This window comes from Longimicrobiales bacterium (genome assembly GCA_029245345.1).
Taxonomy (GTDB): domain Bacteria; phylum Gemmatimonadota; class Gemmatimonadetes; order Longimicrobiales; family Gaopeijiaceae; genus CALFPJ01.
Genome location: JAQWPM010000011.1, coordinates 1 through 52,256, shown reverse-complemented (window position 1 = coordinate 52,256; position 52,256 = coordinate 1). Strand labels below are relative to the sequence as shown.

Annotated in this window: 49 protein-coding genes, 1 tRNA gene and 1 pseudogene; 35 read left to right on the top strand and 16 right to left on the bottom strand. The window is 62.0% G+C overall.

Going from position 1 to position 52,256, the window contains the following annotated elements; all coding sequences use genetic code 11:
* Nucleotides 1-179 precede the first annotated feature (179 nt).
* The 11 genes and pseudogenes from P8L30_03025 (at nt 180) to P8L30_02975 (ending at nt 9,319) form a co-directional block, all read left to right on the top strand.
* Nucleotides 180-650 carry a hypothetical protein gene (locus tag P8L30_03025; protein MDG2239148.1) on the top strand — a complete coding sequence of 157 codons (471 nt, stop codon included), beginning with the start codon at nt 180-182 and terminating at the stop codon, nt 648-650.
* A 63-nt stretch (nt 651-713) separates the two neighbouring features.
* A pseudogene (locus tag P8L30_03020) lies at nt 714-1,013 on the top strand (ArsC family (seleno)protein).
* Between the two features lie 16 nt (nt 1,014-1,029).
* Entirely contained in the window at nt 1,030-1,644 is a 615-nt protein-coding gene (locus tag P8L30_03015; GenBank protein ID MDG2239147.1) for a VOC family protein, read from the top strand.
* 76 nt (nt 1,645-1,720) lie between these two features.
* On the top strand, nt 1,721-2,335 hold the full coding sequence (locus tag P8L30_03010; protein ID MDG2239146.1) for a hypothetical protein: 615 nt from the start codon (nt 1,721-1,723) through the stop codon (nt 2,333-2,335).
* 133 nt (nt 2,336-2,468) lie between these two features.
* Nucleotides 2,469-2,675, top strand: coding sequence for a cold-shock protein (locus P8L30_03005; GenBank protein MDG2239145.1), 207 nt, complete (start codon nt 2,469-2,471; stop codon nt 2,673-2,675).
* Between the two features lie 318 nt (nt 2,676-2,993).
* Nucleotides 2,994-3,590 (top strand): DinB family protein, encoded by a 597-nt coding sequence (locus tag P8L30_03000; GenBank protein ID MDG2239144.1) that lies wholly within the window; start codon nt 2,994-2,996, stop codon nt 3,588-3,590.
* Between the two features lie 17 nt (nt 3,591-3,607).
* Nucleotides 3,608-4,576: a homocysteine S-methyltransferase gene (gene mmuM / locus P8L30_02995; protein ID MDG2239143.1), complete on the top strand. Its 969-nt coding sequence runs from the start codon at nt 3,608-3,610 to the stop codon at nt 4,574-4,576.
* A 62-nt stretch (nt 4,577-4,638) separates the two neighbouring features.
* Nucleotides 4,639-5,607, top strand: a complete 969-nt coding sequence (locus P8L30_02990) for a VOC family protein (GenBank protein ID MDG2239142.1) — start codon at nt 4,639-4,641, stop codon at nt 5,605-5,607.
* A 12-nt stretch (nt 5,608-5,619) separates the two neighbouring features.
* Nucleotides 5,620-5,961: a hypothetical protein gene (locus P8L30_02985; GenBank protein MDG2239141.1), complete on the top strand. Its 342-nt coding sequence runs from the start codon at nt 5,620-5,622 to the stop codon at nt 5,959-5,961.
* 159 nt (nt 5,962-6,120) lie between these two features.
* Nucleotides 6,121-8,748, top strand: coding sequence for a M14 family zinc carboxypeptidase (locus tag P8L30_02980; GenBank protein ID MDG2239140.1), 2,628 nt, complete (start codon nt 6,121-6,123; stop codon nt 8,746-8,748).
* A gap of 34 nt (nt 8,749-8,782) precedes the next feature.
* Nucleotides 8,783-9,319 (top strand): hypothetical protein, encoded by a 537-nt coding sequence (locus tag P8L30_02975; protein ID MDG2239139.1) that lies wholly within the window; start codon nt 8,783-8,785, stop codon nt 9,317-9,319.
* A gap of 10 nt (nt 9,320-9,329) precedes the next feature.
* Here P8L30_02975 and P8L30_02970 read toward each other — a convergent pair whose 3' ends face one another.
* On the bottom strand, nt 9,330-10,016 hold the full coding sequence (locus P8L30_02970; GenBank protein ID MDG2239138.1) for a peptidylprolyl isomerase: 687 nt from the start codon (nt 10,014-10,016) through the stop codon (nt 9,330-9,332).
* 136 nt (nt 10,017-10,152) lie between these two features.
* Here P8L30_02970 and P8L30_02965 point away from each other — a divergent pair, with 136 nt between their 5' ends.
* Genes P8L30_02965 through P8L30_02955 form a run of 3 tightly spaced genes read left to right on the top strand, consistent with a single transcriptional unit; the run spans nt 10,153 to nt 11,802 of the window.
* The gene (locus P8L30_02965; protein ID MDG2239137.1) at nt 10,153-11,214 is read left to right on the top strand and encodes a GntG family PLP-dependent aldolase; all 1,062 of its coding nucleotides are present in this window, start codon (nt 10,153-10,155) and stop codon (nt 11,212-11,214) included.
* A 26-nt stretch (nt 11,215-11,240) separates the two neighbouring features.
* A complete protein-coding gene (locus tag P8L30_02960) occupies nt 11,241-11,426 on the top strand; it encodes a hypothetical protein (protein ID MDG2239136.1) in 186 nt (61 codons plus the stop codon).
* A 22-nt stretch (nt 11,427-11,448) separates the two neighbouring features.
* Complete coding sequence (locus P8L30_02955; protein ID MDG2239135.1) at nt 11,449-11,802, top strand: hypothetical protein; 354 nt, start codon at nt 11,449-11,451, stop codon at nt 11,800-11,802.
* On the opposite strand, the gene P8L30_02950 is transcribed toward P8L30_02955, so the two are convergent.
* On the bottom strand, nt 11,722-12,312 hold the full coding sequence (locus tag P8L30_02950; protein ID MDG2239134.1) for a methyltransferase: 591 nt from the start codon (nt 12,310-12,312) through the stop codon (nt 11,722-11,724). The genes P8L30_02955 and P8L30_02950 overlap by 81 nt on opposite strands.
* A gap of 90 nt (nt 12,313-12,402) precedes the next feature.
* Here P8L30_02950 and P8L30_02945 point away from each other — a divergent pair, with 90 nt between their 5' ends.
* From P8L30_02945 to P8L30_02925, 5 genes are all read left to right on the top strand, one after another.
* Nucleotides 12,403-14,412 (top strand): S9 family peptidase, encoded by a 2,010-nt coding sequence (locus P8L30_02945; protein MDG2239133.1) that lies wholly within the window; start codon nt 12,403-12,405, stop codon nt 14,410-14,412.
* Nucleotides 14,413-14,558: 146 nt separating this feature from the next.
* Nucleotides 14,559-14,798: a hypothetical protein gene (locus P8L30_02940; GenBank protein MDG2239132.1), complete on the top strand. Its 240-nt coding sequence runs from the start codon at nt 14,559-14,561 to the stop codon at nt 14,796-14,798.
* Nucleotides 14,799-14,811: 13 nt separating this feature from the next.
* Nucleotides 14,812-15,348, top strand: a complete 537-nt coding sequence (msrA, locus tag P8L30_02935; GenBank protein ID MDG2239131.1) for a peptide-methionine (S)-S-oxide reductase MsrA — start codon at nt 14,812-14,814, stop codon at nt 15,346-15,348.
* Between the two features lie 113 nt (nt 15,349-15,461).
* Nucleotides 15,462-15,893 carry a hypothetical protein gene (locus P8L30_02930; protein ID MDG2239130.1) on the top strand — a complete coding sequence of 144 codons (432 nt, stop codon included), beginning with the start codon at nt 15,462-15,464 and terminating at the stop codon, nt 15,891-15,893.
* Between the two features lie 95 nt (nt 15,894-15,988).
* A complete protein-coding gene (locus P8L30_02925) occupies nt 15,989-17,590 on the top strand; it encodes an amidohydrolase family protein (protein MDG2239129.1) in 1,602 nt (533 codons plus the stop codon).
* A gap of 18 nt (nt 17,591-17,608) precedes the next feature.
* Here the strand turns inward: P8L30_02925 and P8L30_02920 are convergent, their stop codons facing one another.
* The 3 genes from P8L30_02920 to P8L30_02910 form a co-directional block, all read right to left on the bottom strand.
* Nucleotides 17,609-17,989, bottom strand: coding sequence for a hypothetical protein (locus P8L30_02920; protein ID MDG2239128.1), 381 nt, complete (start codon nt 17,987-17,989; stop codon nt 17,609-17,611).
* 104 nt (nt 17,990-18,093) lie between these two features.
* Entirely contained in the window at nt 18,094-19,644 is a 1,551-nt protein-coding gene (locus P8L30_02915) for a hypothetical protein (GenBank protein MDG2239127.1), read from the bottom strand.
* Nucleotides 19,645-19,924: 280 nt separating this feature from the next.
* Nucleotides 19,925-20,167 carry a hypothetical protein gene (locus tag P8L30_02910; GenBank protein MDG2239126.1) on the bottom strand — a complete coding sequence of 81 codons (243 nt, stop codon included), beginning with the start codon at nt 20,165-20,167 and terminating at the stop codon, nt 19,925-19,927.
* A gap of 83 nt (nt 20,168-20,250) precedes the next feature.
* Between P8L30_02910 and P8L30_02905 the strand changes: the two genes are divergently transcribed.
* From P8L30_02905 to P8L30_02890, 4 genes are read left to right on the top strand one after another with little or no spacing between them, the layout of a single operon-like run.
* Nucleotides 20,251-21,282, top strand: a complete 1,032-nt coding sequence (locus tag P8L30_02905) for an alpha/beta hydrolase-fold protein (protein MDG2239125.1) — start codon at nt 20,251-20,253, stop codon at nt 21,280-21,282.
* A 12-nt stretch (nt 21,283-21,294) separates the two neighbouring features.
* Complete coding sequence (gene glpK, locus P8L30_02900; GenBank protein MDG2239124.1) at nt 21,295-22,782, top strand: glycerol kinase GlpK; 1,488 nt, start codon at nt 21,295-21,297, stop codon at nt 22,780-22,782.
* Between the two features lie 10 nt (nt 22,783-22,792).
* Nucleotides 22,793-24,379, top strand: coding sequence for a glycerol-3-phosphate dehydrogenase/oxidase (locus P8L30_02895; protein MDG2239123.1), 1,587 nt, complete (start codon nt 22,793-22,795; stop codon nt 24,377-24,379).
* Nucleotides 24,376-25,119: an aquaporin family protein gene (locus P8L30_02890; GenBank protein ID MDG2239122.1), complete on the top strand. Its 744-nt coding sequence runs from the start codon at nt 24,376-24,378 to the stop codon at nt 25,117-25,119. Before P8L30_02895 ends, P8L30_02890 begins: the two co-directional genes overlap by 4 nt.
* Before the next feature lie 257 nt (nt 25,120-25,376).
* On the opposite strand, the gene P8L30_02885 is transcribed toward P8L30_02890, so the two are convergent.
* The 7 genes from P8L30_02885 to P8L30_02855 form a co-directional block, all read right to left on the bottom strand.
* Nucleotides 25,377-26,381 (bottom strand): glycerophosphodiester phosphodiesterase family protein, encoded by a 1,005-nt coding sequence (locus tag P8L30_02885; protein ID MDG2239121.1) that lies wholly within the window; start codon nt 26,379-26,381, stop codon nt 25,377-25,379.
* A 376-nt stretch (nt 26,382-26,757) separates the two neighbouring features.
* Complete coding sequence (locus P8L30_02880; protein ID MDG2239120.1) at nt 26,758-27,912, bottom strand: methyltransferase; 1,155 nt, start codon at nt 27,910-27,912, stop codon at nt 26,758-26,760.
* A 33-nt stretch (nt 27,913-27,945) separates the two neighbouring features.
* Nucleotides 27,946-29,511 (bottom strand): aldehyde dehydrogenase family protein, encoded by a 1,566-nt coding sequence (locus P8L30_02875; protein MDG2239119.1) that lies wholly within the window; start codon nt 29,509-29,511, stop codon nt 27,946-27,948.
* 95 nt (nt 29,512-29,606) lie between these two features.
* A complete protein-coding gene (gene dnaE / locus P8L30_02870; protein ID MDG2239118.1) occupies nt 29,607-33,191 on the bottom strand; it encodes a DNA polymerase III subunit alpha in 3,585 nt (1,194 codons plus the stop codon).
* Nucleotides 33,192-33,639: 448 nt separating this feature from the next.
* Entirely contained in the window at nt 33,640-33,939 is a 300-nt protein-coding gene (locus tag P8L30_02865) for a DUF2911 domain-containing protein (GenBank protein ID MDG2239117.1), read from the bottom strand.
* Nucleotides 33,940-34,006: 67 nt separating this feature from the next.
* Entirely contained in the window at nt 34,007-35,014 is a 1,008-nt protein-coding gene (locus P8L30_02860; protein MDG2239116.1) for a DUF4837 family protein, read from the bottom strand.
* Nucleotides 35,015-35,063: 49 nt separating this feature from the next.
* Nucleotides 35,064-37,145 (bottom strand): M3 family metallopeptidase, encoded by a 2,082-nt coding sequence (locus P8L30_02855; protein MDG2239115.1) that lies wholly within the window; start codon nt 37,143-37,145, stop codon nt 35,064-35,066.
* 149 nt (nt 37,146-37,294) lie between these two features.
* Between P8L30_02855 and P8L30_02850 the strand changes: the two genes are divergently transcribed.
* The 8 genes from P8L30_02850 (at nt 37,295) to P8L30_02815 (ending at nt 45,686) form a co-directional block, all read left to right on the top strand.
* Nucleotides 37,295-38,641 (top strand): cation:proton antiporter, encoded by a 1,347-nt coding sequence (locus P8L30_02850; protein ID MDG2239114.1) that lies wholly within the window; start codon nt 37,295-37,297, stop codon nt 38,639-38,641.
* On the top strand, nt 38,638-38,775 hold the full coding sequence (locus P8L30_02845; protein MDG2239113.1) for a hypothetical protein: 138 nt from the start codon (nt 38,638-38,640) through the stop codon (nt 38,773-38,775). The genes P8L30_02850 and P8L30_02845 overlap by 4 nt, the downstream gene beginning before the upstream one ends.
* A gap of 17 nt (nt 38,776-38,792) precedes the next feature.
* The gene (locus P8L30_02840; protein MDG2239112.1) at nt 38,793-39,200 is read left to right on the top strand and encodes a rhodanese-like domain-containing protein; all 408 of its coding nucleotides are present in this window, start codon (nt 38,793-38,795) and stop codon (nt 39,198-39,200) included.
* A 4-nt stretch (nt 39,201-39,204) separates the two neighbouring features.
* A complete protein-coding gene (locus tag P8L30_02835; GenBank protein ID MDG2239111.1) occupies nt 39,205-39,552 on the top strand; it encodes a 4a-hydroxytetrahydrobiopterin dehydratase in 348 nt (115 codons plus the stop codon).
* Nucleotides 39,553-39,668: 116 nt separating this feature from the next.
* The gene (locus P8L30_02830; protein ID MDG2239110.1) at nt 39,669-42,401 is read left to right on the top strand and encodes a M14 family zinc carboxypeptidase; all 2,733 of its coding nucleotides are present in this window, start codon (nt 39,669-39,671) and stop codon (nt 42,399-42,401) included.
* Nucleotides 42,402-42,637: 236 nt separating this feature from the next.
* Entirely contained in the window at nt 42,638-43,426 is a 789-nt protein-coding gene (locus P8L30_02825) for a rhomboid family intramembrane serine protease (protein ID MDG2239109.1), read from the top strand.
* 123 nt (nt 43,427-43,549) lie between these two features.
* Nucleotides 43,550-45,076: a pyridoxal-dependent decarboxylase gene (locus P8L30_02820; GenBank protein ID MDG2239108.1), complete on the top strand. Its 1,527-nt coding sequence runs from the start codon at nt 43,550-43,552 to the stop codon at nt 45,074-45,076.
* On the top strand, nt 45,069-45,686 hold the full coding sequence (locus P8L30_02815; protein MDG2239107.1) for a YigZ family protein: 618 nt from the start codon (nt 45,069-45,071) through the stop codon (nt 45,684-45,686). Before P8L30_02820 ends, P8L30_02815 begins: the two co-directional genes overlap by 8 nt.
* 15 nt (nt 45,687-45,701) lie before the next feature.
* Here the strand turns inward: P8L30_02815 and P8L30_02810 are convergent, their stop codons facing one another.
* The 3 genes from P8L30_02810 to P8L30_02800 form a co-directional block, all read right to left on the bottom strand.
* Nucleotides 45,702-45,986 carry a hypothetical protein gene (locus tag P8L30_02810; GenBank protein ID MDG2239106.1) on the bottom strand — a complete coding sequence of 95 codons (285 nt, stop codon included), beginning with the start codon at nt 45,984-45,986 and terminating at the stop codon, nt 45,702-45,704.
* Between the two features lie 100 nt (nt 45,987-46,086).
* A complete protein-coding gene (locus P8L30_02805) occupies nt 46,087-46,716 on the bottom strand; it encodes a hypothetical protein (GenBank protein MDG2239105.1) in 630 nt (209 codons plus the stop codon).
* A 46-nt stretch (nt 46,717-46,762) separates the two neighbouring features.
* On the bottom strand, nt 46,763-48,058 hold the full coding sequence (locus tag P8L30_02800) for a M24 family metallopeptidase (GenBank protein MDG2239104.1): 1,296 nt from the start codon (nt 48,056-48,058) through the stop codon (nt 46,763-46,765).
* A gap of 171 nt (nt 48,059-48,229) precedes the next feature.
* Here P8L30_02800 and P8L30_02795 point away from each other — a divergent pair, with 171 nt between their 5' ends.
* From P8L30_02795 to P8L30_02780, 4 genes are all read left to right on the top strand, one after another.
* Nucleotides 48,230-49,738 carry a serine hydrolase gene (locus P8L30_02795; protein ID MDG2239103.1) on the top strand — a complete coding sequence of 503 codons (1,509 nt, stop codon included), beginning with the start codon at nt 48,230-48,232 and terminating at the stop codon, nt 49,736-49,738.
* A 42-nt stretch (nt 49,739-49,780) separates the two neighbouring features.
* Entirely contained in the window at nt 49,781-50,491 is a 711-nt protein-coding gene (locus P8L30_02790) for a hypothetical protein (GenBank protein ID MDG2239102.1), read from the top strand.
* A gap of 87 nt (nt 50,492-50,578) precedes the next feature.
* Nucleotides 50,579-51,151 (top strand): sulfur transferase domain-containing protein, encoded by a 573-nt coding sequence (locus P8L30_02785; GenBank protein ID MDG2239101.1) that lies wholly within the window; start codon nt 50,579-50,581, stop codon nt 51,149-51,151.
* Between the two features lie 160 nt (nt 51,152-51,311).
* A tRNA-Ile gene (locus tag P8L30_02780) sits at nt 51,312-51,385 on the top strand.
* A 447-nt stretch (nt 51,386-51,832) separates the two neighbouring features.
* On the opposite strand, the gene P8L30_02775 is transcribed toward P8L30_02780, so the two are convergent.
* Nucleotides 51,833-52,256, bottom strand: a 424-nt coding sequence (locus P8L30_02775) for a hypothetical protein (GenBank protein ID MDG2239100.1), incomplete at its 5' end; no start/stop codon positions are given.

Below are 52,256 nucleotides of genomic sequence, written 5' to 3'. Positions count from 1 at the left end.
GGGGCCGGTCCTGGAGAACCGCGATATCCGGACGTTGGTGGCGCGCTGACGATTCAGAACGCCTGACCCGCTTGCCGACCGGGGCTCGGCACCGCATGGTGGTCTACCTGTGAATCACAGGACCGTTGGCGAACCCGAGCGCGGGTCGGGCCCCGCGGTCCCAAAGTTGGAGCATCACTATGCGGACACGGATTTTAGGTGCGGGTTGCACAGCACTTCTGACACTGGCCCTCACTGTGTCGAGCGCTTCTGCGCAGACGGCGGAGACGCGTTACGGCCAGTGGAAAATGCAGTCCAGTGCTCCGCCGCCGTCGAGCAACATCATGACGTACGAGCCTTACATGGACGGCGGCATGAAAATCACGGTCGCTTCCGTCAACGGAGATGGCCGCGCGAACGAATGGGGGTACGCCACCACGTTTGACGGTGAATTCCGTCCGGTGGTCGGCCAGGAGGGGAGAGACACCGCAGTCGAGTTTATCGACGAACGTGCGACCCGAATCACCAATCGGGCCAACGGCCGGGTGACTCAGGTCATCATCAACACACTCTCAGAAGACGGCAATACGATCAGCAACGAATACGTCCGCCTGGATGAAGACGGGAAGATCGTTTCGGTGGGTCACGCCATCTACGAACGGATTCGGTAAAAACCCGTGACGATCTCTCTCGAGTGGCGGTACCACCGCCCTGGCTGAACAAGCTGTAAACGCACTCAAGAGTTTCTTGAGACGAATGCAGTGGCTGACGGCGAAGTCCAAAGCGCGGGTAAGGCTCCGGTAGAAGGAAAGGCCGCGCTCGGCGTTTTGGGCGGTGTTACCGATCTCTACGTCGCCAAAGGCAAGAACGTGCTCCACGTGGACCTCGCAGCGGAGCGTCCGCCGGATGACGATCTGTTGGCACTGCTACTCGGCCGCTCTGGCAAGCTGCGCGCACCCACGCTCAGGTCTGGAGCCAGACTTCTGGTCGGATACAACCAGGACATGCTCGCCTCGGTCTTGATGGGCGGATGATTTGACCTCGAATCCGATGGATCATCTGGTCTTCGTCGCCCGCGACCTCGACGAAGGAATCGCCCATATCGAGGGGCTTTTGGGCGTGAAGATGCAGCCCGGTGGTTCTCACCAGGGCAGAGGGACGCGCAACGTGCTGCTGGCGCTATCTGAAGACACCTTTTTGGAGGTGCTCGGGGTCGACCCGGCTCAGCCGGAGCCCTTTGAGCCGCGGTGGCTGGGGGTCGATGCGGTGACCGAGCCGACGCTGGTCACCTGGGCAGCCAAGAGCAGTGATCTGCCGGCCGTGGTGGCTGCGGGACGTGCGGCGGGTGTCGATCTCGGCGAGCCGAGCACGGCGAGTCGCCAGAAGCCGGACGGCACCACGATCGCTTGGGGCTTCTCAGACCCCCGTGCTGAGCGAAACGGCGGCCTGATTCCGTTCTTCCTGGACTGGGGAGACACACCGCACCCAGGGGCGAGCTTGCCGCAGGAGTGTTCGTTTGTGGACATCACGGCCGAGTGTCCGAATCCGGAAGAGCTCCGCGCGCGGGTCGAAGCACTCGGCCTAGATATGGTCGTTCGCTTCGGAAAGGTACCTCGGCTCGCGGCTCGAATCCGGACACCGCACGGAGTGGTTGAGCTGCGTTAGAGATGTACCAGAGCCGGGCAACTGCCTTCCTAATGATGTAGGTCCAACACTAGAAAGCACTCTAGTCGGGAGTCCCATGCACACCGTTCGAACGATCGCCGCCGTGGTCCTGCTTGCCGGCGGGTGCGCTGTCGGCCTGTCGGCTCAACAAGTCGGTCAGTACCAAGGTTTCTCGATTGGGGGGACGCGTTCTCATCAGGTGTGGAAGCCCAAGGTCGACACGTCCAGCCGGTCCGGATTCCTTGCCAACTACTTTACGGACGTGCCGTCCCCACTCGGTCCATTCCGGATTCGTGTCGGCGCCGGGTATGCGCAGCGAGGCGGGTGGGTCGAAGGTGACTTTGATGGTGAGCCTCTCACGGGCCAAACCCGCAGCGAGTGGTTGGCGATGCATCTCGAACTGAAACTCGTTGCGTCGCTTGGTTCATTTCATGCCTTTGCCGCGGCCGGCCCTGCCTACAGCCTGCACCTGCGAACCCGACAGGACGCGATCCTAGGGCAAGTATTGTTCGAAGAACAACCGAAATCTTTCAGCGTGACCGGGAGTGGCGGAGTCGGATTCACACTCGCCTCAGGCCGCGTGGCAGAGCTGGAAGCCCGATGGGTCGAAGGACTGACCACCGTGCGGTCTGGGTCTTTCGTGAAGGTCCGCGACCAGTCTCTGGAGCTTATGCTGCGCATTGGGCGTTGAAGGTGCCGTCTTGACCGAGCAGGCCTGCTTCGCGAGCGTTTCAGCGAGCTCAAAAATTACTTGAGCGCAGATAGTGATCGCGGAGTGCGGACAAGCCGAATTACTTCGCAGATCGCTTTACCAAGGAGCACGTATGCGTACGACCGGAACCGTCAAGTGGTTCAACGATCAGAAAGGCTTTGGCTTCATCACGCCGGCGGACGGCAGCAAGGACTGCTTCGTCCACCACAGCGCGATCCAGGCCGAGGGCTTCAAGACTCTCGCAGAGGGCGCGACCGTTGAGTTCGACATCGTCGACGGAGCCAAGGGCCCTGCCGCTGAGAACGTGGTAGCGAGCTAGAAAGGTTCAGCACGAATTGGGCGGGCCGTTCCTAAAGTCGGGGACGGCCCGTTTTTTTGTTGCTTCTGTCGTCCCGGGAGGACGGCGGCACCACCCTGCACCTCGTGGAGACCGGGTTCCGGACCGAGCTCCACCATACGCAGAACACAGGTGGGTGGGACGAGGAGTTGGCTGAGCTGGTCGTTTTGGTCTCTCGGCATCCTTGACCGGACGATTCTGACGGGGCTCCCCTGCGACTTCACCCTGAGGGCGTTTCAGCACTATCAGAAGTCCGGTCTGGGCATGTAGCTTGTCGGCCCCTTCCGCCACAGGACATCCATGAAGACTAGAAGGAAGACGCGCACCTGGGCCGTGGCGGCGTTGGTGGCTGCGTCGGGCTGCGCGGGCGAGGCGGCGAACGCAGAGACCGAGGCAGCTGTGACCGCAGAGCTTTCCGGCACCTCCTTGGAGTTCCAGAACCTGCGGCGGACTCTCGAGATCGCCCACGGCAAGTTCAACCAGCTTGCCGAAGCCATGCCGGAGGGCAGCTACGCCTGGCAACCCATGGATGGGGTTCGCTCTGTAGGTGACGTCTACCAGCACATCGCGGCGGACAACTATTTCGTGCCGTCACTCATGGGCATGACCGCCCCTGAAGGCACTGGAATTACCGATGACGTCATGACATTCCGTGCATTCCAGGAAATCGACATGACCAAGACCGAGATCGTGGGCCATGTGAACGCGTCGTTTGAGTTCATGTTGGCGTCCATGGATGCCACGTCCGAGGAACTCGACCGCGCGGTGGTGCTCGGGTCGTCCGACACGACCGTGGGCGACGTGTGGATTCGTGCTATCACGCACCTGCACGAGCACCTGGGGCAGAGCATCGCGTATGCTCGTTCGCATGAGGTTGTGCCGCCCTGGAGCATGTAGCGCGTTAGCGCTAGGGAATGCTTGAGCCGATGGCCGCCGCGCAGAACCCGTTGGCTCCTTTCCTCCAGGCCCAGGGTGCGATTGTGTTGGACGGTGGCCTTGCGACGACGCTCGAAGAAATGGGCAGTCAGCTCGACCCGAAGTTGTGGTCTGCGGGCCTTTTGCGAGACGACCCGGACGCGGTGAAGGCCGTTCATCGTGCCTTCCTGGAGGCAGGGGCGGATTGCATCGAGACGGTGGGGTATCAGGCGAGCTTCCTTGGCTACGCAGATCTCGGAATTGCCGAGCCTGACGCGACCGACCTCTTCGATCTCTCGGTGCAGCTCGCGGTGGAGGCTCGAGATGCGTTCTGGAGCGGTCTAAGGGGCCCTAACGACCGAATCCGTCCAATCGTAGCCGCGAGTGTCGGCCCGTTTGGAGCGTATCTGGCGGACGGCTCTGAATACCACGGGCGTTATGGGGTGGGACGGGCGGAGCTCGACGAGTTTCATCGTCGTCGCTTCCAACTGTTGGCGACCTCTGCCGCTGAGTTGATCGCCTGCGAGACCGTGCCGTCTCGCCTCGAGGCAGAGGTGCTTCTCGATCTGATCTCAGACACCCCCGATGTATGGGCCTGGCTCAGCTTTTCCTGCTGTGACGGGGAGCACATCAGCGATGGGACTCCCGTGGCCGAGGTCGCCGCTCTGTGTGAAGATGTGGACCGGGTCGCTGCCATTGGCGTGAACTGCACGGCCCCTGAGCATGTAGCCGACCTCATCGATGCGATTCGGCCCGCGACGGCCCTCCCCATCTTGGCCTATCCCAATTCGGGTGAAGGCTACGATGCGAAGAGAAAGACATGGGTAGACGGACGATCCCAAGCTGATGTCGCCACGAGTGCGGCGGGCTGGATCGACCGAGGTGCGGAAGGTGTGGGAGGGTGCTGTCGAATCGGTCCGGATGCCATTCGTCTGCTTCGGGATCGCGTCGTGGTTTCCTCCGGTTAGCCAGGGGCGTAGGCTTCACCCCTACCCATTCCCTGGAGAATTCAGTGCGAAGGTCCGTCTGCATGACCCTGATCACCGCCGCGGCGGTCAGCGTAACCCTCACTTCGTGTGCCGACTCGGTGCCGGAGACGGAGGCAGTCGCCACAGAACCGATGGCGAAAGCCGTTCCCGATGTTCAGGCGATGAACGCTTTCTACTACTACGACAACGTGGATGCTGCCTGGACGTTCTATAGGGACGTGCTGGGCTTCGAGACCGTGGCCGACTACGGCTTCGCCAAGATCATGCGAGTCGCGCCGGCGTCGTATTTGACGCTGGTCGATCAGGCAGAGGGTATGCACTCGTCGGATGAGCCGAAGAGCGTCACGCTGGCTGTAGTCACGGAGCAGGTCGAGGGGTGGTACGAGTATCTCACAAGCGCGGGTGTCATGATGCGCGGCGAGATGAAGGAGTACGAGGCGGGTCGCCCGCATGACGGGTTCGTAGCGATCGACCCTGAGGGATACCTCCTCGAATTCGAGCGCTTCAACCCGCACCCGGAGAACGTCACGCTGATGCCCATGCTCGCGCAGATCGAGCCGCTGGGGCCAGCGGGTGGCGACCGGCCCTCAGAACTGACGGTCCAGGCTACGGTTCTGTGGTTGTACTACCGGGATATCCCCGCCATGGAGTCGTTCTACGAAGAGCTTCTCGGTGTGGACCTGTTAGTCGACCAGGGCTGGGCCAAGGTGTACGAGGCTTCGCGGACGGGGTTTGTCGGGCTTGTGGATGGCGAGCGGGGACTCCACAACGCCACGGAAGAGAAGGCGGTCACCGTTTCTTTTATCACGTCCGATGTTGCCGCTTGGTTAGAGAGAGCGAAGAAGCAGGAGCTCTCGCTGAGGACGCCGGATCTCACTGATGAGAGTGGCCGCGTGTCGGTCTTCGTCGGGTATGACCCTGAGGGCTATTTCTTGGAGTGGGACACCTTCCTGGACGTGGAGGGCAACGAGACGTTGTTGCCCCTCTTGGCCACGGAAGCCGGGAGATAGGGCGGGGGCGCCATGAATGGCCTGACTCAAGACCAAGTAGCGGAGCTCTGTGAGGAGCTGGGCCGGCAATCCAAAAAGCTCACGAAATCGATGAAGGTCACCGGCGAAGCGTTGAAGCCGGTCGTGCTGGATCAGAGTGCTGTTGGCCGCCTAAGTCGTATCGACTCGCTGCAGAACCAGGGGCTCACGAAGAATCTTCGTGAGCGAGAGGTAGTGAAGCTCGCCTTGTTGAGAGAGGCGCTGGAACGCCTCGAAGCAGGCACCTATGGCGTCTGCACCGGGTGCGGGGGGGCGATTCCGTTCGAGCGCCTCTTCGTGTTCCCAGAGACACCTGAGTGTGCGTCCTGTGGTTAGACGAAGGAGACGGACCTCCGGTTCAGAGCGACTATCGCACCTCTTCTCCCTTGCCGGGTCCGAAGCCCCGGCCCTAGTCTGCCTTCCCCGGGGACACGCCTGTTCCCGGACGCCTGACCGTATAGCCCATTTCGGCCATCTGATGGACCGGGGGACTCAATGAAAATGCACCACTCGATGTCACGCCTCTCAGCCGTACTTCTAGCCTTGGCGATCGTGTTGCCAACGCTCGCTTCGGCCCAGCAGATCCCCTCACCAGAGGCCTTCTTCGGCCACGAGATGGGGGCGGACCGGAAGCTCGCCCGGTGGGACAAGCTGGTCGAATACTACGAGCTGATCGGGAACGCGAGTGACCGCGTAGACGTGCGCACCGTTGGTGAGAGCACCCTGGGCAATCCATTCCTGATGATCTTCGTTTCGACTCCCGAGAATTTGGCGAAGCTGGACGAGATCAAGCGAATGAATGCGATCCTCCAGGATCCGCGTGGGCATTCAATGGCTGAGGTCGACAACGCGGTAGAGAACAGTAAGGTCGTCTTCGTGCAGTCCTATGCTCTGCACTCCACGGAAGTCGCGGCGAGTCAGTCGGCTGCGGAAATCATGTACGACTTCGCTACCCGCACGGACGACGGGATCCAGGAGATTCTTGAAAACACGGTCTCGATCATCGTCCCGGGGATGAACCCCGACGGGAATATCATTGTCACCGATTGGTACAATCAGTGGGTCGGGACGGAATACGAAGGTGCGAACCCACCGGAGCTCTATCACCACTACATCGGCCACGACAACAACCGTGACGCGTTCATGCAGAACACGGTCGAGTCACAGTACGTTGCCGAGTTGATGTTCCAGGAGTGGATTCCCCAAGCGTACATCGATCACCATCAGATGGGCCCCAACACGGCGCGCATTTACCTGCCGCCCTACGCGGAGCCGATCCGTCCAGACGGTGATCCGCTCGTTTGGCGTGAGATGACGTGGTACGGCGCGCATATGGCGCTCAAGCAGGACGAAGCGAATCTGCAAGGAGCCATCGGTGCGGCCATTTATTCCGGTTGGGGCCACTTCGGCTTCCACTGGATCACGCCGTTCCATAACATCGCGGGCATGCTTACCGAGTCGGCCAGTGCGCGTCTCGCGACGCCACTGTATGTGCATCCGGACCAGTTGAGCGGCTCCAGGCAGCTCCCTGAGTACGAAGCACAGACGACGTTCCCCAACCCATGGCCGGGTGGCTGGTGGCATGTGCGGGATATCGTCGTGCGCCAGATCAACGCCACGTTTGCGCCGCTGGAGATCGCAGCGAAGAACCGCGAGACGGTGCTCCGCAATGCGTACCTAAAGGCGAGTCGCCAGACGCAGCGCGGGCTCGAAGGCGACACAAAGGCCTATGTGATCCCCGCGGACCAGCACGATCCGCTCACCATGACCAAGATGGTGAACAAGCTTTTGGGTCAGGGCATCACCGTTGAGCGCGCCCCAGCTGAGTTCCAGCACGAGGGTCGTGTGTACGGCGAGGGCAGTTACGTCGTGTCCATGGCGCAGCCGAAGCGGGGCTTGATCCGTTGGTTGCTCGGGCAGACGTACTACCCTGACAACACCTATACGCGGACAGCAGAAGGGAATCCGATCCGCCCGTACGACATGTCGGCGGATGTGATTGCCGAGTTCATGGGCGTTCGCGTGGATCCGGTCGGATCGGCCATTGAGGCGCGCCTGAGTGTGGTTTCCGGAGAGATCACGCCGCAGGGCGCGGTCTCGGCGGGCTCGGCAGGGTATGTGATCGACGGCCAGCTGAACGATGCGTTCAAGGCCGTGAACATGCTTTTTGAAGCGGGAGCGTCCGTCCGACGGGCGAGTGAGGACGGCAACGGCGTGAAGGCCGGCGACTTCATCGTCGGTCCGGGTACGTCTGAGGCGACAGCCCGTGCAATCGCGAACGAGACGGGTGTCGACTTCATGGCTCTCAACTCCGATGCCTCGGCGGTGAGCCATGTCGTTCAGGAGCAGCGCGTCGGCATGTACCAGCGCTTCTACGGCGGGAACATGGATGAAGGCTGGACACGGCTGATGCTCGAGAACTTCGGCTTCGACTACACGAGCATGTTCGACGACGACATCCTAGAGGGCGACCTGCACGAGAAGTACGACGTCATCATTCTCCCTGCCGACAGTAAGACCATGATGATGGGTCCGACGGCGGGCGGTGGTGGTCGCGGAGCCAATCCGGCCGCAACACCTCCCGAGTATCGGAGTGGCTTCGGTCAGGAAGGCGTAGACGCTTTGGAAGCGTTCGTACAGAATGGGGGCCAGTTGGTCACGTTTGCCCAAGCGGGTGATCTCGTGCTCGACGAGTTCGAGGACGTGCCTGTGACCAATGCGGTTCGCGGAATGTCCGGCAACGAATTCTGGTCGCCCGGCTCAACGCTCAAGGTGAAGGTGGACAACACTGACGCGTACGGCTTTGGGATGCCGGAGGACGCACTCGCGACCTTCCTCGCCGGAAGTCAGGTGTATGAGACGCGTGGTGGCGCTCGCAGCGCCGACGTGAAACGCATTGCGACCTTCGTCGATCGCAACATCCTCCAGAGCGGATGGCTTCTGGGTGAAGAGGAGATCGCCAACAAGGCGGCGGTGATCTCGCTGAAACACGGCCAGGGCAGTGTGCTCATGATCGGGTTCCGCGCTCAGCACAGGGCCCAGACGCACGGGACGTTCAAATTGCTCTTCAACGCACTCGTGACGCGGGCACAGGTGGGTTCGGCGATCGCTGCCGGCGGCTGACGCAGAGGGCGGGTTGAACGTGCTCGGAGAACCCATGGACTCATCCACCCGCCCCGAATCCGAAGCAGTCTTTGATGCCCTCGTGGCGTTCAGGGACGAGCCACCGCCTTCGGATCCCACGTCGGTGGGGTGTGTGGTGGCCATTATCGCGATCATCGTGCTCGTATTCATGCCGGTTTCGGTTCGTTTCACCACGGTGGCTCCGAGCACGATCGGTCTCATTGGATTGGGTGTGGCAGCAGTCGCGGTGATCGGCACACTCATCGGAATTTTCGGGGGCGGCACCGTGCGCAGCGGTAGGGCGGCCGACGTCGAGAAAGCCGTCCAAGTGCTCGTGGACGGCTTTCCAGGTGCTGACCTGGCCACGCTCACCCGTGCCGCAGTGCGGGTCTTGGATCAGTCCACGACCAGCGCCGGCCCGTCGACGCTCCCGACGTTCGACGCCAAGGAGGTTGCCGCCGACCTTGGCGACGTACTTCCGTTTGTTGTGGACGTAGAGCGCATCCTGCTCGAGCGCGACGCGGTGCATCCCTGTTTCACACAGCTCGACCCGCCATCACGGGCTGGATAGGCAGAAGAGCTTAGTTCCCGGTCGTGTTCTCCGTCTCGATCGTTGCTCGGATGATCTGGGTGAGTTCTGGGAATTCGGCGTCGAGATACTCATTCCCGCGCGCTTGAGCCATGGCCGCGTATGGACCGTCGCCCCGGGGAGGTCCTTCGCCGTACCCGGTATAGATGGCGTCTACGGCATCCATGCCCTCAATCACCTCGCCAAACGGTGCGAACCCGCTGCCGTCCAAGTTCGAGTTGTCTCGGAAGTTCACGAAGAGCTCCGTCGTGCGTGTGTGCAGCCCGCCCTTCGCGAAGGTCATGCGTCCCCGGGTGTTCGACTGCCTGACCGGGTCGTCGACGATGTAGGTGTCCTTCCAGGCCTGGTTTACATACGGGTCCCCGTTCAGACCGAACTGGGCCATGAAGTTCTCGATGGACCGGTAGATGCGCACGTCGTCGTAGAACCCGTTTGAGACCAGGTTGTAGAAACGGTCGACTCCCAATGGTGCCCAGTCCCTATGGACTGCAACGACGAACTCTCCCCCGCTGGTCTCGAAGCGGACGTTAAAGTCCGCAGGCGCTGTCTCGATAAGTCGGGCGGGCCTGAGTAGCGGATTCGCCGGTTGTCGGGGCACGTCCTCTCTCTCTCCGCCGCACGCGATAGCAGAGAAGCTCAGGACCACGGTCATTGCGAGGCTTAGGTGTCTACGGATCAACGGGGTCTCCGGTTCTGTGTGTCCCCACGATGTGGGATGCCGAGTGGCCACAGTCAAGCGTCCGCCCTTGCGGCCTTCGTGGGATCGCAGGAAGCTGCACTCCTTACACGACATTTGGCCCGAGTATCTAGTGCTTATGATCGATCTGCGCAGCGACACAGTTACGAAGCCGACGGGTGCCATGCGGGCCACGATGGCAGCAGCCGACGTCGGTGACGATGTGTACGGGGACGACCCCACAGTCAATGAACTTGAAGCCCGTGTGGCAGATGTCTTGGGGAAGGAAGACGCTGTCTTCGTCCCGACGGGCAGCATGTCCAATCAAATCGCGATCAAGGCGCACACACAGCCGGGTGACTTGGTTCTCATCGACCGGCTCGCTCACATCATCCGAGCTGAGGGCGGAGCAGGGGCTGTGGTCAGCGGCGTGACCATGGGCCACCTAACGGGGGTACGAGGGATCTTCACAGTGGATGACGTTGAAGGTGCGATGGAGCCTGGGCATCGGTTCAACCCCACAACGCTCAATACTCCGCCCACGTTGCTTGTCGCCGAGAACACGAACAATGGTGGGGGCGGAGCGGTTTGGCCGCTTGAGCAACTTCAAGGAGTGTGTGCCGCTGCGAAGCGACACGGACTCGCGACTCACCTAGACGGAGCCAGGCTCTGGCATGCCACCGCCGCGACAGGCGTCTCGGAACGGGAGTACGCGGCACCGTTCGACACGGTGAACGTCTGCTTCAGCAAAGGACTCGGGGCTCCCGTGGGATCGGCTTTGGTGGGGACGAAAGAAACCATCGCTCGGGCTAGGAGGTTCAAACAAATGCTGGGTGGTGGCTTCAGGCAGGCGGGGATCATCGCTGCCGGGGCTCTCCATGCACTCGAGCACCACCGCTCGGGGCTCCCGGCAGACGTGGAGCACGCCCGACTGTTGGCGGAGGGCCTGAATGAGATGGAGGGGGTAGGCGTCGAGGTGGCGAGCGTCGAGTCGAACATCATTCGATTCGAGGTGAATGCGATGCCCGCTGGCGAGTTCGCAGATGCCTGCCATGGAGCTGGGCTGCATATGCTCCCGAACGGCGATCACGGCATGAGGGCGATCGCCCACCGCGATGTCGGCCGGGCTGACGTTCTACGGGCGCTCGAAATCATGACGGACGTTTTGGCTGGCCAGGCCTCGGACGGTCCGAAGGACTGACCGGACGGCGCTCTTGTAAGGTCCTCGTGAAATGGACGCTGACGGTCGTGGCGGGAATCGCGGCTCCCGTCCTGGTGTTACTTGTCTTGGCGATGGCCGACGGAATCCTCCAACAGCGGAGCTCGTCGGCGCACTTCGAAGTCCAGGCTCCGTTTGCCGCGACGGACACGACGGATCTCGGCTTGATGCCGACCGAACTCGTCGAGTCCTGAGTGGTGTTTTTACCTAGCGGACGTGGGGAACAACGACAGACGGCGTGACACGGAACAGGGTGTCTACCAGTTGGACCGAGTCATTCCCGTCGAAGGCGTGCGTGGTCGCGCGAAGATGGCGACCCAAGGGGACGTCGAAACGCTGATTCCGTGGGGAGAGGGGTTCGGGCAGGATCTCGGGGAGGCGTTCACACTCCGCGCGGAGAGCATTCGTAAGCTCGTAGACCGAAATGGCATGTTCGTGTGGGTGGACGAAGGGTCTGCCGTTGAGTGGGTCGCCGACGGGTACGGTGGGTTAGGACGCTTTTCGCCCGGGGATGTAGCGCGGCACTCGCAGCGCGTAGTCCCGATATTCCTGCCCGAAGCGCTCGACTAATTCTCGCTCTTCCAGCAGTACGATCGCGTGTAGGCCCGGAATCGTCAGGAACGCCATGATGTAGGCGCCGAGGTAGTTCGCGAACAGCGCGTAGGCGAGTGAGCCGAGAACGATTTCGACGTATCGAGGGTGCCGGATCCGGCTGTACACACCCTCTGAGAGGAGTGCGCCACCTTTGCCGTCGGCTTGGAGTTCAGGCACACCTGCGAGGATCCGCATCGTGAGGTGTTTCTTCCTCGCCAGTGCGAGCGAGGTCGCCGCGAGCCCGGTGCACGCCGCGAGGATCAGAGGGATCATGTGTGTCCCTAGATCGCGGCCTATCAGGAAGTCCCGGACGAAGTAGAGCGCTGCCATGCTGCCAATGATCTGCGCCACGGCCAGTGTGAGCGTGACCGCTGGACCGAGCTTTCGCCAGAACGAGACAAAGGGATGCACGTAGAACCACACCAGGAGTCCTGGTGGCAAGCTGATCACCAACAGGACGGCGAAGAAGTAGCGCCACTTTTCCATCGTGTCCTTCCTTGTTTCGGCGGGGCCCGGAGCGGAGGTTTAGGTCTGGCCTCGAGCACAGTAGGTGCCCGGTACAATTTAGGAGACATCATGCGGAAGCTCGCCACCCTTTTCTTTTTGGTCTTGGTCGCGTCGCCTGTTCACGGACAGGAGCGAAGGCCCATGACCACGGACGACGGCCTCAACATGGTCCGGGTGGGGGGAGCGACGATTTCTCCCGACGGAAGTTGGGTCCTCTTCTCGAAGTCGGAATTGGATTGGGGCGAGAACGAACGAAAGACGACCTGGTGGAAGGTCCCAGCCGAGGGTGGGGAGCCCTTCCGGTTCATTGGCGAGGAGGGTGGCTCGAGTTTCCAGTTCTCCCCTGATGGCACCTATGTCTCTTTTACCCGGACGGCGAATGAGAAGTCGCAGCTCTTCCTTCTGCGCACCGACGGTGGCGAGGCCACGCAACTCAGCGAGCATAAGACCGCCATTGGCTCGTACCGGTGGTCGCTGGACGGTAGCAAGATCTTCTTCGTCGCAGCCGAGCCCCGTCCAGAGGACGAGGAGAAGGCTCGCAAGGACGGCGATGACGCCATCTTCGTCGACGAGGGTCCGAACGGCCAACGGGATGGAACATGGACGAACCTCTGGTCGCTCGATGTCGGGTCCAAGGAAGAGACGCGCCTTACGGAGGAAGACCATCGGATTGCTTCGTTCTCCGTGTCACCCAACGGCGACCAGGTTGTCTTTACGGCGCGCACTGAGAATCGCCGTAACCAACAAAATCAGGCGGAAATCCACCTTCTTGACGTGACATCGGGTGAGACACGCCAGATGACGGACAATGAGGCTCCGGAAGGCCGACTGACCTGGGCCCCGGATGGGCGACGCTTCGTCTATGAGGCGCCGAGCGACGACCAGTGGGAACTCCGGCTCGACAAGCTCTGGATCATGGATGCGGAGTCAGGTGACCGTCGGATGATCTCTGAGGCGTTCGACGGTAACATCGGCTCGTTCTCCTGGACCCCAGACGGGTCCGCGATCCTCTTCAGTGGACTACAGGGGACCGACAACAACCTTTTTCGTCTCAACGTCGGGAACGGGAGCGTCGATCAGGTGACCCAAGCTGCGGGCTCTCTGAGCCCTTCATCCTTCTCCCGCGACCATTCACGCATGGCCTACGTGTTTCAGGATTTCGACACGCCTGCAGATGTTTGGGTCGCCAAGACGGATGGATCAGAAGGGCGGAGGCTGACCGAGGTGAATCCGCGGATCACCCAAGAGTTGGTGCTCGGTGAAGGGAAGGTCATCCAGTGGAACAGCGCGGACGGTACCGAGATCGAGGGCTTGTTGATGCTCCCGCCGGGACACGACGGGAGTTCACTACCCCTGCTGCTCCACATTCATGGTGGGCCGGCCGGCGTGTTCCGGAATTCCTTCGATACCAGAAATCATGTGTGGGCGGGACTCGGCTACGCGCAGCTTTTCCCAAACGTCCGTGGCAGCTCCGGATACACGGATGAGTTGCTTCAGGGAAACATGAATGACATTGGCGGGGGAGATTATCAGGACCTCATGACGGGAGTGGATGCGGTAGTCGACATGGGCCTGGCGGACCCGGACCAGTTGGGCCTCAGGGGTTGGAGTTACGGAGGCATCTTGGGCGGATGGACCGTTACGCAGACGGATCGTTTCAAGGGCGCGTCCGTGGGGGCGATGGTCTCTGACTGGACGTCCGAGTACGGACCGGGTTTCAATCATGATGTGCGGCTGTGGTACATCGGCGGGACACCTTGGGAGAACCCTGAAGAGTGGCGGCAGCGTTCCGCGCTGACTCATGTGGCCAATGTGACGACGCCGACGCTCATTTTGCATGGAATGAACGACACCACGGACACGGAAGCCCAGAGCATGATGTTCTTTCAGGCCCTTAAGGATCTTGGGCGTGATACTCGGTATATCCGCTTTCCGAGGGAGCCCCACGGGTTCCGTGAGCCCCGTCACCAGCGTACGCGGGACGTAGAGGAGATTCGCTGGATTCAGAAGTATGTGCGAGGTATCGAATGGACACCGTGGGATCGACCGACAGAGACGGAGAAGAAGGTCATCTCATAAGACGTATCTTTGGCCGACTTACTCGGACGAGTGATCACGGAGTACGAGAAGGCCCACCCTTCCGTGGGTTCTGCGGCGGTCTGTGAGGCCTCGCAAATGGCAGTGCGGACTTACGCGCCGACCGGGGGGCGCTCGACGCCAATGTGATGTCCATCGTGGCCGTGACCGCGGTGTTGATCGTCGGTGTCGTCGTCTATTTCCTTTCGCGCGGGGCCTCTGGCCTCGATCTCGGCGGGCCTTTTCCTCTCATCGCGATCATCGCGTTCGTGGCTTTGCTGCTGCGGCTTATGGCCTTTTCCCTCCGGGGCGACCCCTGGGTCGCCGTTACGGGAACGATGGCGCCCCCTGAGGGGTTGGCTCATAGCCAGTCGATAGCGGGTCCCTAGGCACGGAGGTCAAATGGAGAGGGCGGTTCTTGGTGGTGGGTGCTTTTGGTGCCTAGAGGCAGTCTTCGACATGACGCTGGGGGTGCATGCCGTTCGATCTGCATACACGGGTGGCTCCGTTGCAAATCCGACCTACCGGCACGTGTGCGAGGGGACGACCGGTCACGCAGAGGTCGTGGTTGTGGACTTCGATTCGGATGTGATCAGCTACGCCGACCTGCTCGAGATCTTTTTCGGCATGCATGATCCCACCACGCTTAACCGTCAGGGCAACGATGTAGGCACTCAGTACCGGTCAGCGGTCTTCTATGGGTCAGAAGCGCAACGCGAAACGGCCGAGGCCGTCATTGCCGAAGTCGAACGAGACGGCCCGTGGGAGGCCCAGATCGTGACCGAGGTGTCGCCGTTGGATTCCCTCTATATGGCGGAGGCCGACCACAAGGAGTACTTCGTGAAGAACCAAAGTCAGCCGTATTGCCGTGTGGTGATTGCTCCCAAAGTCGCTAAATTTAGGACGAAGTTTGCGCATCGACTTCAACCGAACCGGTAGGCTATGTGCGCGTGCATTATTGGAACATTGAAAGAAAGAATTTCCGGAAATCGCACGGTATAAGTCTGTCCAACCAACCCCAATTTCAGAATCCGACGTAGGGAGAGACGACGATGGCGAAGCCCGACGGGCCGCTCGTTCTAAAGTGGAGGGAACTCGCTGAGGAAGGCTACCTGTATGCCGAAATCTCGAGAATGCATCCCCCGTTTTCAGTAGATCAGGTACGCCACTACTGCCTCGGACACACCGGTCGGAAGGTCGGTGGGCCGATTCAGAAGGTTGACCGCTGGTACGGCTCCAATGTTTGGCTACGAGGTCCGAACTCGCCGCATGCAGAGCTGACGGAGAAGCAGGCGACTAAGGTTCTCGACGATTGGGACGAGAAGGCGGACCGGTGGAAGAAGTCTGGTGCGGACTGGGCGCGGAAGCTCAATGTCTCTGCGAGCACGATCTACATGCTCCGCCGCGGCGAGACCTGGAAGTACCTTGAGCATCCGAACCAAGGCCGGAAGCCCAAGAAGAGCCGGAAGAAGGGCAAGAAGTAAAGCCCCCGATCCGACGGTGAAGTCCCGGTCCGCTCATGGCGGGTCGGGGCTTTTGCGTTGTATGTTCGACCGCCACTTCGACATAGGGAGCTCTGATGAAAAAGCCCGCGATCGCCTTTGTCGGCGCTCTACTTCTCGCCGCCACCGGGTGTGCAAGCGCCGAAGATACGGCAGATGTGCTTTTCCTGGGCGGGCACGTGCTCGACGGCACGGGCGGTGACGCTCAATCGTCTGATGTGGCCGTGACCGGAGACCGGATCAGCTTCGTGGGGGACGCATCGACGGCGGGCGTGCAGGCCAGAGATACCGTGCTTGCCGCCGGCCTGGTGATCACTCCTGGCTTCATCGATATGCATTCCCATGCAGAGTTGGGGACAGACCATGGTCGCGACGCGAAGGCTTTCCTGTACCAGGGCATAACTTCGGTGGCGTTGGGACTCGATGGGGGTGGAAGTAGCGAAGTGGCAGCGACGCTCGCGGATTGGACCGCGAACGGAATCGGCGTCAATGGAATGTTGTGGGTTGGACACAACTCGGCGCGTCGTGAGGTCATGGGGATGGAAGACCGCGCTCCGTCCGCCGAAGAGCTCGATGCCATGCGCACCTTCGTTCGCAAAGGCATGGACGAGGGGGCCTACGGCCTCTCTTCTGGGCTCTTCTATCTCCCAGGGAACTACTCGGAGACCGAAGAAGTCATCGAACTGAACAAGGTGGCCGCCGAATACCCGGGCGCGATCTACGATACGCATGACCGGGACCTTGGCGCGGCGTATCCGTCGTTCGGATATCTGCGCTCCATCGAAGAGGGCATACGAATTGGAGAGGAGGCGGGCACGAAGGTCATTTTCAGCCACTTCAACGCTCAGGGTGCCGCGAACTACGGGAGGGCTCCGGAAGGCGCGGCCTTGATCGAGGCCGCGCGCGCCCGGGGAATCGAAGTGGCCGGAGCGCACCATTCCTACACGGCTACCCAGTCGAACCTCCGTTCCTATACGGTGCCGAGCTGGGTTGTGGCCGGCGGTGATACCGCGATGGTCCGCCGTTTCGACGATCCTGATACGCTCCCCATCGTGGACCGACAGACACGTGAAATGCTGGCCATTCGCGGTGGGGCAGATCACATCTTGTTCGCGGACCAGCGCCCTGAACTGAACGGGAAGACGCTACAGGATCTCGCAGATGAGTGGAGCCTCACGGCACCAGAGGCGTCGCGCCGCATTCTCCGGGAGGGCAACGCGGCGGTGATGAACCTGGGACTCTACGACCACGAGAACACGCGTTATCTCGCTCAACTCGATTGGATGATGACGTGCACGGACGGACGTGACCCTGGGCCGACGCGCCCGGTCACGCATCCACGCGCGTTCGGTTCCTTCACCAAGAAGATCAAAGACTTGGTCATCGATGAGGAGCTGATCACGCTGGCGCACACGGTCCGGTCCATGACAGGGCTTGCCGCGGACTTCTTGGGTTGGTCCGAGCGTGGTTATCTGCGCGAGGGGTACCTGGCCGACATCACCGTCGTCGACATGACTTCGGTAGAGGACATGGCCACCTACGAGAACCCCCATCAGTACTCGAGGGGCACCGTTCACGTGATGGTGAACGGGACGTTCGCACTTCGAGATGGTGAAGCGACCGACGAAATGCCGGGGCGGGCGTTGGTGCGGGGCGGGGCCGCGCTCGGACAGAACTAACCCGGGGGACGTCGAGAACTAGTCGGAGGACTCGGTGTCCGCTTCCGTACCATCTTCAGCGTCTTGGAAGTCCTCGCTCTCTTCGAACTCTTTCGGCTCGAGGCGACTCGGCGCCGGCGCGAGTGGGAGCGCGCCGCCCAGCAACTGCTCCGCAAAGTCCAGACGTGAGTCGACATTACGCATCTGCTTGCCCAGGTGGGCGACTTCAGTGCGTAGCATACGATACTCCGGACCCTGAAGCGGGTTCGGCGCATCGCCGTCAACTTTCTTGAGAATCCACTGGGCCAAAAGCATCCCAGAAGATCCGATTGCCCCTCCAGCGACGAACGCTGAAGCGACGGTGACCCAAAACTCCGGGCCCATGGTAGCCGTCCTTAGTGAGTGGGCGCGCTTTCCCACCTGTGTCTCATCTGATGAGCGTGGGAAACCGGAAGTTTCGCGACACCGGGCTGAAAAGCCAGAGATTTGGAACGCTGGGTGTATCCGCGCCATGTCGCGGTGACCTAATTGCGTCCGCCATCGAAGCCCATGCGTTGCCTGAATGCGGCGTCCGCGAATCTCACCTGCAAAGAGAGACGCTGGGAGGCGCTCTGAGCTGTTGCCTCATCACCGGCCTGGAGGGAAGCCGCCGCGAGTCCTATGAGCGACGCCATGCGCTCCGGCGCAAAGTCGAGCGCCTTCCGGAAAGCGTCCGCGGCCGCCCGGGGCTGCCCTGCCTGGAGGAGCACCGCACCCAGTGCTTCGTGTGGGGGCATGACGCTCGCAGGGGGACCGAACTCGAAGGGAAGCGTTTCCTCGAGGTCCGCAGCTTGAGTCAGGAACCCAATCGCGCTCTCGATGTCTCCGCCGTCCTGCGCGAGCAGCGCAGCCAGTTCCATATGGGCGATCCGCAGCCTCGGTTGAGTGTTCAGCGGCCCGGCGGCGAGCCTCGTGAGGGCGGCTTGGGCGCCGTCGCGGTCGCCATTTTTTATCGCAGCGACTCCGGAGATGAACGTGTACACCGGATGAGCCTCTAGGTCAGCGCTCAACCGAGCTGCTGCGTCCCAATCCCCGAGATCTAGGACATGGCGCGCGCGCATATTGACGAAGTAGTTCGCTTCTGAGGCGGTGCCGGTCCCGGATGCGACACGTTCGTGGCATTCGGCCATGCCGCGCTCAGCCGCTTCGACTTCTCCGCGTTGCAGCCAGCCGTAGTGGAGCCACGACGTATAGTGCCCACACACGTTCGGTGTGCGGCCGAGTTCGGCTTCGCGTCCGTTTTGCACGTCGCGCGCCCGAATGTTCGCCGCGACCAGATCGTCCCACAGTCCCATGGCTACGAAGATGTGCGACGTCATGTGTTGAGCATGACCGGCATCTGGGGCGATCTCGGAGTAGGCCCGTGCCGCCGCGAGACCTAGCGGAGCATGCACCGGATCATCGAAGGAGTGGATGATGTAATGGACGGCCCCAGGGTGTTGTGGGTTCGCCCGGGAGACCGGCAGGGCCTGTGCGGCGGCGCGCACGTACGTCGCGAAGTCGCGCTCGCCGTCGGTACTCCCCAGGATGGCGAGCGAGTAGAAGACTCGGGCTTCGAGGTCTTCTGGATGAGCGTCTGCCAAGCGGCCCATCGCGTTCATATAGGCCCGATCTCTCGTCCCTTTGTCGCCGTCTCCGTACAGCACATCGATCGCGGCGAGGTATTGAGCCTCTCGAGGGGACGGCGCTTTCGCCTGACGGGCAGCCGGACTCGGCGCGTATCGGTCGAGCGTGGCCATCGCGGCCGCTCGGTCCTGCTGCTGCCACAACGGATGGTTGTAGGTCATCGCTTCACCCCAGTACGCCAATGCGAAATCCGGATCAGCGTTCTGGGCGGCTCGAAATTCGATGGCTGCGTCCTCGAACTCGAAGGAGTGCAAGAGAAGCGTCGCCTGGAGGAACGACTTTTGAGCGGCCTCCGTCCCCGAATTGTCGAATTCGATCCAGCCAAGGCGTCGCTCTTGGGCGTCGACCGGCTGGAAGGAAAGGACGAGTACCGCGGCGAGCGCTGAGGGCAGGAGGGTCCGGCTCTTCATGTTCAGTACTCCGGGAATCAGTTGCTTCAGGTGAGTCACAGCGTTCAGCCCGTCCGGTTCCGGCGCAAGGGGGATCCGGAGCGATGACTAGCTTGGCTACGTTCTCCTCGTTCTTCGATGTGCTTCCCGCGGCCCTGCCATCCCCTGCTGAGAAAGTGCTCAAGCTTCCGCTCGATGGGCTTCGTGAGCGTGATCATCGTGAGAGGGTTGTTCTTGTTGCGGCTGCCGTTCGTCGAAGAGGCTCGTCTACAGCTGGAATTGGGAAGACAACGCAGTCCACTCAGGGGGCGAAGCGCAGGTGGCCATCGAGTTCGAGGACCGGGGCGAGGAGACCGAGATAACCCTGACGCACGAGGGATTCGGTGCCGACGGGCTCCGCGACAGCCATTCGGACGGTTGGACCAGCATTTTCGACCGAATGGCGGCTGCTTTCTAGGAGTCCCTCCGCCCCTTCACCATCCCCGTTCCGGCACGCGAAACCAGGGCCGGAGCCGTCCCTCTTGGTGCGCTTGCGCACCCCCATACCTGCGTCTATGGTGCACGCGTGATCCTCGGCAGCCTGTGGGGACGGCGTCGAGTGGTGTGATTTCGAGGGAGGACGGGATGGTGAAGTGCGGGTGGCCGCTGATCGCGGCAGGAATGCTCCTCCTCCCGGGTACGGGGGCGGCGCAGGCGTCGTCCAGCGGAGCGCTGGCCGCTCCGAATCAGTCCTGCATGCCGGTCACGCAGGCAAATGCCGACGCGAGCGCGGGGACTGCGAATGTCCAGCACGACGGGACCGCACTCCCGGGAATTGCATTTCCCGACATCTCACAGGGGTTCCGCGGGATCCCTCGATCGGCGCAACCGCCCCTCACTGCTTCGCAGCACCGCATCCTCGAGTGCACCTACTTCCTCGATGAAGCGAACGCGGAGATGCCATACACCCTCTTCATCCCGTCGACGTACGATCCGAGTACACCCACACCCCTTGTGGTCGACCTTCACGGCCTGAACATCACGCCGTTGATGCAAATTCTGTTCGATGGCACGACGGATCTCGCCGAGCGCCATGGGTTCATCGTCGTGGCTCCGATGGGTTACAGTGTCTCCGGTGGATGGGGGGCTAGGGCAGGAAATCCGGTCGAGACCGCTCGCGTGAAGCCGGGAAGCGAAGTCAAGTATAGGTCCGGGGAACTGTCCGAGATCGACGCCATGACCGTCCTCGCGGTCATCCGGGACAATTTTTCGATCGACGATGATCGCATCTATCTGATGGGCCACTCAATGGGCGGCGGTGGGACATACCACCTCGGTGGCAAGTACAGCAATATATGGGCTGGTCTCGTTCCTCTGGCCGGTGCCGGCGGCATCCGGGATGCGGAGAGTGCTGAGCGATTCAGGGGGCTCCCCATGTTGATCATGCACGGGGAGTTCGACTCGATCGTCTCGGCGGCTGGGTCGCGTCGCAGTGTGATGTGGCTCCAATCCGTCGGGGCTCAGCACCTCTACATTGAGGTGCCCGGGGTTGACCACGAGTTCTGGATCCGGCGGGGGGCGGAGAACATGGAGAAGGTGTTTCTGTTCTTCGATACGGTATCAAAGCGGACCAATATCGGGTTCGTCACTGAGAACATGATTCGATCCGGCGGACATTGAGGCCGTCGCTCCATGAAATACATACTCGCACTCGATCAGGGCACGACCAGTTCGCGCGCCATCGTCTTCGACCACGATGGGGGCATCGTCGCGGTCGCCCAGAAGGAGTTCGAACAGATTTTCCCGCGACCGGGGTGGGTTGAGCACGATCCGGATGAGATCTGGTCTTCTCAGATCGGGGTCGCTTCCGAGGCCATTTCCCGTGCGGGGCTGACTCCCCGGGAACTCGCCGCAATCGGCATCGCGAACCAACGCGAGACCACAGTGGTCTGGGAGCGGGCGTCGGGGCGACCGATCCACAACGCCATCGTCTGGCAGGACCGGCGCACGGCGGGCTTCTGTGACCAACTCCGGGAGGAGGGGCATGAGTCGACCTTCCGAGAGAAGACGGGACTGGTTCTGGATTCGTACTTCTCGGGGACGAAGGTCAACTGGATCCTCGAGAACGTGGACGGCGCACGGGTCAGAGCGGAAGCCGGGGAGCTGTGCTTCGGCACGATCGACAGCTGGCTCGTCTGGAAGTTGACCGACGGCGGCCTGCACATCACCGACGCGACAAACGCCAGCCGCACCCTGATGTACGATATCCACTCGGGGGACTGGGACGACGAGCTGCTCGGCCTCCTAGATGTCCCGCGCAGCATGCTGCCGGAGGTACGGTCATCCAGCGAGGTCTATGGGGAGACGTCGGTCGAGCTGTTCTCGCACCCCATTCCCATCTCCGGGATTGCCGGAGACCAGCAGGCGGCGCTCTTCGGCCAGCAGTGCACGGAGCCGGGCATGGTCAAGAATACCTACGGGACTGGGTGTTTCATGCTGCTGAATACCGGCACCGAGGCCGTGCCTTCGAAGAACAACCTCCTGACGACCGTCGCGTGGCGCATCGACGGGAAGACCGAGTATGCACTCGAAGGCAGCGTCTTTGTCGCGGGGGCGGTGGTCCAATGGCTCAGGGATGGGCTGCACCTAATCCGGAATGCACCTGAAGTCGAAGCTCTTTCACACACTGTGGACGACAATGGCGGCGTCTACATGGTTCCGGCATTCGCGGGGCTGGGCGCTCCCCACTGGGACCCGTATGCACGGGGGATGATCGTGGGTATCACTCGAGGAACGACGGCCGGGCACTTCGCTCGGGCGGCTCTCGAGAGCATCGCCTATCAGGTCGCGGATGTCCTCGAGGCCATGGAAGCCGATTCCGGCATCGAAATTAAGGAGCTTCGAGTGGATGGGGGGGCCGCACAGAACGACTTCCTGCTGCAGTTCCAGTCCGACGTCTTGCAGGCGCTGACCGTGCGGCCGGAGATCCTCGAGACTACTGCGCTCGGCGCGGCATACCTGGCCGGACTGGCCGTAGGGTTCTGGACCGATCAAGCGGAGGTGGCCCAACAGTGGAAAGCGAACCGGAGGTTTGCTCCGGAGATGGCTTCCGAGGCCGTCGATGTGCTGAGGTCGGATTGGCGCCGCGCTCTCGAGCGGTCGAAGGGATGGGAGAGTTGAGAGCGCACGGATGACGATCCGCCGAGAGGCGATGCTGCAGGCTCTGGAGGACCAGATCGGTCCCTGGGACTTCGTCATCATCGGAGGGGGCGCCACCGGGCTCGGATGTGCCGTCGATGCCTCGTCCCGGGGATACCGGACTCTGCTTCTGGAACAGCACGACTTCGCAAAGGGCACGTCGAGCCGTTCCACGAAGCTCGTGCACGGAGGAGTCCGTTACCTGCGCCAGGGGAACGTCGCCCTCGTCCTGGAGGCGCTGAAGGAGCGGGGCATACTTCTTCGGAACGCGCCCCACCTGGTGCATGACCTCCCGTTCGTGGTTCCCAACTACACCTGGTGGGAGGGTCCGTACTACGGCATCGGGCTGAAGATGTACGATCTCCTCGCGGGGCGGTCGGGGTTCGGGCGGTCCAGACATCTCTCAGTCGAAGAGACCCTCGAGCGGATCCCCACGATCGAGCCGGAAGGCCTGGATGGAGGGGTGATCTATTACGACGGCCAGTTCGATGATGCGCGTTTGGCGGTGAACTTGGCCCAGACTGCGGCCGAACAGGATGGGGTGCTGCTGAACTACCTGTGCGTCACGGACCTCGTTCGGGAAGATGGTGAGGTCCGGGGTGTGCGGGCAGAGGACCAGGAGACGGGGCGGAGCTACGAGATCCGGGCGAAGGCTGTGATCAATGCGACCGGGGTGTTCACCGACCAGATTCGGCGGATGGACGATCCCTCGGTGAGGCCGATGGTCACCCCCAGTCAGGGGGTCCACCTGGTCCTGGACCGATCGTTCCTCCCGGGGGATTCCGCCATCATGGTCCCGAAAACGGACGACGGGCGCGTGCTCTTCGCGGTCCCCTGGCATGACCGAGTCATCGTGGGCACCACGGATACACCCGTCCATGATGCCGAGCTCGAGCCTCGACCCCTCAAAGAGGAGGTTCGGTTCCTGCTTGAGCACACGGCGCGATACCTGACGCGCGATCCGAAGGCCGAGGACGTACTCAGTGTCTTCGCGGGCCTTCGGTCCCTCGTGCGTGCCGGCGATGATGGTGACACCGCTTCCATCTCCCGTGACCATGCGCTCCATATCGCTCCTTCCGGGCTCGTCACGATCACGGGTGGAAAGTGGACGACCTATCGGAAGATGGCGGAGGACACGATCGATCAGGCTGCTACGATTGCAGATCTTGAAGACCGCGATTGTGTGACCGCGACGCTCCCCATCCATGGACACTACCGAAACGCCGAGTCCTTCGGTGTTCTGGCGGAGTATGGGTCCGACGCACCCGACCTCCAGGCCTTGATCCGGGAGGACGCGCGGTATTCGGTGCCCCTCCACCCCGATCATTCCGTCGTCGCCGGTCAGGTGGTGTGGGCGGTCCGGCACGAAGCGGCGCGTACGGTCGAGGACGTACTGTCGCGCAGGACGCGAATGCTCCTCCTCGATGCGCGCGCGAGCATCGAGATGGCAGCGGGTGTGGCGGCGCTCCTGGCGGAGGAGCTCGCCCGGGACGAGATCTGGATCGAGGCGCAGGTAGAGGCATACACCGAGTTGGCGTTAGGCTATCTCATCACTACTTCTCCGGGAGAAGATTCATGACACCGTTCTTGGCTGAGTTCGTGGGCACGGCACTCCTGATTCTTCTGGGCGACGGCGTGGTTGCCAATGTCCTTCTCAAGGGCACGAAGGGGTCGGATTCCGGGTGGCTTGTGATCACGTGGGGCTGGGGGATGGCTGTGTTCGTAGCGGTCTTTTGTGTCGCCGCATTCAGTGGTGCCCACATCAACCCAGCCGTCACTGTAGGACTCGCCGTCGCGGGCAGCTTTCCGTGGGCCTCCGTCCCCAGCTACTTCGCGGCCCAGTTCCTCGGCGGCGCGTTCGGAGCATTCCTAGTGTGGGCTCACTACCATCCACACTTCGCGGCGACGGACGATCTGGATGCGAAGCTGGCCGTGTTCTGCACTGGTCCGGCGATCCGGAAGACCCGAGCCAACTTTATCTCCGAGGTCATCGGCACCTTCGTCCTGGTCTTCGGGGTGCTCTACATGGTTGCGCCGGATCTGGTCGGGTCGACTGGGACCGCTGGGGCGCTTGGTGCGGTCGACGCTCTCCCCGTGGGATTGCTGGTGCTGGCGATCGGCCTGGCGCTGGGAGGAACGACGGGGTACGCCATCAACCCGGCGAGGGACCTGAGCCCGAGACTGATGCACGCGATCCTACCCATGCCGGGTGGGAAGCGGGATAGCGACTGGGGCTATGCCTGGATCCCGGTGCTGGGGCCGATCGTCGGCGGAGTTGTCGCCGCTCTGGCGTACTCTGCCCTCGGTGGGGCCGGATGATCCGGGTAGGGAGGTTGCCTAGAGCAGGGTGTGGCAGGCGATCAGGATCGGCGGTCATCGTCCGGACGAACCCTGACTCCACGTGCCGGGCGTAGGCGCTCTTCCGATCGAACCTGCTGCCCGCTTGGAACAGGCAGGCGATCGTGAGGGCAATCAGGAGGGGCGTCACGAGCGGCGCCCTGATCATGCGAGGGATGCCCTGTAGCTAGTGTGGCGTACCCGTCGTGGCCCTTCAGTGATGGGCCACCGGCCGCAGCTTATCTCGGAAAGAGGTCCGGGTTGTTCGTGATCAGTCCGTCCACCCCCAGATCGACCAGGAATCGGGCCATCTCCTCCCGGAGTGAGTCGAACTGATCGGTCCTGGAAGCGCCGAATGTCCAGGGGATCACGGTCAGACCCGCATCGTGCGCCCGCGCCACCACCTCGGGTCGGTCCACGAGGAGGCTCTTCGTCGGCGCGATTCCGGTGGCGAAGGCTCTCACCCGAATCAGCCCCTCGGCTGACAGCCAGTCCTCGGCATCGGGCCCGGAGATCAGGTAGGTCAGCGGCAGCTCTGTGCCGAGCTCGTCTCGCAGGATCCGGAGACTCGCCGCACTGAACGACTGGATCACTATAGGGGTGTCCGGGTCCGCTCCTGGACGATCCAGGCCGTGCTGGCTCAGCTCAAGCAACACCAACCGCTCCATGTCGAACCCCCGATCGCCATAGACCTCCGGGGCCTTCGTCTCCGCGAAGATCCCCGCCCGTCCCCGCACGACGTCGATTACTTCCGAGAACAGGGGCACCCGAGCCCCGGCGAACTCCTCTCCAAACCAGGCCCCCGCGTCGAGCCGCAGGATTTCCTCGAGATCGAAATCGTTTGCGTACCACCTGTGTACCGACTCACCCCGAACCGTGTCCACCCGGAAGCGGTCCGGGAAGACGAGCTCGACGTCGGTGGTCCGGTTCAGCGTCAGGTCATGCAAGGCAATGAGCACGCCATCGCGAGTAATCTGAAGATCCGGCTCGACGTAATCCGCACCCTGATCGATGGCCAGCTCATAGGCGGCGAGCGTGTGCTCTGGTGCGTAAGCGGACGCGCCCCGGTGAGCTACAAGCAGCGCCGAGACCTCTTCGGCTGCCTCCTCCTGTGGGGCTCCACCCGAGTTGCTACCGCCATCCGAACAGCCGGCTCCGACGACGAGGACTCCGACCACAAGGGCCGTCATTACGGGGGACACCGCGCGCAGCCTCCCTCGAAGCTCTATGAATTGTCTGGACATGCGATGCTCTCGATCGGCGCCGCTCTCGCAGAGCGGTGGCGGCCTGATGACAAACAGTGAAGATCCGAGTCAGAAGAATAGCCGTTCGCGCCGCGGTCGCAGTGAGCGGCCCCGGTATCGCACACAGACTTCGCTTGCTCCGTCGCCCCGAGCCCCGGCGTGCGTGTCCATCTGAGCCGGCAGATCACGGAATGGCGTAACAAGCGCCTGGTTGCATTTAGATACAGATCTCGTGACTCAAGTAGAGATCGGGCGCGCGGGCGGGCGATCGTTTTGTCCTCGTGCGGGGTGCGGAGTCCTGGACGTTCGAGAACGGTGATTCTGTCCGGCTCTTTCCTCCCTTGGATCGGGTGATCCCGGACGAGCCTTCAGGTGCTTAAGCGCTAACCACCGCACGGATTACGAGGAACTTCGACGTGCTCGCCATGACCTGACTGTTTCCGAACGCGCGTTTCAGCTTGTCGAAGTACTCCAGGTGGCGGTTCCCGACGACCCAGAGTTCACCACCCGGTGCGAGCACTCGCTTCGCCCCGGTGAACATCTTCCACGCGACATCGTCTCCTTGCACTCGACCCTGATGGAAGGGCGGGTTGCACACGATGAGGTCGGCGGAGTCACCAGGGAGCCCGTCCAGACAGTCACCGACGCGGAATGTGGGCTTGGAGTACGACCCGGCTTCCCGGCCCTGGAAGGCGCGCCGGAACGTGTCCTCAGCAGAACGCATCGCGAGGTGGGATTCGTCGACGAAGGTGACCTCGGCGGTCGAGTCTGCGAGGGCCACCGCCACGCCGAGCACGCCATTTCCGCACCCTAGGTCGATCACGCTTGGACCATCCGCGGTAGCGGGAAGGTTCTCCAGAAGGAGGCGTGTGCCGTTGTCGAGTCGTTTCGCCGAGAAGACGCCTGCGTGGTTGACCAACTCGATCTTCGGACGGTCGAGCGGGACAACGGTTGGCTCCAGAGCCGGTGGGGACAGCGCCGGATCGAGCTCTGTGAAGATCAATCGGGCCTTCTTCTTGGCTAGCGATGTGCGGGTCGGCCCGAGGGTCTGCTCGAACAGCTCCAGAGTTGACGAGTGGATGTCGCGGGTCATGCCCGCAGCCACGATAACCGTGGTGGGCTGCAGCGAGTCTCGTAGCTGAACGAGCTGAGCTTCGAGGAGCGCGAGCGTCTTCGGGATCTTGATGAGGACCGCGTCCGCCCCGCCCATGTGGACGTCCTGGATCGGGTCGATTGCATTGCGGTCCAGATTCTGGCGTGTTGCGATCCACGCCACGTGCGAGTCCGATACGAATCGCACTTGGGCGGCTTCTTGCGTTTTGGTCGCGGCGGAGACCGCCGCTGAGATGGCGCCAAAGGCGTCGTTGACGATCAACACCTTTGCGATCGGCCGCTCGCGCATGACCTCATCCAGGTGGGACAAGAGAAGCTCGTCGGCGGCATCCCAAGCGCGCAGGTTCGGGTCTCGCGTGGGTGGGTATCGGATCAAATCGAAGTCCCCTTGGGGGACGCTGAACTGTGTCTCAGCCATGATGGCGGCGGGGTCGGCGGGGTGAGTCGGTCGTCAGCCTACGTCGAACGAAATGCCCTGAGCCAACGGCAGCTCTGTACTCCAATTCACCGTGTTGGTCTGCCGGCGCATGTAGGCCTTCCAAGCGTCGGATCCCGATTCCCGACCCCCACCGGTTTCCTTCTCGCCACCAAAGGCGCCGCCGATCTCGGCCCCGGATGTCCCGATGTTCACGTTGGCGATGCCACAGTCGGAGCCGCGGTGCGAGAGGAAGTACTCGGCTTCCCGCATGTGGTCCGTGAAGATCGAAGAGGAAAGGCCCTGCGGAACGTCGTTGTGGATCTGGAGCGCCTCTTCGAGCTCGCCGATGGCCTCCGCCGGTGTCGCGTCTGCCGAACCGTACTCGATGATGTACAGAATGGGTGCGAACGTTTCGTCCTGAACGATTTGGTAGTGGTTCTCGGCAGATGCGATGCACGGGGCCACGTACCGGCCGCCCGGATACGCGTCGCCCTCGAGGACCTCACCGCCGCAGAGGATTTCACCACCCTCGGCGACGACCTTTTCTTGTGCCGCCTTGAACGCCGCGACCGTGTGCTCGTTCAAGAGCGGACCCATGAGTGTGTCGGGGTCGAGCGGGTCGCCGATCTTCACACCCTTATAGGCGTTCACGAGCCGGCTTACGAGCTCTTCCTTCACGGAGCGGTGCACGATGATTCGCCGCGTGCTCGTGCAGCGCTGGCCCGCGGTGCCGACCGAGCCGAATACGATGCCCGGCAGCGCGATGTCCATGTTGGCGTGTGGCGTGACGATGATGGCGTTGTTGCCGCCGAGTTCGAGCAGAGACTTACCCAGTCGCTTTCCGACGACTTCCGCGACGCGCCGGCCCATGCGGCAGGATCCCGTCGCGGACACCAATGGAATGCGGGTGTCGTTGAGGAGCCGCTCACCGATGCTCGGACCGTCACCCACAGCCAGAGCGAATACCGCTGGATCCACATCGTTTTCGGCACATACTTCGGCGACGATCTTCGTGACGGCGACCGCTGTGAGCGGGGTGCGCTCGGACGGCTTCCATAGAGTGGCGTCACCGCAGACCGCGGCGAGTGCCGCGTTCCAGCTCCACACCGCGACAGGGAAGTTGAAGGCGCTGATGACACCCACCACACCCATGGGGTGCCACTGCTCCCGCATATGGTGGTCCTGGCGCTCGCTTGCGAGCGTCAGGCCGTAGAGCTGACGCGACAATCCCACGGCGAAATCGCAGATGTCGATCATCTCTTGGACCTCGCCCTCACCCTCGGCTTTGATCTTGCCCATCTCGAGCGTGACCAGCGCGCCGAGTGCCTCTTTCTTCTCGCGCAGCTTGTTGCCGAGCTGACGAATGACCTCGCCACGATGCGGCGCCGGGACCTTTCTCCACACGAGGAAGGCAGCCTGCGCACGATCCACGATGGCGTCGTACTCCGCTTCGGTGACCTGAGTGACGCTGGCAATACGCTCGCCGTCGATGGGGCTCGTGACGTCGAGAACGGCCCCTGACCCCATCCATTCGCCGTGGTAGCCGCCGAGGTTGGAGTCTTCGATGCCGAGCGCGCTGAGGATCTGGGCCTTCGTCATGGTCTTTCGCTGAGTTGGGCGACCCGCGTCAGGTCACCGGAATGGCTGGGTAACTAGTTTCACAGGGATTTGTGGGGAGGGGAAGACAGTTCCCGCTAGCCCGACTGCTGCTTGTTCCGCCAGAACTCGCGGCGGTCCGATTGGGAGGTGTCGACTGCCGGGATCACAGCACGTACCAAGCGCACGTTCCCGCGCCCGAACAGCTTCTGAAGCTCGTCGAGCGTCTCATTGTCGGGTGTCACTTTCAGCGAGCGAGAGCGCATTCGCGGCGCACGGTCGCCGTTGTCGGAGCCGATCTGGAACCAGACAGGTGAGGGACCCGGGTGTTCCGCCATGACAACCTTGGCGCGCTCGAAGACCGCGGAGTCGACGTCGGAGCCGAGCTCTAGTTCGATCTGAAGCGCAAGCTCGCCACCACTGGTGACCTCTTCCAACGGCCGTGCGGCATCCAAGAACACCGGCGGATCTTCCTCGTCCCGTTCCCGCCCGCTGACCTTGCCCGACAGAAGAACGACCTCGTCTTGAGCGAGCACGTCCTTGTATTTCTGCCAGGTGTCACGGAATGCGAGCACTGTCGCCGTGCCCGTGAAGTCCTCGACGATGACCTTGCCCCACTCGGAGTTGTCTTTTCGAGAGATCTGCCGCTGCACAGAAGTCACGACACACGGTAGATCGACGGCTTGGCCGGGTCGGTCTCCAAGGTTTTCGGTTGCCACGGGCTCGAAGGCGCGCACCACTTCGCGGTATCGGTCGAGAGGGTGACCGGAAATGAAGAAGCCAAGTGCGGCCTTTTCCCGCTTCAGTCGTTCGGGCTCCGACCACTCTGGCACGTTCGGAAGCGGCGGGGCCTTCTGGGGAAGGTCGGACCCCCCGCCAAAGAGCGACGCCTGACCGGCCTCGATCTCTGCCTGGCGAGCCTGGACCTCTCCGTAGGCGGCGTCGAGCCCCGCGAGCAGGGCAGAACGATGTCCGAAAGCGTCCAGGGCTCCAGCTGCAACGAGAGCCTCACACGCGCGTTTGTTGAGCGCCCGAATGTCGATGCGATCCAGGAAGTCGAAGAGCGTGGTGAAGGGTCCGTCCTTGCGTGCATCGAGGACCGAACTGACCGCGCTGTGTCCGACCCCGCGGACCGCACCCATACCGAATCGGATCTTGCCCTTGGGTGTCACGGCGAACTTCCACGCGGATTCGTTCACATCCGGGGGGAGTACCTCGAGGGAGTCTTCCACCTTCGGGACGAATCGGGGGAGGTCTCGGCAGGCCCCGATGTACTTCACCACACTGTCCGTGTTGTCGAGCACGGAGGAGAGCAGTCCGGCCATGAACTGCGCCGGATAGTGGGTCTTCAGCCAAGCGGTGTGGTACGAAATCAGCGAGTACGCGGCCGCATGGGATCGATTGAAGCCGTACCGACCGAAGGTCTCGATTTGGTCCGCGAGTTCTTCCGCAGTCCGTTTGTCGACTCCGTTCGCCATGGAGCGCTCGAGGAATTTGCCGAGCTCCTTCTTGATGAGCGCGGCGTCCTTTTTTCCCACTGCCTTCCGTAGCACATCCGCTTCACCAAGCGTGAAGCCGGCGAGCACGGACGCGATGCGCATGACCTGTTCCTGGTACACGATCACGCCGTACGTCGGCTTCAGGACCTCTTCGAGATCCGGATGCGGGTACGAGACCTCTTTCCGCCCCAACTTTCGGTCGATGTAGACGTCCGTCATGCCGGAGTCGAGCGGACCTGGGCGGATGAGCGCGTTCGTCGCGATCAGGTCCTCAAACCCGTCGCAGCGCATGGCGCGGAGCTTGTCGTTTGCAAGCGTGGACTCGAACTGGAAGATTCCCGAGGTGCCGCCCCGCGCGATCATCTTGTAGACCGCCGGGTCGTCCAATGGGACGTCATCCATCGTCTCGTACGACTCACCCGTGTCCGGATTCGTGAGTGCGCCGCACTGCTCCTTCACCATCGCCACCGCGTCGTAGATCACGGTGAGGGTCTTGAGGCCCAAGAAGTCCATCTTGAGCATGCCCGCCTCGTCGAGGCAGTTCATGTCGTACTGGGTGACGACCATCGCGTCTTCGCCGTTCCCGTTCTTTCCGGTCTGGACGCTGACAGGTACGTAGTCGTCGATGGGGCCGGGGGCGATCACCACACCGGCGGCGTGAACCGAAGTGTGACGGGAGAGGCCTTCGAGCGTGATCGAGTAGTCGAAGAGCTGTTTGTGCCGCTCGTCGAGATTGTAGTACTGCTTCACCTCTTTGAGCCCGTCCACGGCTTCTTGGACTGTGAAGGCTTGTCCAGGCGCGTTGGGAATCAGCTTGGCGATCTTGTCGGTCTCGGACGGCTCGAATCCGAGCGCCCGACCGACGTCACGGATCACTGCCCGAGACTTCATAGTCCCGAACGTGATGATCTGGCCGACCGCGTCCTTGCCGTACTTGTCGCGCGTGTACTCGATGACTTCCGCGCGCCGCTCATAGCAGAAATCGATGTCGATATCCGGCATCGAGACGCGTTCAGGATTCAAGAAGCGCTCAAACAGGAGATCGAATGCGATGGGGTCCAGGTTCGTAATGCCCAGCGCGTACGCCACGAGCGAGCCAGCTGCAGACCCACGTCCCGGACCGACAGGGATGTCGTTGTCCCGAGCCCAGCGGATGAAGTCCTGAGTGATCAGGAAGTACCCGGCGTACCCTGTGCCCTTGATGACGCCCATTTCGTAGTCGAAACGTTCCTGCACCACCTCGGGGAGAGGATCGCCGTAGCGCTCCTTCGTGCCCTCGAGTGTTAAGAATTCCAGGTAGTCGTTCTCGTCCGTATGTGTCTCAGGGAGCGGGAACTCGGGCAGGTGGTACTTCTTCTCGAACGTGAGATCGACTGCGTCCGCGATGGCCAGCGTGTTCTCGATGACCTCGGGGTTTTCCGGGAAGCGCGAAGCCATCTCTTCCGCGCTTTTGAAGTACAACCCCTCGTCGTACTTCATGCGGTTCGGGTCGTCCCGGTCCTTACCGAGCCCGATGCACAGAAGGATGTCGTGCGCTTCGTGGTCTTCCGGTTTCAGGAAGTGTGAGTCGTTCGTCGCGACCACGGGCAGACCGAGGTCCTTACCGAGTTTGAAGATGTTCGCGTTCAGTTCCGCCTGGCCTGGCGTGTCGTGTGCCTGCACCTCCAGGTAGTAGCGACCGTCGAACAGGTTCGCATACCACTCGGCGGCCTCGCGGGCGCCCTGGTAGTTGTCTGCCGTCAGGTGCCGGGCGACCTCACCCGCCATACACGCGGAAGAGACGATGATCCCTTCTTGGTGCTTCGCGAGCACTTCCCGATCGACACGAGGCTTGTGGTAGAAGCCCTCCGTATACCCGATCGACGACAGCTTGATGAGGTTCTGGTACCCTACACGGTCCCGCGCTAAAAGCACGAGGTGGTAGTAGGCGCGATCACCCTTCCCCGAGCGCGATCGGTCGCGGCGGTCTCCCGGGGCGACGTAGGCCTCCATGCCGACGATGGGTTTGATGCCCTCTTTCCGGGCGGCTTTGTGGAAGGCCCATGCGCCGAACATGCACCCGTGGTCCGTGAGAGCGAGGCCAGGCATCTCGTGTTCTTTGGCCTTGTGCACCAGGTCCGTGATGCGGTTCGCTCCGTCGAGGAGCGAAAATTCGGAGTGAGTATGGAGGTGAACGAAGCTCACGTGCGCCGCGGACGAATGGGTGCTTAGGCCTGTGGGAGCCTCATTCTAGCTGGGTTGAGGGTCGGCGCCAGTCGGCCAGAAACGCCGTCGAGGAAAGGCGCGGGCTTTCACCCCTTTATGTTGGGAAGCCGACGGTTTGTGTCGCCGGCAGCCTGCGCCAGGACGTGCGTACCGTACCTCGAATGGCGGAGGTGTTCGTGCTTTGATCTACACCATTCGCCGGCAGTGCGAGGACGCCAAAGAGCCCTAGGGTCATGGCGTCTCCATTGGGTTCTGAGTCGCGCGTGAAGATCACGTTCCGTTGGCGGCCGAGGTGCGTGTAATACCCGTTCTCCCTCCTGCGCTGTCAGATTAATTCTGATCGAGTGCCCGGTAGGCCGGCGAACATCTCGATGTGGAACATGCCCATCCCGTTGAGCCGCTGGGCCATTTCGTCGTCAGGGACGGATCAGATCCCGTAACGGCCCGCTTCCAAAGAAGCCCCTTGGACTGTCACCGGCTCACTGAACTCGATCCACGTAGCCCGGTTCGCTCCGGGCGTCCACACTACGTCGTAGTCCAGAAGATCCCCGAACACGGATCGACCTCTGAGGACCGGGCGGTCATACTCGAGCGTGATATCAGTCGTGTTCACTGCTTGGGTGACGCCCCCGTGCTGGATAGCGCGTGGTTGGGCGCAGGCCGGAGATGCCAACCCAAGGGCAGCCGCAAGGCAAAGTGCGAACAGTGGGAGAGTCGGGAGACGCATGATGCGTTTCCCCGGGCGTTGCATCCCGCTGCCGCGCTAGGAAAGAGCGACAAGAGAGAATCTTGGGTTAGGCCGTCCCACAACGAAACGTGTTCAAGATCGTCTCAAGCTGGATCATATACTCGTACTTCTCTTTGGCCGGGGCGTAAATCCACCCGTCGACGAGGTACATACGGTTCTGCCCCTCGCAGATCACGGCGCGCGAAACGAGAGCTCCGGCCGCTGGCCAGCCGCGGTCCGGTGGGTTCTGCCACTCGGCGTGCACCTGGTAGGCGAACCACCCTCGGAAGTCGAACGGACCCGCCTCTGCATTGTCCAGGACGGTCACTTGGGGTTCGGAGTAATACCCCTCGGAAACTTCGTCCCGCCACGCGACGATGCCTTCAACTTGCATCTCCGCGGGGATTGGCGTGCGCCACGTCACGGCGATTTGCCGGATGAGCTCAGACGGGTCGGGCTGATCGTTCCGGAAGATGAAGACGGAATCCCGCTGAGCCCAACGGTATACCTCTGGCAGTAACAATTGGAAGCCTGCTTCTGTGTACAAGGTGTCCGCGAGTGCCGAATCGACTCCCGAGATGTACATCCGGTTGGCCACCCAATGGCGGTAGCGCTCGTCCATCATGTCGTGGATGCCGCCAAGGTGCATTCGCAGATCGTCCGCGCCGCCTCCTTCCGGTAGGAGCACCAGCGTCACGACTTGGTCGCGCGACCAGATTTCCCCGATCAAGTGGACGCCCGGGGTCGTAATGGACTCCTTCGTTTTATCGAGCGCCTCGGCCACGCGAATGTCGCTCGCCGGACCCACCAGCAGGATCTGATTGAAGCGACGTAGGTCACTCCAGTGCTCATCTACGGGGCTTTGGTACGTGACCGTAAACATCTTCTCGTCACGAACGGTGCGGATGGTGGTCTCGAGCGCACCGTATACGTCCTCGGACACTTCATCCCACAACTCAGGGCTCATGACCGCGATGATGCTGTTCTGATCGCCGTAGGCGATCCCTTTGCTCTCGCACGCGGCGGTGCCGAGGGCGATGCCACCGAGGGCGGCGAGTAACGCCAATCTTTTCATGTGTGCTCTGCGGTTGGGCTGCGAATCCCGGCGGTCATCATACTACCTACTAAGCGGGCGCGGGACCGAGGTTCCGTGCAAGGAGGGCTTCCGGGTCCGGACCCCGTCCCATGAATTCTTCGAAGAGGGACTCAGGATCTTCCGAGTCCCCCCGACTGAGGATTGAAGCCACGTAGCTTCGTCCGGTGTCGGGATTAAAAATGCCTTCGTTCTGGAATCGTGTGAACACATCGGCATCGAGTACTTCTGACCAGAGGTAGCTGTAGTAGCCCGACGCGTATCCGCCTGAGAACACGTGTGTGAACGAAGTCAGGCCGTGGTGTTGTGCCCAGTGGGGCTCCGCCGCGAAGCGCTCGAAGCGAGCCTGACCGAACGCCATGACTTGGTCGCCCTGTCTGTCATCGATTTCGTCGGGTGTGCCGTTTACGGCTGCTTCGCACAGTAGGGGCGCGAGCTCGTCATGTAATGCGAGGTCCACGGTCCCGAACGAGATCTGTCGCATCTGGGCCCATCCGCCCATGTACTGCCGCGCGGCGACCATTCGACCGAATAGCTCCTCGGGGACCGGTTCTCCCGACTCGTGATGTCTCGCGAAGAGGTCCAGCGCGTCGCGTTCCCACGTCCAATTCTCCATCAGCTGACTCGGGAGTTCCACCCAATCCCAAGCAACATGAATTCCGGCACGGGATGGGATGTCGACCTTGGATGTGCAGTGATGAAGGAGATGTCCGAACTCGTGGAAGGTCGTTTCGACCTCGCGGTGCGAGAGTAGGGCCGGGGCGTCCCCATCTGGAGGCGTGAAGTTGCCGCACATCACGCCGAGATGGGGGTTGAATCCGCCATCCACCGGCCCGCCCGTTACGAAGTTGTTCATCCAGGCCCCTTGGCGCTTCTCTTTGCGCGGGAACCAGTCCGTATAGAAAGCGCCGACGTGTACGTCGTCTTCGTCGAAGATCTCGTAGTAGGCGACCTCAGGGTGCCACACCTCTTCAATTTCCTTCTGTTCGATTCGGAAGCCGAACGTCCGGCGCACGATCTCGAACATCCCCGCCAACACCTGAGGCAGTGGGAAATAGGGCCGCAGCGCTTCGTCATCGATGTCGTAGCGTTTCTTTCGGAGGGACTCCATCACGAATGATGCGTCCCATGGCTCGAAATCATCCATGCCGAGCTCGGACGCGTATGCGCGCAGTTGCTCCACATCGCGACGCCAATAGGGCTCAGTGCGTTCTAGGAGATCACGCTCGAACTCGGTCGCGCGTGCCCCGGATCGGGCCATGCGGTCCTCGAGAACGAAATCGGGGAAGCGATCGTATCCCAGGATGCTGGCGATCTGGTCGCGTAGTCGCAGGATCCGGGCGAGCAACGGGCGATTGTCGAACTCACCGTCCCGGCAGCGAGTCACGTAAGCGAGATACACCTCCTGCCGGAGTTCGCGGTCGTTGGCGTACTTGAGCACGGGTTCGACTGAAGGGTAGTCCAACGTGACGAGCCAGCCATCGAGCCCTTCCTCGTTCGCCTTGGCCTTCGCTCGCTTGATTGCGGCCTCGGGAACACCCCCGAGTCGGCGTTCGTCACTCACCTCGAGTTCGTACTCGGCGGTGGCATCTAGGACGTTCTCGCTGAACTTCTGTTGGAGTTGGACGAGTTCGACCCGTAAGGCCTGAAGTTCTTCCTTCGCGTCGGGATTCAGGTCCGCTCCCGCGCGTTTGAACTCGTTGATCGTCTTGTCTAGATGTCGGCGGCGCAGGCCGGTCAGTGCCGCGGCCTCGTCCGTCTCTGCATACCTCTTCACACGCTTCCACAGGGCCGCGTTCAACGGTAGTGCCGACCAGAACGCCGAGATTTCCGGGAGTACAACGCCGAACGCTTCCCGGAGCTCGGGAGACTCGCAGACTGTGACCAGGTGACTCGCCGGAGTGAATCGTTCGCCCAGCACCTCACTCATCGCGTCCATGCGTGCGATGGTATTCGCCCACGTGGGCGGAGACGTGCCGTCCGAAATCGCGTCGATCTCGGCTTGTGCCTCTTCCAGGGCCTGCCGGATGCCCGGTTCCACGTGTTCCGCACGGATCTCGTGGAACGGAATCCGGAATTCGTCTGATAACAGAGGGTTCTGGGCGTTGGTCATGGAGTTATGCCAGTGTCCAAAATGTATTCGAAGAACATTGCGAAAGGTTTGATTCACGGACAGTGCCGCATTGCCGTCAGCGTGCCGTCAGCAACTCTCGCCTCGAAGCCCTATTTGAGGGCGGAAGCGAGCTGGCGTATTCTTCGTGCATGAGCTCTGCCCCAACTCCATCTCGCAAAGACACATCGTCGACGAAGATTTTGCGCCCGGTGGCGACGCTGGCGCTGTTATTTGGGTTGACCTGGCTGACCTCGCTCACCTCGACGGGGACGTTCGAGGGCGGGCGCCTGGCCATCCTGGTCGGGTTCGTGTTGCTCGCGGCGTCTGCGGCGGGTGCTCTGGCAGGGGCGACTGGGCTACCTCGACTTACGGGGTTCATCCTCGTTGGCATCTTGGCTGGCCCGTCGCTTTTTGGCATCATCCCGATCAGCGCGGTCGAGGACCTGCGCCTTATCGACGATTTCGCACTCGCGTTGATTGCTATGCTGGCTGGAGGCGAACTGAGGGTAGAGGCTCTCCGGCCTCAAGCGAAGGCGATTGCCGTGACCACGATGGTGGTCACAGGCGTCGTGTGGGTCGGTGTTGCACTGACGCTGCTCGCCGTGAGCCCCATCGTGCCCTTCTTGGCGGACCTCGCGTTCGAGGGCCGTCTGGCGGTCGGCCTCATGCTCGGTATTTGGGCGGCGAATTCCTCACCCGATCTGACCGTAGCGGTCATCGAGGAGAAACACGCGAAGGGCCCGCTCGTCGACCTGATTTTGGGCGTGACGATCGTGAAGGACGTGGTCGTGATCATCTTGTTCACGCTCACGCTCGCCCTGGTCACTCCACTCCTGGATCCTGCGGCCACGTTCTCACCCGCAGCCCTGGTGCACCTAGCTGAGGAGGTCGGAGGCGCGCTGTTATTGGGAGCTGGCATGGGCTGGGTGTTCTCCCAGTACCTGGGGGGGGAAGGCACCGATCCACGTTCGCCTTTCGCGACGTTCCTCTTCGCCTATGTGCTTGTCGTGTTAGCAGATGAGTTGCACGTAGAACTCTTGCTTGCCGGAGTGTCGGCCGGCTTCGTGATCGAGAACCTATCGCCCGCGGGCGATAGGATGATTCAGGGGATCCGGTCGGTCGCCGTGGTGATTTTCGCATTCTTCTTCGCCATCGCCGGTGCGAGTCTCGACCTGGGGGCTGTGGCGCGCTACGGCGTTGCGGCGTTGGCAATCTTCGGCGTGCGAGTGGCGCTCACCCGCTGGGCCACCATGAAGGGCACCGCGCTGGCCGGAACTTCCGTGCAGATTTCACAGCTCACGTGGAAGGGCCTGATCTCCCAAGGCGGTGTCTCCTTAGGGCTCGTGCTGATCATTCAAGAGGCGTTCCCGGATCTCGGCGCAGGAATCGTCGCGCTGGCGATGGCCGTCATCTTGGGCAACATCTTGGGTGGTCCGATTCTGTTGGGTAGAGCGTTGTCCGTACAGCTCGAAGACGAAGGAAAAGAGGCGACGTGAAGGACGAGAAAGAGTGGGAGGAAGATCTCGAGGAAGAGGACGAGGACTGGGACGAGGACGACGATTGGGAGGATGAGGAAGGAGAAGAGGGGGAAGAAGACGATGATTGGGATGATGACGATGACGACGACTAATAGTCGGTCCGCTCGGGTTGTGTTCGTTCAAGACCGAGTTCCTCGCCCGGGTCAGCTTCCCTCCTAGCTCACTGCCTGAGAGGAAAGAGGATGAGGATGAGTACACCGGTGTCGATGATGGAATGGGCGGCATGACCGACCCCGGGCACATTCCGCGCGCAGCTCAGATATACTGCAAAGAGCTCATCGAGACTCGCCCGATTCCGCGCATGTTGGAGCGTGGAGGGGTGGAGGCGTTGTTCGCCAATGCGGGAGCTGACGAAGGGGACACGGTCGTCGCGTGTTGCAGGGTCGGCTGGCGCGCGAGCTTCACACACTTCTCGGCTCGGTTGCATGGGTACGATACGAAGTTCTACGATGGGTCTTGGCATGATTGGGGATCACGCGTTGATCTTCCCTACGTTTTGGGAAATTCTAGGAGATAGCACGATGGACGAGCTTCTAACCACCAAGTGTATCCCGTGTCGAGGCGATGCTCCGTCGGCTACGGAGGAGCAGGTCGCCCGTTTTCTTCCGCAGATCCCTGATTGGGAGATTGTGCGTGTTGGTGGCGTTCCCCGTCTCGAACGCGTGTTCACCTTTCCCGACTTTCTCACGGCGCTCGATTTCACGGACGTCGTTGGGGAATTGGCAGAAGAAGAAGGGCATCACCCGGCTCTTCTCACGGAGTGGGGAAGTGTGAAGGTGTCTTGGTGGACGCATAAGATCCGAGACCTGCACGAGAATGATTTTGTGATGGCGGCGAAGACGGACTCGGCCTTCGCGGATCGGGCCTAGGAATTGCCTTCTCTGGGTCATTGTACTCCAGCGCACTGAGCGGCACTTTCCAGCCTGATATTGAGGGGCTGCGTGACTTATGCGGCCCGCCAGGCCACCCCTGCCAGGACCGTTCGATGCGTTTGCTTCGCGTCTTTCTCATTGCTGCCGTTGCCTCGTTCGCTCTAACGCAGAGCGTGCTGGCCCAGATTCCCACGCCCGAGTCCGTGCTCGGATTCGAGGTCGGCGCGGACTTCGAGCTCGCCAACTACGAACAGTCGCTCGACTACTTCCAGCGACTCGCTGCGGCTTCGGATCGAGTCCAATTGCAGGAGATTGGCGTCACGAGTTTCGGGCGCCCCTGGCACATCGCGCTCGTGTCGTCTGCGGAGAATTTGCGTGACGCTGAGCGGTATCGGGACATCGCACATCAGTTGGCGTATCCCGCGGCCGACATGTCCGACGAAGACGCTCGTGCGCTGGCCCAGGAAGGAAAGGCCATCGTGCACATCGACGGTGGTCTCCACGCCTCTGAGGTCGCTCACGCGCAGCACACGATTCAGCTGGCGTACGATCTCGTCACCGGAGATGCGGACCCGGAGATCGCGGCCATCCTGGATGACGTGATCCTAGTGTTGTGGTTCAGTATCAACCCGGACGGGCAGACGCTCGTATCCGACTGGTACTACGAAAATCTCGGAACCCAATACGAAGTGTCCGGGACGCCGTTCCTCTACCAGAAGTACATCGGGCACGACAACAATCGTGATGGCTACATGATCAACCAGATCGAGTCTCGAGCGGTCACGCGCGTGGATCGGTACTGGGAGCCACAGATCATCTACAACCATCACCAGACGGCGCCTTTCCCCACCCGCATTTGGATCCCGCCGTTCGCGGAGCCCATCAGCAAGAACGTGCACCCGCTCATGTGGCGGACGGTCAACTTGATCGGCATGTCGATGGCACAGGCGCTCGAGGAGCGCGGCCAGAAGGGCGCGATGCACATGGGGAGCGGGTTCGACAACTGGTATCCCGGCTTCATGGATCACGCGAACAACTTCCACAACGTCGCCTCGCTGCTCACTGAGACGGCGCTGTACCGGTATGCGACGCCCCACTTCTACACGGTCAACGACTTTCCGCAGAACCAACGTGAGTTGCGCCCACAGTCGCTCTATTCGAGCCCGTGGGAGGGTGGTTGGTGGAGGATTGGGGATGCGGTCGACTACATGCTCACCGCTTCGGTATCGGTCCTGGATGTCGCGGCGAAGTACAAGAACGACCTTCTCTACAACCGCTACCAAGCCGCCAGAGATGTTGTTGCTCAGTTCAAGGCCGGACCGCCGTACGGATTCTTCATTGAGCAGGATCAGCGAGATCCGGTCGCCGCGGTCGAGATGTTGCGGCGCCTCGCGTACAACGGGATCGGCGTGAAGCGTCTGTCCAGCGAAGTGACTCTGGACGGCGTGTCACATCCCGCCGGCACGTGGGTGATCCCAATGGATCAGCCCAACGCAAACTTTGTGCGGCAGCTGTTCGCGGTGCAGGACTATCCTGATCTGCGGGAGTACCCGGAGGGCCCGCCAGAGCAGCCTTATGACGTGTCCGGCTGGACCCTTCCTTATCTGTTCGGCGTGCGCGTAATCGAGGCTCGCACGCCGCTGGATGACGCCGTCCGCGGAGCGATGGAAGATCTATCGTCTGAGCCGCTCGGATGGCTGGCCGAAGGTGATGCACAGTCGTGGGACTCACCGCCGGGCGTTGGCTTTGATAGCCATCCAGTGGCGCGCGGAATCGTCCCGCCTGCCGGAGCTGCGTCAGGCGGTGGTGGCTCGCTGATTCTGGATCCTGCCCAGAACAATTCGTACAAGGCGCTTGCCGAAGCTTGGCGCCGCGGCGGGAGCGCTCGCTTCCAGTCGGGTGCGGCTGGGTCCGATGGCCAGGGCGGCTCGAGCGGCCGGTGGATCGTCTCAGGATTGGGCGGCGGTGTGCAGAACGAGCTCGTGGCCGACTACGCACTGCGCGCGTCCCGTGGGGGTTCCGCCGGTACCCCCGTTGGTCAGCCCCGTATCGGGTTGTACCGGCCGTGGAGCGCTAGCATGGACGAAGGCTGGTCGCGCTGGCTGATGGAGATGTACGGCATCGCCCACACGAATCTGTACAATGCAGATGTGCGTGCCGGCGACCTGAAGTCGCGCTACGACGTGATCGTGCTGTCGGACATGCGAGCGGGGCAGATCATCAATGGTTCTGCGCCGGGCACGGTTCCACCCAGGTATGCCGGTGGTATCGGTCCGGAGGGCCTGCGCGAGATCGATGCGTTTGTACGGGCCGGTGGTACGCTCGTGACGGTCAACGGCTCGAGTCAGCTCGCGATCGATGAGCTGCATTTGCCCGTGTCCAATGTGATCCAGGGTGTCTCGCGCGACGAGTACTTCGCGGGTGGCGCGATCGTCGAGTTGCTCGTGGATCCATCACATCCCGTCATGAGCGGCATGGAAGAGCGGTCCAAGGTCTTCATTGGTGGCAGCCCCGTGTTCACGACCGAGGAGGGCTTCGAGGGTCATGTGCTCGCCAAGTATTCGGAAAATGGCTCACCGCTTATGTCCGGCTACTACTTGGGTGAGGAACACGTCCAGGGGTATGCGGCCGCGCTCGACGTGAAGTACGGGGACGGAAGGGTCGTGCTCCTAGGCTTCCGACCGCAGTGGAGAGGGCAGCCGTTCGGGACCTTCAAGGTCTTCTTCAATGCCGCCCTGTACTCGAGCGAAGTAGCGGCTCAGGCGCCGGAAAACGACGATTTCTGGACGAAGCCGGAAAAGCCGGAGTCAGAAGAGGAGGAGGGGGACGGCAACGGCCGTCGCTAGTTTCGGTCGCGCACTACTCGATCAACTTGAGTTGTGCGGGGTCCGGATTTCCCTGGTCACCCAGAGGGACCTCGAGGAATCTGGAGTCCGTCTCACTCGGTGCGTAGTGCCCGGCGAAGCCCAAACAGGTCGATGTTCGGCAAGGTCGACTATCGAGCACTGTTTTCCGAATCCCGGCATATTTTGTTTACTTCTTCGATGAAACTCAGAACGGGTAGGGAGGGGTAGAGGACCGCATGGCACCACTGACGACGTGGGTTAAACGGCTGCTGATCGCCAACGTTGTGATCTTCCTGTTGGCGCAGCCCGGCTCTCCGCTGTACCAGCTATTGGTCTTGTATCCGCTGCCGTTCGCTCTATTTCGGCCGTGGGGCGTCGTGACCTACATGTTTCTCCACGCCGGAATGGGCCATCTGTTCTTCAACATGATCGGCCTGTTCTTTTTCGGGCCGCGTTTGGAGAATCGGCTCGGCGCGAAGGGCTTCCTCTGGCTGTACTTCCTGGCAGGACTCGGCGGTGCCGTCTTCCATCTGACCTTCAATCGGACCGCCTCGGTCGTGGGCGCGTCGGGTGCCGTGTACGGTATCCTCCTCGGCTTTGCCATGTTCTGGCCGCGTGAGCGGATCTACATCTGGGGGATCTTGCCCGTCGAGGCTTGGCTGCTCGCATCACTGCTGGTCTTCGGGAGCCTCTACTCGGGAATCAGTCCTTCCGCTGGATCTGGGACAGCCCACTTCGCTCATCTGGGCGGAATCGCGTTCGCGTTCGCTTTCCTCAAGTGGTGGGAGTGGAAGAAGGGCTCGGCGCAGAGGTCGTTCCAGAAGCAACTGCACCCCCAGGCGACTCCTAAGGGTGTCGTGGGTGACAAGATCGCTCAGGCCAGATGGGAAGGGATTTCCCTTGACGGGCTGCATGAGCTGAATCGCGAAGAGGTGGAGCGACTCCTCGGCAAAGTGGAGTCGGACGGCTCCGGAACGCTGACACCCTCGGAGCGAACGTTCCTAGACCGGATGTCCTCCCGATAACTGGGTGTTTCGTTGGCTCGTGTGAGCCGAACCCAAGCCAGTTTCTGTATCACACCTTAGGAAGCATGGATCCGCGTTGACGGGTCCGTCCAGCGCGAGCATTCGACTTTTCGGAGCGCTTGAATGAACACCGACGAAATCTCCCTCGCGGGTCGCACGACGCCGATTGAGCTCGGAGCGGATGAGTTCGCTGAAATCGGTCATGCGCTTGTCGATCAGATCGCTGACTTGCTGTCCGGCATGGGGGATCGTCGGCTGGGCCCGGACACAGATCCGGCCGAGATGAGGAAAGTGCTGGGTGCGGACGCGGGGCTGCCTGAGGCGGGCACTGATGCGGCCGGTCTGATGCGCGAGACCGCGGACATGCTCATCGACAACTCCCTCTACAACGGACACCCGCGCTTCTTCGGATACATCACTGGTGCACCCGCCCCGATCGGAATTTTGGGTGACCTTCTGGCCTCAGCGGTGAATCCCAATCTCGGCGGATGGTTTCTTTCGCCGATGGCGTCCGAGATCGAATCACAGGCGGTGCGCTGGATTGCCGAGCTGATCGGATTTCCGAAGGACGGGGACGGCGTCTTGGTGAGCGGCGGCAACGTCGCAAACATGCTCGGCTTCTGGGCAGCCCGGGCTGCGAAGGCACCCTGGGACGTTCGGGCGGCGGGCATGCACAGTGCGGAGAGGCGGACGCTTCGGGTCTATGCATCGGCCGGGACCCACACATGGATCCAGAAAGCCGCGGACCTGTCCGGGATGGGTGTCGACTCGATCCGGTGGATCGAACAGGGCGCGGAGGATTGCATAGACGTCGGGAAGCTCCGGGCAGCGATCGAGGCTGATCGGGCCAGTGGAGACGATCCGTTCATGGTGGTCGGGACGGCGGGTTCGGTGAGCACCGGCGCCGTGGACGACCTCCCCGCGCTTCGAGAACTGTGTGACGAATTCAACCTTTGGCTGCATGCAGATGGAGCGTACGGCGCCTTCGCCGCCGCGGCCGACAACGTGCCGCCGGAACTCAAGGCCATCGCTCTGGCGGACTCGGTCGCGCTTGACCCTCACAAGTGGCTTTACGCTCCGCTCGAAGCCGGGTGTGTGCTTGTTCGGGACCGCGACGCGCTCTTAGCCGCCTTCTCCTACCGGCCCGAGTACTACCGCTTCCAGGAAGAAGAGGGCGTGAATTTCTTCGAACGGGGCTTCCAGAACTCGCGAGGCTTCCGAGCGCTCAAGGTCTGGCTCCAGCTCAAGCAGGTGGGCCGAGCTGGGTATCAGCAGATGATCGAAGAGGATATCGAGCTGGCACGGGCGTTTCACAGCCTCGCGGTCGAACACACGCACCTCGAGGCGTTCACGCAGGGCCTGAGCATCACGACGTACCGGTACGTGCCTACGGACTTGGCGGAACGCAGCCGCGAGCCCGCCGTGCTCGAATACCTGAACGCGCTCAATCAGGGCATCCAGGACGCTATGGGAAAAGGCGGACAGGCGTTCGTGTCGAACGCCTTGATCGGAGAGATCTACGCGCTGCGCATGTGTGTCGTGAACTTCCGCACGGCTCTGGAAGACGTAGTGGCGCTCGCAGAGATCAGTGTGGAGTTAGGGCAGGGGCTCGATCGCTCAATGCGTCCGGACGCTCTGCGAGATGGCTGATTCCGCCCGGTACCCGATCCCTTCCCGAGTCCATCGAGTCGATGAGACGATTCAGCGGTCGCGTTTCATTACCACTGCGGCGCACGCTCCGGACGCGGAGGCTGCCCAGGCCTTCATTCAGGCTATCCGGGACGAATTCCCCGACGCGACTCACCACTGCTGGGCGTTCGTAGCGGGTCCTCCCGCGTCTACCACACACATTGGGATGAGTGACGACGGGGAACCACATGGGACGGCCGGTCGGCCAATGCTCACATCGTTACTTCATGGTGGAGTGGGGGAGATCGTCGCCGTGTGCACGCGGTACTACGGGGGTGTGAAGCTCGGCACTGGAGGCTTGGCTAGGGCCTATTCAGGTGGTGTGAAGCTCGCTCTCGAAACACTGCCCACGGACGAGAAGGTCACCCGCGTGTGGCTCGTCGTTACGGTCGGGTATGCGGATGTGGACGGTATGCAGCGCCTCATCGACGAGTTGGACATCGTCGTGGAGAATGAGGAGTACGGTGCGGAGGTGCAGTATGTGCTCGGAGTCCCATCGCCCGATGAGGAGGTGCTTCGCACCTCTGTGGGTGATCTGACTAGAGGGAAGGGGCGGGTGGAAGTGCAGTAGCCCGCTTTGATGCGATCAACCGTAACGCCCGTCGATGGCTCGTCGGTACGCGAGCCTGGCCTCGCCCTGACAGATGTGGCATTCCGTCGCCATTCCGTCGTCGTGATCACACGTCAGAAGCGCCTGATAGCCGGGGAGCGCGGCGCATCCGCATGCGCAGCCGATTCCGTCTGCGACGTTTGGGATCTCCCGAACCATGTCGTAGATCTCGAACGTCGACTCAGGGAAGGCCGACAGGGTTTCCCTGCTCAGGATGCCGTCGCCTGTGATGCCCTCCCTAGGCTCCGGATGGCGAAGCATCGGGGCCGACCGGGGAGATGGACGGAGGCTGAGTGCCGCGGTGGCCCCCATGGGGAGCTACCGCAGGAAGTTACGTCGTGGGCACACGCGAACTCGAACGCTAGTTGCCGCCGCCCGGGGGCGCCGGCGTGATCATGATGTGTGCTCCGGGTGTTCCGGCGAACATGATCCATGGAGCTGAGGGGCCGGTCGGTTGCTGCGGGAGCCCGGTGGACTCAGTTGTCGCCCACGGCGTGTAGATCGCCCAGCGGAGGAACGGGGCGATGATCTCACCCGCTTCAGCGTCATAACCTTCCCCGTGCATGATGTAGACGGTGGCGGGTGCCTCAGGCATGGCGAGAGTCCCGGCGTCTGCTTCGTCCCATCGGCGTTGCGTTACTTCTTGGGAATCCGTCACACCGTTCTCACGGAGTTCTCTGCCGCGAGACATATAAGGGTCGATCGAGTCCGCATAACACGCGACACTCCACGCTTCCTGCGTCGGATTGTTCGCGAGGCAAATAAGCGAATTCGAGCCCTCGCGCAGCGTCAGCGTGGTACCGTCGTCGCGGAAGCCGACCACTTTTGCTCCAGCACGCTGTCCAGCTGGCCCAGCCAGAACGGCTTGGGCGATCTGGATCTCAGCCGATGGCGCCTGGGCTTTGGCGTCCGTTGTCCCGAGCGCGACGGCCAGTACTGCGCCCAGGGTTCCGATTCCATTCGTGATGCTGCTCAAATGGCGATGCGCCATGAGAATCTCCATGAAATTCAAGTACTTCTGAGCCATTGTAGGGAGCCTAGTGCTCCCAGTTCCCAAACGGATCTTCCAGCGACGGGCTTTGCGGCGTGAACATCTCCGCGCCGTCGTCTGTGATGTACATGCAATCTTCCAAACGAACCCCGAACTCACCCGGCACGTAAATGCCCGGTTCGTCGCTGAAGACATTGCCCTTCAGCAGCGGGGTTTGATTGCCCTTCACTAGGTACGGCCATTCGTGCCCATCCATCCCGATCCCGTGGCCGACGCGGTGTGTGAAGTAGGTGTATCCTGGCCCGTAGCCTGCGTCCTCGATCACCTTCCGTGCTGCTGCGTCGACTGCTTCAGGAAGGACACCCGGAGCTGCGGCTTCGAAGGCGGCGGTCTGCGCAGCGTGCTCGATCTCGAAGCGCTCGGTCATGATGTCGGTCGGCTGACCGAGCACGAACGTGCGGCTCATGTCGGACCGGTACCCCTCGACACCACATCCGCCGTCGATCAGGAGGATCGTGCCTTCGCTGATGACCTGCGGTGTGATTGAGCCATGCGGGAGCGCCGACCATTCGCCTGTCTGGACGCTCGCACCGCCCGCAAAGCCGAGACGGTCGTGTGCCATGCTGATGAGACGGCTCACGTCGCCTTGGGTCATCCCTTCTTCCATGGCGTGGTAGGCTGCTTTGTAGGCCGTGAGCGTGACCTCGTTGGCGAGCGCCATGAGAGCGATCTCGTGATCGTCCTTCACGCCACGGCAGCCAGCCGTGATCGGGGTCGCGTCTACGACGGCGACTTCAGGAGCCGCCAAGGCGATGCCGTTGCTGAAGCGGAACTGCATGGTCTCTTCGGCCCCAAGATACCCGCTACGGATGCCGCGGTCGGCGAGGCCTTGAGCCACGCGATCGTACGGACTCTCGTGCTCTTCCCACGTGTAGACCTGACCGCCACCCAGCGGACCAAGGGCGAGTTGCTCGCGTGCACGATCCTCTTCGAAGGCCGGACAAACCACGAAGGCGTCGCCCTCGACGGGAATGACCACCGTGAATAGGCGTTCGCTGCCGCCCCACCGAATGCCGGTGAAGTAGACCATGGATGTGCCGCCGCAGAGCGCGAGCGCATCCACGTTGTCCCCGCGCATCAGCCGTTTGGCGTTCTCGACGCGGGCGGCGCGCTCCTCAGTCGTGATGGGGGTGGCGCGGTTTGCCCAAGACTCGAGACGTGCGATCGACGGGGGAAGCTCGCTGTCGTCCGCGCTGGATGTGGCCGGGGCATCACAACCGGTGAGGGCTGCTCCAGCCGCGACAGTCGCGGAGGTGCCTAAGAAGTTACGACGTGAAATCATGGGAGGTCTCCACAGGTGTGGCTAAATTCAGGCGGGCATCATACGGTCCGCAGGTGGTTGGGACCACAGTTGGACTTTCCTGGTCGGGGTTTAGGGCGGTGACGGTTTCGGCTTGTCCGCAGGGCGAGTGCCCGGCACGTTCTCCGTAGACCAAACACCTAGGAGGCATACGTGCGGAGTTCAAGAGTTGCGGTTTTGGCCACGATTGGATTGGTGGCTTGCGGGGGTGGTACGGAAGGCGTCAGCGAAGCGGGCGGTGAGATCGATGTCGTCGCACGAGGTGCGTCGCTGGAACTCCCGACCGAGTACACCCCGCCTCCGGGGGAGGCGCTGCATCACCAGACCGCGGGCTTTGCCACAGTGCTCTGCTCCGGTGTGTTCATGACCGGACTCGACCCGGCCGATGCCGCGGCCAACGTGGGCGGATTCACGAGTCCATTCCCGGAACGCGCACACGTGGTCGACACGGTCGTCGACTTTGAGGACCAGCGCGTGACGCTCACCCTCCCGGACGGCACCGTCCGGACGGCTAAGAAGTACAAGAACCAGGGCTGTGTAGCGTCGCCGATCGGCGAAGATTCGATCTACTTTACGCCGACCGATGTCGCTCGAAACCTGCCGCCGGCAGCCACGACACCGTGGCCTATGGGCGACGTGCTCTCCGACGAGCCGTTCCCTGCGGAAGTTGATATGGACAAGGTCCAGGAAGCGATCGAAGTGGGCTTCGGTAGTGCAGACGCCATGACGCTGGGGTTCGTTGTCACCTACAAGGGCCGGATCCTGGGCGAGCGGTATGCGGATGGCATCGACATTCATACGCCGCTCGAGTCGTGGTCCATGGGCAAGAGCCTGTCGGGTTCGCTCATGGGCGTGCTCATTGAACAAGGCGCGTACGAACTGTGGCAGCCAGCCCCGATCCCGGAGTGGTACGAGACAGACGGTGATCCGCGGCAGGAAATTCGCATCGGCGACATCATGCAGATGTCGAGCGGGATCCGAATCAACGCCCCGGGGGATCCGGAGCACGTCTCGGACACGACCTACGAGGACCACTACTACCTCTACACAGGCACCGTGAATTCCTTCGAGTACGCAGCGACCCGCCCGCAGCAGTGGGAACCGGGTGTCGTCGGTCGGTACCGAAACACCGATCCGGTCCTGACTAACTACTTGCTCCGGCTCGGCGTCGAAGGGAGAGGGGAAGAGTACCACTCGTTCCCGCAGCGGAACCTCTACGACAGAATCGGCATGCGGGATGTGATCGTTGAAACGGACCCATACGGGAACTTCCTCGCGCAGGGGTACGACTTCATGCCTCCGAGGGATTGGGCTCGGCTCGCGAATCTGTACTTGCAGGACGGGATGTGGGACGGCGAGCGGATTTTCCCGGAGGGTTTCGTGGAGTATGCCAGTTCTCTGGCCCCCGGATGGGTGGCGGACGGACGCCTGTTGTACGGCGGGGCGTTCTTTTGGGTGAACGGAAACGAGGGATGGGCGAGTCTCCCGGCGAGTGCTTATGGCATGCGCGGCGCCGGCGGACAGAGCACGACGATCGTGCCGACACACGACCTCGTAATTGTTCGTCTGGGTAAGTACACCGGGTCAGGGCCCGGTGGACAGGCACTGAATGCGGCGTTCGACCTGCTTATGGAGGCCATCCCTCCGGTAGAGGGGAACTAGGGCTGACGTAGGGAGGACTAGGGGGGACTGGGGACGGGGCGGATGGGTAATCTCGGAATCGACTACGGCTCGCTTCACGAAGCCCTAGTGGACGCTCGGGTCGGGGCGAAAAAAAAGCTCAAGTCGCTTTCGCTCAGGATTTTGAAATGGCTCGCCATGGGGATCGTCCTCGCGACGATGCCCATGGCGGTCCTCATTCGCGGCGGTGTGTTCGCCTACCGGGAGTGGGCGATGGGTACGTGGCCTGCATTCGGTCTGGCTGTGATCGCGACTGCTCTGCTGCTGTCACTATATGCCTGGGGCTTCAGCGGGAAGGTGGGTGCAGGGAAGAGCGTGCGGTGGATCATGACCCGAGGTGCGGCTCTCGTCGCGCTCGCCTACGTGGGGTATGGATTGGTCTACGTGGCGAGCGCGAACGTGAAGACTCCTGATGTGCGGGACGAGTATGTGGCCCTCCATCCATTGTTACGGATTGCGTCGAGCCTTTTGTTTCTCGTGGATCCCGCGTCGGTCATCACGGACGCGGGCCGCACGGAGCAAGATTACTTCGCAATCGGGCTTCCTGTGAACGAGGCCTCACTCCACTTCGCACAGGACGACGGCTTCGTCCACGCGTTGGATATTCGAACAACGGAACGACACGAGTGGAGTAACCGGGCGGTCGAACTCGGCTTTTGGGCACTGGGCTTCAATTCACTCAGGCACGTGGGGACATCAGATCACCTTCACGTGTCGCTTAGGCTCCCGGAGTAGGGCTACTCTTCAGTGGCACAAACGGCCTCTGCTAGCCCTCAATAGTCCTCCTTCGAGGCGTCCGCCAGTGACGCCTGGAGACCAGAAATGTTCGTGAAGTCATCCAACGTCGTCATCGTGGCGTTACTAGGGTTCTCTATGGCCGCATGCTCGGGCAGTGAGCCCGACGCGGGGCAGATCACCGAAGAGGCTCCTGGCGCCGTGCCGACGCTTGCCCGTGCAACGTCTGCCGGCCTCCGCAACGCGCGACAGCCCATGGACCACATGGTGACGGGCGCACAGCCCTCGGAAGTTCAGGTCGCCCAATTGGTGGACGCCGGATTTGATCGGTTCATCTCCCTGCGTCCGACATCTGAAGACGGAGCCGGATGGGAAGAAGCCGGCCTCGGTGCAGGAGTCAGCTTCGCGCGGCTTCCGATTCGTGGCGGGGCGGACCTCACCCGTGAAAATGTCGAAGCGCTGGATGCACTGTTGAGTGACTCTGATGGCGAAGACACCGTCCTCTACTGCGCGAGCGGCAATCGCGTTGGCGCCTTACTCGCGCTCCGTGCGGCGTGGTTGCAAGGCATGCCTGCCGACGAAGCGATCGCGCTCGGGCGGGCGGGCGGGATGACCCGGCTCGAGTCCGTCGTCATGGAGTTGTTGGGCGTAGACAACTAACTGCGCGGGGGGGGGCGGCGCGGCGACGCGCGACCCCTCGAATAGCGTCGTCGAGTACCTCCATAATGAGGGGAGTTACCGGTCCCAGGCGGTTGAACCGCGGGTGGGGCTCGTTTAGCTTTTCCGGCTCCCAGTTGGTGTGCGCTGGGGAGCCCCAAAGGGGCCTGTAGCTCAGTTGGTTAGAGCGCACGCCTGATAAGCGTGAGGTCGGAAGTTCAAATCTTCCCAGGCCCACTTTGAAAGCCCGCTTGGTCGTTCTGACCTGGCGGGCTTTCTTCGACAGTACGGTCAAGAATTTGAACTGCCGACCTCACGACGGGCACCAAGCTGAAGCCGGAAGTTCACTCGGAGGCGCGGTCAGCGCCGGAGAGGAGCGCAGGTCAAATCTTCCCAGGCCCACTTTGACAACACGGTGCCCCCGTTGCACTTCGGTGCGGTGGGGGTTTCCTGTTTCCTGTTCACGATCACCTCTGCTGTCAATTACTGCTGTCAGGAACCACCGGATGCCGCCCTCAATTCTGCGCGGATGTCCTCCGGTCCAATCTCGTCGTACACATCTCGGAGCGTACCATATCGCGTCCCACTGATTGCCTCCTGTACTCCTGGCGATAGCCGCCGGAACAGTGGGTCCCTCCACACCAGATCCGTTTCTCAGCGTGGAACCCGACGCCCCTGAGACGCTCACTGAGCCCCTCTCGTTCTGCCTCCGGCACCTTCGCCACCCAATCGGCCTTCGCTCGCCTGAGCCACGTCTGACACGTGTGGCGCGATCTGCACGCGCCGTCCCTCCCCGCGAAGATCGGCACTGTTCCGACACCCCGGGGCAGGGTACGCAACACGTCCAAGGCTGGCGTGGTCAGTGGTGTGATGCCCCGTCTCCCTGCCGCCCGTACTGATCGAGTACTTCTTGATCCACCCCATTTGCTCAAGTTCCGTCAGCGTCTCGTTCAGCGTCTCCACGGATTCATCGAACTGTCTGCGCACCGAACGGAAGAGGTTTTGGGGGACGAAGTCAGGAGCATTTTTCTTGCGGAGCCATTCCAGGACCAGGATCTGACGCACGTTTGGACGCTGAACAAACAGTCGCACCATATGGGCACGGAAG

Coding starts and splice junctions, on each gene's coding strand:
- P8L30_02930 (MDG2239130.1), top strand. CDS start 15,462: ATGGCGAAGCCCGACGGGCCGCTCGTTCTAAAGTGGAGGGAACTCGCT.
- P8L30_02865 (MDG2239117.1), bottom strand. CDS start 33,939: ATGCGTCTCCCGACTCTCCCACTGTTCGCACTTTGCCTTGCGGCTGCC.
- P8L30_02815 (MDG2239107.1), top strand. CDS start 45,069: ATGGCTGATTCCGCCCGGTACCCGATCCCTTCCCGAGTCCATCGAGTC.
- P8L30_02980 (MDG2239140.1), top strand. CDS start 6,121: ATGAAAATGCACCACTCGATGTCACGCCTCTCAGCCGTACTTCTAGCC.
- P8L30_02910 (MDG2239126.1), bottom strand. CDS start 20,167: ATGGGGGTGCGCAAGCGCACCAAGAGGGACGGCTCCGGCCCTGGTTTC.
- P8L30_02805 (MDG2239105.1), bottom strand. CDS start 46,716: ATGGCGCATCGCCATTTGAGCAGCATCACGAATGGAATCGGAACCCTG.
- P8L30_03005 (MDG2239145.1), top strand. CDS start 2,469: ATGCGTACGACCGGAACCGTCAAGTGGTTCAACGATCAGAAAGGCTTT.
- P8L30_03025 (MDG2239148.1), top strand. CDS start 180: ATGCGGACACGGATTTTAGGTGCGGGTTGCACAGCACTTCTGACACTG.
- P8L30_02860 (MDG2239116.1), bottom strand. CDS start 35,014: ATGAAAAGATTGGCGTTACTCGCCGCCCTCGGTGGCATCGCCCTCGGC.
- msrA (MDG2239131.1), top strand. CDS start 14,812: ATGGAGAGGGCGGTTCTTGGTGGTGGGTGCTTTTGGTGCCTAGAGGCA.
- P8L30_02915 (MDG2239127.1), bottom strand. CDS start 19,644: ATGAAGAGCCGGACCCTCCTGCCCTCAGCGCTCGCCGCGGTACTCGTC.
- P8L30_02895 (MDG2239123.1), top strand. CDS start 22,793: ATGACGATCCGCCGAGAGGCGATGCTGCAGGCTCTGGAGGACCAGATC.
- P8L30_02820 (MDG2239108.1), top strand. CDS start 43,550: ATGAACACCGACGAAATCTCCCTCGCGGGTCGCACGACGCCGATTGAG.
- P8L30_02825 (MDG2239109.1), top strand. CDS start 42,638: ATGGCACCACTGACGACGTGGGTTAAACGGCTGCTGATCGCCAACGTT.
- P8L30_02990 (MDG2239142.1), top strand. CDS start 4,639: ATGACCCTGATCACCGCCGCGGCGGTCAGCGTAACCCTCACTTCGTGT.
- P8L30_02975 (MDG2239139.1), top strand. CDS start 8,783: ATGGACTCATCCACCCGCCCCGAATCCGAAGCAGTCTTTGATGCCCTC.
- P8L30_02835 (MDG2239111.1), top strand. CDS start 39,205: ATGGACGAGCTTCTAACCACCAAGTGTATCCCGTGTCGAGGCGATGCT.
- P8L30_02875 (MDG2239119.1), bottom strand. CDS start 29,511: ATGACGAAGGCCCAGATCCTCAGCGCGCTCGGCATCGAAGACTCCAAC.
- P8L30_02925 (MDG2239129.1), top strand. CDS start 15,989: ATGAAAAAGCCCGCGATCGCCTTTGTCGGCGCTCTACTTCTCGCCGCC.
- P8L30_03015 (MDG2239147.1), top strand. CDS start 1,030: ATGGATCATCTGGTCTTCGTCGCCCGCGACCTCGACGAAGGAATCGCC.
- P8L30_02940 (MDG2239132.1), top strand. CDS start 14,559: ATGTCCATCGTGGCCGTGACCGCGGTGTTGATCGTCGGTGTCGTCGTC.
- P8L30_02855 (MDG2239115.1), bottom strand. CDS start 37,145: ATGACCAACGCCCAGAACCCTCTGTTATCAGACGAATTCCGGATTCCG.
- P8L30_02785 (MDG2239101.1), top strand. CDS start 50,579: ATGTTCGTGAAGTCATCCAACGTCGTCATCGTGGCGTTACTAGGGTTC.
- P8L30_02880 (MDG2239120.1), bottom strand. CDS start 27,912: ATGGCTGAGACACAGTTCAGCGTCCCCCAAGGGGACTTCGATTTGATC.
- P8L30_02985 (MDG2239141.1), top strand. CDS start 5,620: ATGAATGGCCTGACTCAAGACCAAGTAGCGGAGCTCTGTGAGGAGCTG.
- P8L30_03010 (MDG2239146.1), top strand. CDS start 1,721: ATGCACACCGTTCGAACGATCGCCGCCGTGGTCCTGCTTGCCGGCGGG.
- P8L30_02890 (MDG2239122.1), top strand. CDS start 24,376: ATGACACCGTTCTTGGCTGAGTTCGTGGGCACGGCACTCCTGATTCTT.
- P8L30_02850 (MDG2239114.1), top strand. CDS start 37,295: ATGAGCTCTGCCCCAACTCCATCTCGCAAAGACACATCGTCGACGAAG.
- P8L30_02800 (MDG2239104.1), bottom strand. CDS start 48,058: ATGATTTCACGTCGTAACTTCTTAGGCACCTCCGCGACTGTCGCGGCT.
- P8L30_02830 (MDG2239110.1), top strand. CDS start 39,669: ATGCGTTTGCTTCGCGTCTTTCTCATTGCTGCCGTTGCCTCGTTCGCT.
- mmuM (MDG2239143.1), top strand. CDS start 3,608: ATGCTTGAGCCGATGGCCGCCGCGCAGAACCCGTTGGCTCCTTTCCTC.
- P8L30_02885 (MDG2239121.1), bottom strand. CDS start 26,381: ATGTCCAGACAATTCATAGAGCTTCGAGGGAGGCTGCGCGCGGTGTCC.
- P8L30_02965 (MDG2239137.1), top strand. CDS start 10,153: ATGATCGATCTGCGCAGCGACACAGTTACGAAGCCGACGGGTGCCATG.
- P8L30_02790 (MDG2239102.1), top strand. CDS start 49,781: ATGGGTAATCTCGGAATCGACTACGGCTCGCTTCACGAAGCCCTAGTG.
- P8L30_02950 (MDG2239134.1), bottom strand. CDS start 12,312: ATGGAAAAGTGGCGCTACTTCTTCGCCGTCCTGTTGGTGATCAGCTTG.
- P8L30_02810 (MDG2239106.1), bottom strand. CDS start 45,986: ATGCTTCGCCATCCGGAGCCTAGGGAGGGCATCACAGGCGACGGCATC.
- P8L30_03000 (MDG2239144.1), top strand. CDS start 2,994: ATGAAGACTAGAAGGAAGACGCGCACCTGGGCCGTGGCGGCGTTGGTG.
- glpK (MDG2239124.1), top strand. CDS start 21,295: ATGAAATACATACTCGCACTCGATCAGGGCACGACCAGTTCGCGCGCC.
- P8L30_02945 (MDG2239133.1), top strand. CDS start 12,403: ATGCGGAAGCTCGCCACCCTTTTCTTTTTGGTCTTGGTCGCGTCGCCT.